We start from the raw sequence: 57671 nt of genomic DNA, 5'->3' as shown, positions 1-57671 counted from the left end.
GTTTTACCATGCTGCTGAGCGTTACTTTGTCTTTAGCACGGTAAAGTCTTATTTCATATTGAGTGTCGGCTTGATGGTAAGGAAACTCTGCTCGGTAATCGATATCAAAAAGCTTGTCGTCCTTAGTCATATTCTTGGTCATATCTGCTGAAATAGCAGCATTTGTGGCAGTTACTGATAAGGTATCGCCGTTCACCAGATTAATGTTGTTGCCATTTCTTTTGCTCACATTAAGCTCAGCAATAACCTTAGCGCCATTGCCATCTGATTTAACCAATACGTCTGACCAAATAGCTTCTGTTTTAATTAAGTCTGAGTTTGTATCTGAAGTGCAGGCACTGGCAAGTAGGCAGCACAGTGCAATTGCGCTCATTTTTAACTGGGGCATATCCAACTTCCTTACAGGAGTTTATAAAATGAGCGGATCATACTTTAGGTACACAGCGTTTGAAATGCCAGAATACAAACTTTAACAACTTATTACAGGTGTTAAACTTTTTGTTAAGGTAACAGTGTGACTTTGATATTGGAGGGTTTAATTGTGCAACTTAGCTTGGCCAAATAAACATTGAGAGTTGAGGAGGCGATAGCCAGCTCACTGGCTGTTAAGGTTTGGCTACAAAACAGCTCTACAATCAAAGTTTGCTGTAGTTTTTTTAACGATGCACGATGGCTGAGATATAAAAAGTGTGAAATATCGTCTTTGAGCTGCTCGCAGGCTTGGGTAAGCAGCTCTATCAGTTGTTTTTCTAGGCGCTTTTCAGTTTTTGTCATTATTTACCAGCGGCGTAAATCCAACACCTTTTACCTGAAACAAGATGTGCTTGTACGCGCACATATTCATCTACTTCATAGTTATCGGCTTGGGTTAGTTCATCGTCGGTAAGTAAAAATACCGTACCGTCAACACGGTCTGTAGAAGAACCTGTGTGTACTAAAATTGGGTGTACGCTTTTACCACTGCTGGCAATAACTTTAGGATCTGTAATGGTTACTTCTCCAAGGGTATAGCCTATCAGTGTGTCTTTATAACCGTCTAACTCACGGCCGAAGGTATCCAACTGTACTTGCGTTTGTTGCAGTGTTCCGTACGAAAATAATGGTTCCATAAAAACTCCAAGCAGTAAACTGAACCCGAAAAATACAGTAAATAACAACTAACTTCAAATAATTAAATATTAGTTGGTCGGCCCACATCGGGTTTGCTGTAATCACATACGCCGTGTGGAAATATGCGTTTTAAAGCAGCAATATCGTCGGGTGCTACTTTATCTCCATAAAGACCTTGTTGCACGGCCGTGTCGACGTCCATTAAAGCGCATTTGAATAAATCGCCAGCCCAAGGGGCGCCCGCTTCAATTCGGCTGGTGCTGTACATCGGAAAACGTGACTGACATGCGCCCTCTGGTTTGTTATTCCATTGACCATCAAATACATTCTCCCCTGCTGCATAGACACTGCCATCTTCGTTAAAGCAAGTATCTTTTAAGCGGGAAGGTTTAGCGGCTTGTATTCCCATAGGGGAGCGATCTTTGATGTTTAACAGCCATTGATCCATCATCGCAAACGCTTGTGAGGTTGGGTCATGATCTTTATGGGCTACCCAAATAACATGGTTGTTACTATGACCATTGGCTTTATTGATGCGCAAACGGCTGTAGAATGAAGCAGACATATGATGCATATCTAATTCGTTTTCTAGGTAGTGACGAGCGTCGATAATGGGCAAATCGACTTTACCGATAAATACTTGTCCAGAGCGATAAGCCGCCTCCATCGCTTGTAAATCTCCATGGTGCCTTGGCGCCGCTGATTGCTCTGTCTCGGTAATGTTATCGCTGCCCCATAAAGATAACCAAAGCGGGATCTGCGTGCCAAAGGGGGTAACTATATGCTCTTGATGCATCTCTTTTTGCGCTTTCCAAGCGCCGATATGGGTGTTGATGTCAATAAATTCATCAAAGGTGATTTTGCCATCAATAAGCGCATTTAAGCCGTATTGCACTCCCACGTTATCCCATGTGCTGCGGCCAAAGCCTTGTTCATCTGTACCAAACACATGCTGCATATCTTGCCAGTAACTCCAATTAGTTTGCTCCACGACGGGTTTTGCAAAAAACTGTCTTAAAAACCCTTGTTTAGGGTTATTGATAAAAGCGGAGAGTCCAAAATAGCCATTGATACACTCACTGTTGCCATCAGGAAATGATGGCACAAATCCAGCCATCAGCTGATTGAGTGGTTGCAAAAAACCTGCGCGTTGCGGGAAGTCGTTGATGGCATTCATGCCTTCGATGAGTCTTCGCCGCTCCCAATCTCGCCATGCTTTGCGGTTGTCTGCTCTGAATGTGAAATAGTTATTGAGCAAGTCACAATCTAAGGCATAAGTGGTTTGTGTGATCATATCGGGGTAACTGTATAGCGGAATAAGGCCATCTAAAATACCCGTACTATTTTGTGCGATAAGATACTGGGCTAAGCCACCCCCTGAGCCACCAATGCCTACCGTATAAAGTGGTTCACCATATAAACTAGTAAACTGCTTTTTCACCCGCCGTGCGGTGTCTTCTGCCAGCAGCATGTTATAGGTGTAGCTGGTTTTATTGCCACTTGAGCTTATCACTGCATACCCATCAAGTAGCTGGTTTGCTTGTCTTTGCATCACTTTCCAAGCATTTTGGCGACCCTGTCTATAGCCAATTCCTGAGCCACCATTAAACTGATAAATAAGTCGTTTATTCCATTGTGATTGCGCTTTTCTATCGCCAACTTCTTGATTAGATATGGGCATGACCAATGTATAGATAAAGCGATTTATTGAGCCTCTTTCAACTCTGAATAGGGGACCTGAGAAGGTTTTCGCTTGGCTAAGGGTCAGTGGTTTGGGGTCAAGATTATTGTCGATGGTGTAATATTCAAGCTTGGTCTTTACGCCACAGTCTTTGCTGTACCCGATCACCTTATTATCTTGATCATACACGGCAACGCCATGGCCCAATTGGTTATCTAATTGAGGCTGCCCAAGCCCTGAATCGAGCGTCATGCAAAAGAATGGATATTGATTTGGGCCTGAATACAGGCTGTGTGTTGGGCCAATTTGGCCAATGTCTATGGGAAATGAAAAGGTCTCTTCTGGGCGTTGTACTTTGGAAATATGTGGATAAAAATCAAGTAGTGAGTTATCTGTTCTAGGGGCAATGGTTTGCACTTGTCGATAGGCAAACTCATCTTCAGCCAGTTGCGACCACAGGATCAGCCCTCCCGTTACAGAGACTAATAAAACACTTAATGATCCAAGCCATATTAAGTACTTTTTCATAAGTCCACCTAGTTATTGCTACCGCTTACCTTAAGTTTAGAGCAGCAAAAAAAATGGCGTTGTTATCACTTTGTGAAATGCCGTTAAGCTAATGAAGCAGAGAAAAATTTAATTTTGATAGCGGCTGGGTTTCATTTCATTTATTGGGATTATGCAACAAATGACTCAATATTTTTACGTTTCATCTAGGCTGCATGTTACTCACTGTGTGACGACAATATTACGCCCTTTGTGTTTCGCTTCGTACATGGCCGCGTCAGCGCGTTTAAGCGCTTGCGAATAAGACATATCTGAAGTCAATATTTCGGTTACTCCCACACTGATGGTTATGGGACTGTGTGATGCGTTACTTGAACCTGAAAACGCCTCTTCAACTGCTTCTCGCAAACGTTGCGCGGTTTGTGTTGCTTGTTGATGTTTGATGTGCGGTAAGATCACTACAAATTCGTCACCGCCAAAACGACAGGCAATGTCGGTTTGCCGAAGTGTTTTTTTGCAGGTTTGGGCAACTTTGCAAATAGCTTGGTCGCCTGCATGGTGACCTAAGGTGTCATTGAGTGCTTTTAAATGGTCAAGATCAAACATGAGAATTGATACACAATAACCATGGCGTTTAAAGGCGCTAAAATGGTAGTTTAACTCACGCTCTAGCCGTCGGCGGTTAAATAGTCCGGTTAGCAAATCAGTATCGCTTTGTTTTCGCAACTGTGATTCCAATTTATGACGCTGAGATATATTGCTGGCAACCCACAGCACCACATCTTCGCCGTCTATCTTAAAGTCTAAAGGTGTGATGCGTGCTTCAAACCAAATGGGTTCCGAAGGCCCTTCATCTGGTAGACCTTTTACATCTTTGTTGCTCAGTTCGTATTCTTCGATAAGGAGTGCTTGGGACTCTAATGCACGTGCAATGGTATCAATAAACCAGTTGGCTTTTTCTGCTTCGATTAAGTCGTGGATTGATTTGCCGATTAAATTGCTACCATCGTGATAGTAACGTTCGTCTTTGCCACCATAAATAGCCACGTATTTACCACTTCTTGAGAGTAAAAAAACAGGGTCTGGTAACGCCGCCAGTACAGCGGACATCTGTTCAGCGTTGATCATTGTGCTCCTCAAGAAGCTAATACTTCTGTACTACTTATACAATTGTAAAACATGCAATGAAATCGACAACTTTTTACCGCGTTATCTTCGCTAATTTCGCAAATAATATTGATCCATTCAAGTTTGGTGCCAACAAAATATACATGGCAGCGGTGCTGCCATGTGTTTGGTTAACTGTGAAATTATTTATCTATTGTTAAGAAAAGTGCATCAAAATAGCTGTCGTTATCGGTGCCATGATTGCGCTTGCCTGTTAAAACAAAATCAATAAATGCAGTGTTTGCAGGCAAAGTGAGTTGGCCATTTACACCCAGCCATTGCGCACTTTGATGCGTTAGGTTATCGCTACTTTTGATAAGCGCCCCTGTTACATCAAACAACGACAATTTAATCGAAGGGGTGTCGTTGCCACTGAAATTACGCAGCATACCACCAAAGTTAACGGTGACATTTCCTTCGTTGAGGTGAGTAATATTTTGCACATTGACTCTTTGAGAGACACTCGTTAACGCCGTTTCACCTTGGCATACGCCGCCGACGGCGAAGAACTTTTGTCCTTCAAATGGCGGCACAGAGCCACATTGCTTATCAGTTAGTGCTTCAATTGGGCCATTACCACTCCAGCCGTTAATACCAGCTTCGGCATCGGGGTTTTGCAATAAGTTTGTGGTTGCGGTTTGGTCTTGAGTGATATGTTCAATCGGCGCGCCTGTTGGGCCTCTATCGCTGATGCTTGGGCAACTAGCTACTTGCGTTTCAATTTTTAAACTCAGTGAATCAAAGTAACTGTCGTTGTCGGTGCCACCTTTACGAGTGCCCGTGAGCACAAAGTCGATGTAGCGTGTTTGAGGCGGTATAACGGCACTATTGGCAAACATTTGCCACGTAGAATTTGCGCCAGACAGCGTATCACTTTTTGCCAGAGTATTAAGCTGGGCGTCTTTAAATTCAATATGTATGGTTGGAATATCGCTGCCATTAAAGTTACGCATGTAGCCACTTAAGTGTGCCTTTAAACCTCCTTGCTCGATCAATGCGGCATAATCGGTTACATCTACGCGCTGAAACGCACTGCCATATGCTTGCTCATTGGCACATACACCACCGATGGCAAATAAATGGCTACCATTTTGCGCAGGCACCGCATCACATTGACCGCTGCTTAAACTCTCGATTGGACCACTGCCTTGCCAGTGTTCAATTCCTTGCTCGGCACCTGCGTTGCTTAGCAGGTTGTCACTCAATGGCACAGCGCCTGTGGTTGCAAAAGCAACGGGTGTAGACCATTGACTCCAAGCAAGTGCGCGGTCGCGCATTCTAACTCGCACACAATAGTTTTGGTTCGCTTGTAGGTTTTTCAATAAAGTTTGATTAGGAGCTTTGTTGGCTCGGGTATCTTGCTCATTCCAAATATTTTGATGTTGGTACCAATAATCAAATACTGGGGCTGAAAAGTCGTTACATTGTGTACTCACTTGCCAATGTGCGGCGCCAAACAAGTCTAAATCGGCATCGGCAAATAGCGTTGCACTGGCTAAGTTACAACTTGATGAGATGTTGCCCGCGTGTGGCCAAAGCACTTCTGGCGTATAAGGTGAGGTGTTGTTGAGTTTTACTTTTAAGCTGTCGCGCTGCACATTGTTAAGGGGCGTATTTTCATCGCCCAAGGAAATACGTTTAATTTCAAAATAAGGGTCATCTCCTGCTTGCACATCAACCATCACAAAACCATATTCATCTTGGCTAACCGCAAACTCGGTGTAGTCGGCTTGTGCATATTCGCCAAAATAATCTAAGTTACCTCCTGCAGAGGCAACGTTAACCATAGCATGTTTATGGTCACGGCTAGTGCCTCTTGAATAGGCATGAGTATGACCAAAAAAGTGAATACTTGGCTTGTTGCAAGCGCTTGAGAACTGCTCAAGCCTTGATACTATTTTGCCGCTGTAGTCGGTTTCACCTGCTAACCACATTTCTGATTTATGTGGATGGTGCATTTGTGCAAACACAAAATCGATGTCGCTGTTATTACATGTTTGCATTAATACCGTATCGAGCCACTGTAGCTGCTCATCAATACGATATGCGGTGTTGGTATCAAGCGACACAACACGAATATTTGAATGATCTTGATACCACCAGTGTTCTAGGTAATTGGGCGAGCCATTTTTAGGCAAATTAAAATAGTTAAAAAAGTAATTGGTGTCGTTTTCGTGGTTACCAGGTGCAGGGTATGTAGGCACGTGACGCGCAAGCGGTGCAATTGGGCCAAAAAAGGTATTACGCCAGCTGTCGTAATGGTTGCCATTGTCGACCAGATCCCCGGGGATCAAAGTCATATTAATGCCATCGTGCAAACTCATACCCAGCGCGTTTTCTACGTATGGGATCACGCCTTTGTTGATCACATCACGAAATTTATTGGGGTTGGCTAAGTCTTGCTGCATATCGCTCATAGCTAAAATGCGTGAGCTTTTTTCTTGTGCGGGCAGTGGTGGCGTTCTAAAGCTAAATATGTCACTAAGTGCATCGCCTGTTTTAACGCGATAATAATAAACTGTATCGGCAAATAGGCCCGTCAGCTGTACTTCATGCAGTCGACTTAGCAAGTTACCTGTTTTGCTTTGCCCAGATGTTTGTTGGCCAAGCTCCGGCGTGGTGCCCCAAAGCACAATCGACTCATCACCGCCACTGGTTTCCCAGCTGATCCACATGCTATTTGCAGAGGCCGTTTGCAAGTATGGGGTAACGTGAAAAGAGTGAGCCTGTACAGGGTGAGAGCCAAATACAGCCGCTGCGGTGACGCCCGCGACGAATAACGCATACTTCATAGTGTTTCCTTGGTAAGTAAAAAAGGGCAGTAGGATCACAGTGTTAATTGAAGGTATAAAGTATTCAGTGTGAATTTTATGTTACTTAATGGTGTTATTTTAATGGCTCCTCATTTTGCCTTATTAAGTTTGTTTTCTTTTTGAGGACAAAGAGAAAGTGCACATGGTAATATTTGCGGCAATTGTATTTGGATATTTATGTGTAGAAACTTAGCGCGAGATCATGGCAATACTCTGTAGGAGGAAGCGTGGATATTTCCCTTAGACGGGCAAGTGAAGCAGATATGCCATTTTTGCTGTCGCTGCGTGATAAAACGATGAGGCAATACTTAGAAGAAGTAGGCATGCCTACGTGCGCTGACGAGTACGAAAAGCGAATACGCTTTGAGTTTGCGAACGCACAAATCGTTGAATTGGACGAAAAGCCTATTGGCTTATTCAAAGCGACCTATGCCGAAGAACTTAACTATTGGCATTTGGTTCAAATTCAGATTTCTACACAGTATCAAGGTTTAAAAATTGGTAGTAAGCTAATTCGTGACCTTATTGCCAAAGCTGGTGCAACCAAATCTAAAGTTGGATTAAGTGTTATCAATACCAACCCAGCGAAGCAGTTGTATTTGCAGTTGGGTTTCAAGGTTGTGCAAAGCTCCGGTGTAGAGCACTTAATGGAGCTACAAACCTAACAGTTTAATAGCGCTCCAGAGCGCATGATGTTCTCGGTTCAGGTAAATTTTGTGTTTCTGGTGCAAGGTATAAAGCGGGCGTTAGCCTTTTGAAAAGGAAATTTTATGAGATCAGCAGTTCTTGTTATTGATGTACAAAGTATTTTGTTCGACCCAATACCTCAACCATTTGAAAGAAATGAGGTTTTGACTCGCATTAATACAATCACAGATTGGGCGCATCAAAAAAATATCCCGGTCATTTTTATCCAGCATGAACAAGTTGGTACACCCATCGAATATGGCAGCGAAGGTTGGCAATTACAGTCATCACTGCGTGTTGAAAGTAAAGACCATTTTATTCGCAAAACAACGCCAGATGCGTTTTTACGTACCAACTTGGAGTCGTTGCTACAAGAGCTAAGTATTGAACACTTGTATATTTGTGGCTACGCCACAGAGTTCTGTGTAGATACAACCACACGGCGCGCTGCAGGTTTGGGTTACTCAGTTGATTTGATATCAGATGCTCACACTACTCAAAACAAACCGCATTTGTCGGGTGAGCAAATTCGCGCGCATCACAATGCCACATTGCCTAGTATTGCCAGTTTTGGTGTCAAGATTGCAGCAGTATCGACAGAATCTTTAACATCACAAAGCGACTAAATTGTATGAGTAGATTTTTCATATTTGGCATGTTGGTTTAGTGTCTATTTAAGGAGTCATGCAATTGACGTATCGTTTTTCAATTAAAGGGCTGTAGGCACGACATAGGTAATAATCGTCCTAGATAAGCCGAGTTATCGGGATAACTTTAGGATGGCTCCCGATGCTTTGCTCCTGATTTCAGCCAGTGTAAAAGTATCAAGCTTACTTTAACGATGGACCATGCCTATATCTGCGCAAAGATATTAGCCGATTAATTTGGATTCTTTTCATTAGTTGTTGAGGTTTCAGACATTTTCGGCTCTTTAAAAAGTTCAATTGTGTAGACGTCTTTTATATATAAATAAAAAAATGCAAAAGACATAGCTAAAATGATGAGACCAATCACAGAAGAGTTTAATTTTATCCCTTTCATTGAAATTTCAACGGAATTGCTCTGCTTTTGTTCCTCCTTAGTGTGCACACTATCGGGTGATGTGTCGGAACTCTGTGTCCGTTCAAGCGATTTGAGCGCTATTTCGCGGTCCAACTTAAATTGCAAGAAGGCAAGATAAAACCCTCCTAGCACAAGTATCATAACCATGAAGAAAATGAATATGGTTTGGATGAACTGAAAGTAAAACACGCTGGTTCTGTGTCTCATTTTTTCAATTGATGCAGTGACTTTTTCTTGTTCAAATTTTTCATGACGATTGATTTCATCAATCTGTTTTTGCATTAAAAGTTTATCTCTTAGCAGCTCTTGCGAGGCAAAGTACTCTGCTGGTGATAAGTCTTCACTACTTTCAGCGTAGGTGTAAAGAGGTGATATAAATAACAAAATAAAGTAAACAAGCCTAATCTTCATCATAATTCCTTTTCATTTAGTTTTTTTAGTAACTGCTTTATATCGTCTTTAAAACATTCTTTTGGGTCGAAATCTAACGCGTATTTTTTTGCAATTTGCTTTAGCTGTGTGCTTTCTAGAGACAGCCAAGAGGGAGTGATACACTCGTCCTTGTCACTGGAACTACTCGCGTTAAAGGAGACACCAGAAGAGTACTTGCCTGAAAAATTGACTTGGGTAGCGGGTAAGATGGTTGGGTTATCATCAAATCCTTGAACCACGGCGCATGTAGGGCATATATCTTTGAGACGTTTCCATGTATAGGCGACCTTAAGCCTCTCAGCGCCCTCATATTTTTCAGGTATGAATCGTTCGATATCAGCTATGCCTCTTAAATCTTCAATCAAATTGGGTGAGTCGCCAACAACTTTGAATATCTGGTGATTTGAAAACTTCTTTAAAAAAGGGTTGGAAGATAACGTTTTTAAATACAGCTCTTTTTGTGCCGTTTGCTCTAAGAGTGATTGATTCAGCTCTGAAACGGTTAACTGTTTGAATAGTTCGGTGTTAGCTTCAGATAATCCAGTTGCATAAGGTTGAGTAAAATGCCGTTCAAAAGCTGAACGGTTTATCGCGTTGTTTTTATCAAAAACATTTGGTGGGACGTTTAGGCCACTTAACTTAGTGGGGTCAATCTGTAGTTTGTTTAAGGTTGCTTCATTTATTTCTAATTGCCCCTTATCGTAAGCATTGGCTGAGTGAATATTTGCCATACAAAGGAAGAGAGTAAGCAAAGTTAGTGTCATGAAATAGTGCGCAAGGCTAGCTATGTAATTGTTAAACGAAGAACAAAAACAACGCATTGCAATTAAATTTAACATTGTTATTCCTTTAGCGTAATACGTTTTTAAATTGAAGATTAGGCGAAAACATATACATTCTCAATGCCATCGCGCTTTGTTAAAAATTTAAAGTCTGCTCTTTTTCACGAAACTGAATATGTTTGTGAGCTACTTAAGTTAAAGTCATTATACATAGCGTCAAACAAGTTGCGTCTTCAGCGTATTTCGTTGCTTTGCTTTTATAAAGCAGCATCGGCTTTTCCAAGCTATGGCTTTTCTGTGTTTGTAATATGTTGTCTGCGCCATGTGGCGGGGGTGATGCGGTAAGCTTTTTTAAATTGCCGAATAAAATGGGTAACGTCGCTAAAGCCTATCTTTTGGGCAATGTGCTCTATGGAATCGTCTGTGGTTTCGAGTCGATTTATGGCCACTTTTAGACGGTGTTTTGAGATCCATTGCCCCACAGTAAAGCCAGTGGATGCTTTCATTTTGGTTGTTAAATGAGCTGGACTTACGTGCACAGCTTGAGCAACATCTTTTAGGCTAATGCCATCGCAGCAACGGCGCTCAATAAACTGCATCGCTTTACTGATTTTGGTTTCATGGCCGACGTAGACTTCGCTAATACTAGATGCACTGGCAGCTTCGCTGATAATCAGGTTAATTAAGCTCGCTAGCACAACGTATGGCTTTTCAGCAGAGCAGGCTCGCTGGATTTCTTCAAATAATGTAATGAGGTAAGGCAGCCTTGATTGGCTCACTTGGGCAATTGGCAAGGCGCCTTGCCTTATTTGTTTAAATGGAGAAAACAAATCATCATGCTGGGCTTGTTGCTCATTAGCAATACCAAAACTGAGCCAATGAACCGACATGGCTTTGCCTTTGCGTAAGGTATGAGGAAAGCCAGAAGGAACCAATGTGAGGGTCCCTGGTTTTATTTGCGTTGCACTTTCACCTTTTAAAGTGACATAGCCAGATAGCAATAGGGTAATTACATATTCTTCATGCGCATGATGGTCTTCATTGTCTAGCTCATCTACTTCGAGGTAGCCCGCATTGACGTTTACATATTGAGTCATGCTAAATACTAAAAATAAGCCGATTTAAAGCAAATATTAGCACTGAATAAAGCTTTCCTGTTAGGTGAAAATAGTCTGGTGTTCAATTAACGAGAATTTAGATTATGAGTCATTGGAGTAAAGAGCAGGCGCTGGCGTACGATCAACAGTGGGGCGAGTTAGCTTTTCACCGGCAAATTCCAAGCCTTGCAGGCGTATCTGATAGCAACAACATCGTTGAGATTGGCTGTGGTGGCGGCTTTTTAAGCGTGTGCCTGGCTACTTACGCTCGCGGCGTGTCGGTATTGGCCCTTGACCCCAGCGCACAAATGATTGAATTGGCAAACAACAGACGACAACAAGCTGGGCTAAGCGAAGCGCAACTTCAATTCTTGCAAGCTGGCGCGGAGTCGCTAAACGTGATGGCCGAGTCTATCGACTTGGTTATTGCGGCGTTTTCTTTGCACCACTGGCGCGACGCTGAGCTGGGAATGCAGCTGGTATTTAACAGTTTAAAGTCAGGTGGAAAAATCTGGCTGTGTGAAGATATGCACACCCCAACGGGCGGTACGCTTAAAGTGAATAACAATCTAAAAGCCTTTGCAGGTATTAAACAACTGCTAGAGCAGTTTGCGTTTACCAGCATTGAAAAGCACCTGCTTGCAACGCCAGAAGGAGAGTTTTTGATAGTGCAAGCAAGCAAGGCTACTTAACCTAAGCTCAGGTTACTTAATCTTTCGAATTATTTGGCTAAGCTAGCTTACTTGTGCGTAATACATATTCTTATGGTGTAAGTATTGCGCCCACACACTATCCATTTGTTGCTGGTATTGCGCAGCGGTAAGGGGGCTTGTAAGGCCATTTTCAATTAACAAGTCGCTCAGTTGCATGGCGCTTGCCATGGCGTTGAACATGCCTTGTGATGAGAGCGGGTCAAAGCTCATGGCCGCATCGCCGATGGCAAACCATTGTTGGCCGCAAAAGTGTTCTAACCTTGAGGTATTAGCGGCCACAATGCCATATAGCTGTTCACTGTGAGGGAGCAGTTGCTCTATCAAAGTTCCAAAACCGTTAACACGTTTGGCTTGCGCTAAAAACCATTGGCAATCTTGATGCTTTGATTTTTGTATATGCTCAGGGTTTAGTTGCCACGAAACCACGCGGCTTTGGCCTTTTGACTCGCTAGTTGAGTTGCAGCGAGAGGGCAGTGGTGCACTATACCACCAGCCGTTGTCGGTACTGCTGATAAGCGCCATATTCTTGGTGACATTAAATTGCCCAGTGAGCCAAATAGACATTAATTTATCGAGCTGTTTGCGTTTAACATTTTGCGTGCGTGCAAACACGCAGTGTCTTCCCGTTGCATCAATGACTATGTTAGCACTTAAAAGTGCGTTTTGGTTATCTGCAATTTCTAGGTGCCATTTATTATCATGATATTTTGAACCCTTAAGCACTGCAGGCCACAGGCATTGTACGCCTTGCAATTGTGCCTGTGCGCGTAGTTGGCGCTCAAAGTAGGGGCGGTCTAAATGCCAACCCAAACCATCTGGATTGCGCAAGTTATCCATCACAGTTGGCTGTGAGCTGCCCCAATACGAGAGCATGCCTTGGCTAATTAAATGTGGCCCTTTATCAAGTAGTGATTCGATCTCAAGTAGTTTTAAAATGCGCCGAGCGGCTGGGGGCAAGCATTCGCCAACCTTTTCTGGCGGCTGCGCTTGGTTGTCTATCAGCGTTACGCGGTAATGCTTTGCCAGTGCAAGGGCCGCAATGCAGCCCCCAATACCGGCACCAATAATCACCACTTGTGTGTGCTCGGCGCGCATGGTTTTTAGTCCTTATATCTGTTTGCTTTGTCAGTGCGGCTCAAATCAGGGCGATGCGGCGCGTTATCGTGTTGGTCAAATTGCGTACGTTTTAACTGTTTGAACGATGCAGCTTCCGCGTTGCTTGGTGGTGTCATACCCACTTGCATCGTTTCAGGGAAGCCCACAACGCCCTTTTCCGTCTGCTCAAGCACAATAGCGAGTTGACCAAACCCTGTGATCATGGAATTAATCTGCGCTTCATAGTCGTTTGACGGACCAATAGGCAAATCATCTAACCAGAACTCCCGCTCATTGAACGCGGCTTGGCGCTTTTCAAAAGGCTCTTTCTCATTTATCACTATGCTGTAGTTTGTTTGGTTAAGCATATTGTTTGGCACACGTGCCGGCCAAAATGTAGGTAAATATGGGTCATATGCTGCGTTATAGCCATCTCGACAACTGGCGGTATCTGTTTGCCAAGGGATAGCCATCCAACGCGTAATACCACCGGCAACTTGCCCGCTCAGTAAAGGCCCATCAGGTTGTCGGGTGATTTCCGGTGTCATCACAGGACCATAATTGATGCCGTGCGTGGGCGCTGTGTTGTCAGCGTGATGTAAGCGAAATGCTTCACTGTACATACCGGCTGTACGCATTGGCCAGGTCATTTCACAGCCTGGGTGAAAGGCATCGGCTAAGCAAAACTCCATTGCAGCACGGGTGAGCATATCAGGCTGCTCTTGCACTGGTACATCAGTAATTTCTTTTGGCGCTAGGTAGTTAGGGTTGTAATCGGCAATAAAATCGCCTTCAACCCATTGTGCTAATGCGTTTAGCTGTATACGTGTGAGCGATACAAACTGTCTTGGTGACAAATTAGCGTTAACGCCCATGGCATCGCCGTATAACCAAGGCCATTGCTGCACTGACAACGCGCTGGGTTCTGGATTCCAAGAGGTGGTATTGCTCGGATCATCAGCTGTTGAGAACTCACAGTCCAAGCGTCTAAAGTTGTGGTAAAGTGTGCGACGTCTTTCTTGCCAAATGGGTGACGGATCAGCGAGCTTGGTTATCCACTGCTCACTGGTAAAATCAAATGGGCTGTCCCAACCAAAGCCTGCTGCAAATCCCGCATTTACCCACTGCAAGTTGGTCATACGCTGGAAAATAGGCAAAATATCATGAGTAAACGATGGCTTACCAGGTTTTGGTAGCATACCCGCGGTAACAGCAACATCGCGCATTAAGTCCCACATAGTACGCACAGATTTTTGCTGTGGCGCATAATCAGGTGGCGCACAGACTACCCAAGCAGGTTTTACAGTCAGTGCTTGGCCGTTAAACATAACTTGCGCATTGATAGGGCCATCAGACGTATCATCGTACCAACCTTCGTTGTTACCAAAGGTGACTGCTGGCTCACCTTTTAGGTTCTCAGATTTACCGTGTCCGCCAAGCATTAATAGGCGGCCCTGTTCATCAGTGCGCATTTCACCTAAGTACACACTTTTACCTTCAAACTTGCCGACAAACTTAGTATTACTGCCATCTTGTTTGATACCGCAGAGCTGGTGCTCGCCGCCATCAATTAGCAAAGTGCTGCGATCAACGGTTTCTTTATTACGAAGATAGGAGGGTTTGGCTTTTGCCGCTTCAGGAATATCCAAAGCAAGTTGAAATTCATACCAAGAGGCTTTTTGATTGGCAAGCCTTGCATGCCAAGTAATAGTGGCATTTTCAGCTGTTAGCTCTTGCACGATTTGCCCTTGGCTGTTTAAGCCATAGACTCTAAAGCGCGCTGCTTGGCGTTTTAGTGCACCACTGCTATCACGATAAAAGTTCTCTGTGCGTGCGGGTGGGTCGTTTACCTCTGGGCCGATAAAAAAATCTTGTTCACTATTACCAACACGCATTACACCGATGGGAGGGTAAATCGCTGCACTTACGATTGTTTTGTCTGTAACTGTTTGAGTCATAAAAATATTCCTTGACTTAAATTTGCCCATGTTCACCACCTAAGCGGTTTTCGTTTGGCGTGAACAAGCAAATGTGGGTGGAGTTGAGCCAATCAGCTCGAGGCATAAGTGTATGCACTATCTTGAAAATCGCCAATTACGCGACGTTACAGTGACAAATTCATAATTGGAGGAAAAGGCTAGTTGAAGCTCGTAATTTAGTCACATTGCTTGGCATATTTAGCTCTGATCAAGGCGATATAATGCTCTAAGTTTTTTTCTTTGTGTTTGACAAAGTGGTTGTTGGTGATAGTTAATTTTTGCATGCGATCTAAGCGAAACTCACGGTAATCTTGGCGCAACAAGCAAAAGGCGATGAGCGTCCACTTGCCACCCCAATAAACCAACCCTAAAGGTTCAATGACTCTGTTACTTGGGGTGTCATTCACATCACTATATTGCAGCTCGACGCGGGTGCACGATGCTATCGCTTTACGTAGTGACTCACTAAAATCTTGCTGCTTTTTGCCATGATTAAAACTCGAAACCAAATAAGGGGAATGGTCACTTTGTTGTTTAAGGTGCGGCGGAAGCACAGCTTCAATTTTTTCGATTGCAGCTTTTGCATGGCCACTTAAAGTCGGATCTGTCCATGCCCCAACCATTTTGCTACCAAGTAACAATGCGGTGAGTTCATCAACGTTAAACATCATCGGTGGTAGAGGATGATCGTCAATGATATAACCTATTCCGGCCTCTCCATGAATAGGTACGCCTGAGTCTTGCAAAGACTCAATGTCGCGGTAAATAGTACGCTCGGACACTTCAAAGCGCTCAGCCAGTTGCTTAGCGGTGATCGCAAGCCGTCTACCTTTTAGTAAATTTACTAGCTGAAATAATCGCTCTGATTTATGCATACGAACGTACTTATGGCCTTTTTTTAATGTGTCTGCAGCTTATCCATTACATGATGTTTGTGCAATGATGGCATGACGTGTCATGACGATAGAGTCTTTGTCGATGAGGGCAACGAATTCCTTGCATACTGTGCTGCTGTTGAAGGCTTGTTCACAGTTATCTAAGTCTTGTGCTGATTGCCAGTAACTGATGTCCACATATCCTTCATTATCTTGCTGGGTAGCAAGTGAGCGATACATAAATCCAGGCTGTTGGGTTAAAAACTTCTGAAAGGCATCGCTTAGCGGTAGAAAGTCAGCTTCGCTCACACCGTTAGCCAGTTTAAATTCAACTATTTCAAATACATTTTGAGACATATGATTTCCTTAATTGGTTGGTTTGTTTAACTCGGAACAATTGAACCACATGCGACTGTCAGGGAATGTCAGGAGTCATTGCAACAGTAATAAAGCTAGCTGTAAGGGAGGATTAAAGCGCGACTATTAATAATCTGATAGTTAAGTATTTATATTGGTACTAATTTAAGGTCGGATTTTCTAAAAACCACACTCATCACGCGCTCTTTTCAACAAAGTGTATACGGTGGCTTTTTACCGCAAAGTAATAAAACTGAATAACACTGCAAGGGAATCAGGGTTAAGGTGTAGATTATTGTGTTTAAGTTTATTATGTTGTTATTTATCAAGTTGTTATATTTTCAAGATTAACATTTTTTCCTCAATTAACGTTATGGTGTGAATATATAATTCATGCTGACAGAGGCGGTGCAGAGTAAACCCGTTTTAGCTTTAGCTTTGGCGCTGTGTACGACCTTTGCTCGTTTTTTTCGATGTAAATGACTGTAATAATATGATTTTTAAATATAAAAGCTGCTATTACACTTTTCTTTTTCCCGCCTACCTTTTTAGAGGAACCAGAAAATGAAGAATGAATCCGTTTTAGCTATTGCGTTAAGTATTGCAGTGCCAAACGTGGTATTTGCCTCAAATAATCATGCCCATAATAATGTCAAAGAGCACGCCTCAGATGTAAAGGCGTTAACATTGTATGGTCCGCAATCGCCAAGAGATATTGATAGCGAAAAAGGACACAACCCGATTATTTTCTCAAAAGCGCCGAAGCGTTCAGTACTAAACTTATGTAATATTCATTTTCATAAAAATGCTGAGCATCGCGGTGGAGAGTTTACAAAGCCTGTAAAGGCGGGCTCTAGTCAAGCAGGCTTTTTGTATTCAGGTCAACTAAGCGAATATGAGCGCCAGCCACTAGAGCAAGCAATATGTCAAAATAATGATGATGGCTTGAACTCTGGGGATACGATTGAATTACATTATGTTTATACCACTGCCCCCGTTCAACCTGGTGCTACGTTAGGTGCGTGTTTAAGTGAGCACATCAAAAACCCACAGCTGCGTGTAGAAGCACAAGTTATGGTATTAACCAATGACGGTTATGGTGAAAACTTCAATACACTGAGTGAGTTTGCCCAAGTAGATGGTTACTATCAGGCTGTGAACCTGCCCACAAAAACTGGTACACCTGTAGAATATACGGGATCAACAACTGGACCTAGCTACAATGATAAATCTTCACCTTTTAAAGTTACTTGGAGTGTCCGCCCTAAGGTATTAAAAACAGATATCAATAGCGTGGCAAAGTGGTGTAAGCAAAATCCATTTAATGAAACTGCAGCGCATGGAGTAAGAGATTTAGTGACAGCTCCAGAGCATTTATCACCAATGTTACAGTAGCAGTTAAACATAGAGCCGACAGAGGTAATATTTAAGTCGGCTCAATATCTGGCAGGTTAGATGTGTTTGATAAAGGCGTCACAAGGTTTGGCCGTTTCTCCGGGCTCTAAAATTTGTATATGTGAGTTTTCTAAATCTGCTACAAGTGGCTTGATTGTTGATTCGAATCGTTTGGCTGCAGACTCTACATTTCGCCCTTGTTTCTCTAGTGCATTAAAGTCGCCTTCATGTGCATCCGCTAGTGCTTCTAGTTGTTTTGATAATCTTTTTTGCTCGGCTAATAGGGTTTTGTCTATTGTGAATGTTTCGTAGTCTTCGACAAAGGCTTTGCGTGACATAGCTTCTACTTCACGCCCAAGTGTACTCATCTGCTGTGAAACGGCGTGAATTGGTTTTTCAAGCTTGCGCATGAGTTCTGACTGCTCCTCTAGTGCCAAAAAGCTATTCACTTGCTCTTTATTTAAATGCTTCTCAAGTATTTTTTCGCAATCATTGAAAACCAAAATTCGATATTCATCTTTGTTAGCTGTTTGTATATTCGAGTCTTTCTTTGTGCTACTGGCAAAAGATGTAGAAATATAAGCGACCGTTACTCCTACACAAACTGTTGTTGCAATACGTTTAAACATGACTGATTCCTTTAGTAACTAAATTGGGTTTAAAAGGTTAGTCGCGTAGATTTTCAAAAAGGTTTAAAGCTAATTTAAAGTAATTAAATTGATTAAAATAGTTCGGTTTTTTCGATGTTATAGTCTGCAATAATGTGGTTTTATTTTATTAATGGCAGCTATACACTGTACTCGTTTTCACACTTATCCCTTCATGATTACCCATGATGTTGGCCGCGTTAAGCGGCCTTTTTTATGCCTGTCAATTAATTCATTGAACAATGTCATTCAGTTAATAGCCATACAATAGCTGCTACGCTATAACTGCATAAGGGTAGTCAAATTTGATTCACGCATGGAGTTATAAAATGAAAAACAGTTTTATGGTTTTTGTACTAATGAGTATTTTGCTTACGGCTGGGTGCGCAACGTCTGGCGGCGCCTCGGTTGAACAAAAACGTGCTGCAGTTGAAAATATGCGTAGTGATGTACTCTCTAGGTTGTACGAAGAAAAACCTGATGTACAGCAGCAAATCGCAAATTCAGCGGGCTATGCAGTATTTGACAATGCGAATGTTAACGTTATTTTTGCAAGCTTTGGCGGTGGGTATGGCGTCGCCGTCAACCGGCAAACAGGTGCAAGAACTTATATGAATATGGCAGAAGCTGGTATTGGATTGGGAATTGGTGCCAAAGACTTTAGCATTGTTATGGTCTTTCACACTCCTGAGGCGTTAGCAAGATTTATTGAGCATGGCTGGGCGTTTGGTGGTAATGCAGACGCCGCTGCAAAGCATAAGCATCAAGGTGGTGCCATCGCCGCTGAAGTAGTGGTAGATGATGTAACCGTTTACTCTTTGACACAAACGGGTCTTGCATTACAGGCCGTTTTAAAAGGCACTAAGTTTTGGGTAGATAAAGACCTGAATTAGTAAATATTTAGCGCGAAAAACACCCACTTTATACCGAAAACGTCAATTGAACAGATTGGCGTTTTTTACTTTCGGTTATTTTGAGTACAAAATCGCGTTAAAATATACGTTTATTTAACTTTGGTGTGTTTTATTTTGCTTTTTTATCCCTCCTATTAACATATTAATATTTAGCTATGAGAAATTAGCACATAGAGTCATCGTACATGTAGGGTTGAAGCGTTTTGACGCGACAGTGCAAATCCTATTTTGTGTGGAAATTGTTAACAACAAGGAGGTTAAAAGTGCATTTATCAACGGTTCGTGCCGTGCCTGATCATGGATCTGTATTTGTTAATACTGCAAGCAGAGAAACTGAAAGTACCTCTCTGTTGAGTCGTATTATGCAGCATTTATTTGGCGAGAAGAAAATAGTGCAATTAGGTAAGGATATTTATACGCAGTGCTCAGGTGAGCTTGGCCTTTCAAATGTAGTTAAGTATCGCCTAAATAATCAGTCTGTGTACGTGAAGCATGTGTTTATTGAACATATGCGCGGTACTATTAAACCTAAAATTACGTCGAATGATATTAACTTTTTTAGAACGCTAGACAAGGTTGCAATGCGTTGTTACGTGCTAGTGTATGTAAGAAACCCTTACACCAAAAACTATGATCATGCGCTTTTTTTGGATGATTTTGAGGCTATACAGGGCATAAAAAGTGAAGAGGCGGCTAGGCGCTTAGTTGATTTGTCTCAAGCTGCACAAATTATTCGCAATATACTTCTCTAGTTATCAGTAAAAAGGCACAGAGGTTATAACGATGCTTTATACCTCTGCTTTGTATGTTTTTATTAGGCTCTTATAGGCACCAGCTAGATTTGCTCGGCGAGCGCTGTGCTGCCTTGGTCTGATAAGCTCTGCTTGATTTGCTCTCTCACCCGCTGTGGTTTATGTTGGCTTAGCTTAAAGTGGCCTTGCCAGTTATTTACGCAAATCGTGAAAAATTCAATGTGTTTAAACATGGCATCACGCTTTACATCATCAAGTGCTGATACAGGCCACGGGTTTGCAAATGATTGTTCAAAGTGGTCGGTAATAAAATTCATCATACTCAACTTTTGCTCATGTTCACGTACGAATATTAGCTCACCAGTCAGTTGAGTGTTGGCATAAAGCCAAGTTGGTACAACTAATTCATCACTATGATTGGGAGATAGATAGCCATTAGGGCCATGAAACAGCATCTTTACCTTGATGCTTTGGTATTGGGTAAGTGGATTGTTCGCTGCAACATGACCAATAAACAGTTGTTGTGACTCATCAAATACTAAAGGGGCATAGATGGCGTCATTAAGTTGCTCACTCTCAGATGCAAATAAAATAGTAGCTAAAGGCGCTTGCTCGACTAAAGCTAAAATTCGCGCTTGGCTATTATCTTGAAAATATGCCGCTGGGTAGGTCATAGTTTTGCCTCCAACTGCTGCTTTATGTCAGGCCACTGGCTGTCAATAATGCTAAACAAAGCACTGTTTCTAAAGCTACCATCAACGAGCTTTCTATTTTTAAACTGAATACCTTCAAAGCGAGCACCTAGTCGTGCAATGGCATCTCGCGATTGCTGATTACTTTCGTGAGTGCCAAATGTGACACGCACAAGTTTGAGTGTTTCAAATGCGTATTTTAGTAACAGATATTTGCTGTGGGTGTTTATGCAGCTACGCTGCCACGGCACACCAACAAAGGTGTGGCCAATCTCAGCACTCAGGTTGTGTTTATCTAGTCTAAACAATCGAGTAGTACCCACAATTCTTTGCTGGGTATTGCAGTAAATACCCATCACCAATTGCTGATGTGCATCAAATTGTGCACTGTTGTGAAACCACTCACTAAGTATCTGAGGTGTTTTGCAATAGTTATCTAGGATCCAACGCCAGAGTTTAGGGTCTTGTCCAGCATTGAAAAGCTCATCTAAGTGACTTTCTGATAAGGGCTTTAGGCTGACTTTCTCTGTGCTTAAAGTACGTTTTTCTAACATATCATGACTCTTTCGATAGTAATAATATGGGCACTTTAAAAACATTCTGGTTGCAACTAAACAACCAGATTGTATTTTTTAACTAGACCAGAATGCGTTGCTAGGTTAACTTTAAAGCAAATCTTTAGATGAGTAATAACACGTGCATCCATTCGAATTTAAAGCGAACGAGGGCCAAGAGGCCATCTATTTGCAACTGGCAAACACTTTGCGAGACGCCATCAAAGCGGGAAAGTTGCTAACGGGCACCAAGTTGAGCTCAGCACGTGCTATGTCGGTGGCCTATCAGTTAAATCGGCATACGGTTATGAATGCGCTGCAGCTATTGGTTGCAGAAGGTTGGTTAGAGTCGCGTGAAAAGTCTGGTTATTTTGTTACCAGCACTTTGCCAATAGAATCTAGTTCAGCACAACAAAAGCAGCCCGCCTACGAGAAAAAACAGCTCATTTTTGCCAGTCCACTACCAGAACCAACCACGATTAACATTAATCACTACCAGTACAATTTTGCTGGTGGCTTGCCAGATATTCACCGCTTTCCTTTTAATGAGTTTAAAAGTGCTTTAACAAAAGCATGCAGATATATCGATATTGGTAAGTTACACTACGGTGAAATTGGTGGTACAAGCGAGCTTAAAGCGCAAATACAAGCCTATTTGTCACGTGCAAGAAGTTTAAAGTGTAATGATTTGCTGATATGTAATGGTTCGCAAGAAGCATTGTTTTTGGCAGCCAGCGTTTTTATTTCGCCGAGAGATTATATTGCCTGTGAAACACTTGGCTACCCGCCGGCGAGGCGTGCCTTTTCGGCCTGTGGTGCTTCGTTGATTGATATTAAGCAAGATGAGCAAGGGTTATGTGTTGATGATTTTGCCAAGCAATTGCGGCAATACAAAATCAAAATGCTGTATCTAACGCCACTACATCAATATCCGACAACCGTAACTTTGTCACCAACACGGCGATTACAAATCTATCGTCTTTGTTATGAGCATGGTGTGGTTATCATTGAAGACGATTACGACCATGAGTTTCACTATCAATGTCAGCCATTACAGCCAATGGCATCGGATGATCCAGCTGGGATTGTGATTTATATTTCGACGTTTTCAAAATTGATGTTTGCAGGTGCCAGAGTCGGTTATATCACGGCCAGTGATGAGGTGCTCTCGCAAATGCGTGCGTACAAACAACTTATCAATCATAAAAATGATGTATTGACTCAATTAGCGGTAGCCCATTGGATGTTTACTGGAGATTTTGAGCGTCATCTTAAGCGCACAACTAAGCTATACAAAGCGCGTTACCAAGCGATGGCGGATACCTTAACACAATGCCAGCGCCAAGGGTTGCCGCTTCAGTTTTCAAAACCCGATGGGGGCATGGCGATGTGGGTGAATTGCCAAGTGAACGTATCGGATGTGAAGCGCCGTGCACACGAGCAGGGTATCTATTTGCAAACTGAAGATGAATTCTATTTTGCGCAAAGTGTGCGTTCACTAAAGCCAAATACGCGTGATGTTAGCCATATTCGGCTCGGTTTTGCAGGGCAAAGTGAAGCACAGATGCATGCTGGGCTTATGGCGCTGATGCGTATTATTTACTCTTGATGTCTGAGCTAAGTGTTAATACGTGTGCTTTATTTTTATCAGCAAAAGACACCACAAACACTTTGTTAAATTCATCTTCGGCAATACTGACTTGTTTTGCACTGAGTAAATTAACGAGCTCAGGAGTGGTGTTACTGTGACCTGCCACCACAATATTACCTTCAAGCTTTATTAGCTGTTCGGCAAAGGCTTTTAAATTACTGGGGTCGTAGCTTTGCACTGACAAGTTATGTGTGTTAGCCAAAGGTGCGATAGTTTGTTGGGTACGCTTGTAATCAGTACTAAATAAATGACTGATTGGCAGTTCACTAAAAAGTGTTGCTAGGTGGTGCGCTCTTTGTTGACCTGCTTCGAGTAATTCGGGGTTCGGACCTTTAGCTTTTTCGGCGTGGCGAAATAAAATAATGTGTTCAGGTAATGCCAAGGCGGCATTGCTTAGCAGCAGTAAAGGTAAAAAAAGGTTTTTAATTTTCATGATGTTATCTTTTATAGTGACAGCCAGACAACTCTAGCAAATGCTGAGTTGCCTGGCAATGTCCCTTTATTGGCGAGGTGCGAGCTTACTTTGCCAATGAGATAGGGAACAATGAAAACAACTTATGTTGCTGGTTTTGATCATCTAATGCCTCAAGTAGTGCTTTTGAAGGCAACCACATGTCATCATCATTGAGTACTAATGAGAGCAAATCAGTGGCGATGTCAGCATTACCAAGCAATGGATGCGTTTCGTTATGAATAATAAATAGCGCGCAACATGCTGCACTTAATAGTGTTGTATATTGTTTTGCTTTATTAAAACGAACAACGCTGGTTGGCTCATTTTGTTCGGTTTGTTGTAGCGTTTGTACATCATCGCACCAGCTTAAAATACGCTGTTTCAGTATTAAACACTGGGTCATGACTGATGGTGGAAGGTGGTTTTGTGAACTATCGCAAAAGCGTGCCAAAAATGCGCTAAGAATAGGATCTTGGCCTGCATTATTGACGGCAAATTGCTGTTGGTCGAATGCTGCAAATGGTTTGCTTTCATCAAGGCGAAACCACAGGCTTAACTCTTCGTGGCAACTAGGTGTTTTTAGTAATTGTGCTGAGATAGCGTTAGTTTGCGCCGAGATCAAACCAAGATTTACTTGGCTACTGCCATCAAACAGTGAAACAACCGCATTGTCTCTGAGCATTTTTTGGAAAATACCACTACAGTGCTCTTCGCGTAAATAGTACCTTGCGCCCAAAATGACCTTGAGTTCATCAAGCGCCAGCTCAGTCTGGCGTGGGACCCAATATTTACAAGCGGCAGAGTACATACTTAGTGAGCGACTGGCATGACTGACCGCCCGAATGCTCGCAGTTGCAAGCATTTCAGCTAACAGGAGCTTGGCAAAACTACGTCCTAGTCCTTGTTGCACTGTTGGCATTGATAGCACTGTTTTTTGATAAAGTGCGCGATTTTGCGCGAATTCATATGTCACGCGTAAACAGGTATCAAATGCGCCTAACGAGAAGCCGGCGCACAAGATTCTAGAGACCTGCAGTGCTTTAAGCACGCCAAAAATGCCCGGTTCGGTGGTTTCAATTAAACAATCTTTAGCCACTAACGTATTGTGAAAACGGATACCGCTGATATCGGCACAGCGGATGCCGTGGGTTGCGATTTTTTCGATGTTTCCATAATCACTGAGCTTTGCTTTATCAAGCAGCATCACAACTAAAGACTCTCGTCCATTTGGCTCAATTTTGCGTACTAACAAGGTCATGGTATGGCCTTGGGTGGCGTTGTTAATCAGCCATTTTTCGCCGTTGAGTCGATAACCGTCTTGGTCAACTGTGGCGGTGACTTCGCTGGCTAACAAATTGCTACCATGTTTTTTCTCAGTCAGCGCTAAACAACCTAAGTGGCCTTGCAAAATATGGCTGCTCAGTAGTTCTTTTTGCGTGTCGTTGCCACATAACCAGACGGGTAAGGCGCCTAGCATAGTTTGGCCACTGGCGATTGCGGCGTTTAGGTCGCGTCTTGAGACCAGTCGACAGGCCATTAATAGCTCTGAAAAATCGCTTAATGTTCCACCTAGGGAGCGAGGGACAAATCGGTCAAAGTAATTCAAGCTATGTAAATGACTTAAGTATTCCCTTGGGAATTCTTGCTGCTCATCAATTGCCACAGAGCGGGCAAAATTAATGGCTGATGTATCTTGAGTCGGATCACCAAGGTTGTTTTCTAGGTGTTGCGCCGCGTGTATAAAGGCGTTGTTGTGTTCATTCATAATATGGCTCTAGGAATAGAATATCGTGTTGTTTGAGCTGCCATCGGTTATAGCGCCATGTTTTCTGGATTGGCTGTTTTTTATGTATTGCGTTGCGAACCGTAAGCTGTTTGTGTGTTGTGTGTTCAAGCTCAACAGCGCTGCAAAACTGGGTAAATGGACCAAAGCCAGCTGCTTTGTAAAGCGCTTCTTTAATACACCACAGTTGGCTGATGCTTAGATTAGGGTGAGCCTGTTTTTCTTGTGGACTTATCCAAGGTGTTGGCAGTGCCGAAAAGCGCTCGCTGAACTCTAAATCTAAACCCACAGGGTGGTCACCGATTGCAGCGCCTGCAAGGGTGTTACTGTGGCTAATGCTTAATGGACGGCCTGAGCGCGCGCAAAATGGCGCGCCATTGGCCGTTTTTTTTATTTGTATCTCTGCGCTTGGCAAGGCACTGAAAAGCGTATTTTTTAACAGCCACTTAGCCCCCAGCCGAGCACCCAACCAAGCAAGCGCTTGGCGTTTGTAGGGCTTGCACGTGTATTGAGCATGTTCATCTTCACTGAGCTGTGCAAGTAAATGCTGCCGTTGTGAAGGTACACCCAAGCGCCGCTGTAATACATCGAGATGCACGATGTATACGGCGCTGTTACTGCTGGGATAGTAGCAAGTTAGCAACGGCATTTTACCACTGATAACCCGGTGCTAGCGTATCAGATTTTATGGTTTCAACCACGTCAGCCAACTCACTAAAGCGAGCAACCAAAGATTGAAACAGAGGAGTTTGCATATCTTGCTCAAATGCCGCTAAGCTGGTTACTTTTACAACTTCTACATAGTCATAATCACAGTTAGAATCGGTCACTTTGCTTACCACAAAGCGCTCTACCGACGCCAAATCGTGACAAGCTAGGTAGTCAGTGTCTGTCACCCACTGTTCAAAAGCAGCACGGTTATCAGCAGATTTAAGTTTAATTTTATCAATGATAATAGACATTTAATCGTCCTTTTTTAACGTTACTAGGCCATTTTCGGCGTCTACAATGATGTGATCGCCCGTTTTAATTAAAGCGCTGGCATGATTGGTATTTACAACGCAGGGAATACCAAACTCACGCGCCACAATTGAGCTGTGAGAAAGCATTGAACCAATATCGGTTACCACTGCACTTGCTAGCGCAAATAAAGGGGTCCATGAAGCATCTGTGAATGGTGCAACGAGAATATCGCCTTTTTTAAACTCGCCAATTTGATTGGCAAGGTCGGTAATGACACAGGCTTTTCCTTGAGTTAGGCCTTTTGAGGTTGCTAACCCTTGAAGTGACGTTGCACTTGGGTCAAGGATCAAATCTGGCTGGCTACTTGGCTTGCCGATAAAGGTGAGTGGCGGCTCAGGGCGTGCTTGCCAGTTTTGATATTGTGCTCGGCGAGTTTGCAATGTTTGAGCTGATGTTAACTCCGTTGCACTTATCACGCCTTTTAGGTATTGCAATATTTGCTCAAAGTTGAGATATGCAACGTCATCGATATGATCTAAATGCTTAGCTTCAACAAGGCGTTTTGCCACTTCAAAAACAACGCGACGTACTAACCAAATAGAGGTGATCATACTCATGCGGGTTTCTTCTCTTAGCTTGGCACAGCCGCAATACAATGCGATAACACGCTTAATCACCCAACGTTTTGACCAGCTAAGCTCTTTGAGCAAGTCTTCACTGGTTAATTGTTGTTGCTGCTGTTGCTGTTGTAGCGCGTCGTCAACTTCATACCCTTGTGCAAGGTACAATTTGATCATTTGCAAAACATAGGTGCGATCGTCTAACCAACGAGGGTGGGTAAGCTCCATTTCTTCACGGGCTCGTACGCCATTTTCTCGCATAAACTTAGCCAAAGGGCCTTGTGAGAAACGTAATCCTTCGGTGGTATTATTTAAGAAGGTGTCTATTTCGCTGATAGTTTGATTGGCAAATGCATCACGCACGTTTGGCCATTGATCTAATGTTTGGCATAACTGCCACAGCTCTTGCGCACTGGCAACGGTGCGTAAGTTAGACATGTCGCCTTTTATTTCATTTTGCAGATGCTTACTTTTATCGCCAAGCCACTGCGCACTGAGTTCTTCTAGCAGGCCATAACATGCAAAAGCATTAATATAGTAGGGCAGATAACCCTCATGCATGGTTTTAAAGTATTTGAGCGCATGGGTCATCTCACGTTGTAGTGCGTTTAAGTCCATCGCCTCGATGTTTTGTAACTGCACACGGTCATATTCTATAAAGCGTGACTCAACCATGGTTTTAGCGCGACGTTTGGCTTGGAAAAACTCGCGGATATTTTCCTTTATCCAGTTGCGAACGCACTGTCCTGATGAATAGTTTGGGTGTGAGTGCTGCTCACCATAAGGGTTTTTATAACCAGTTAAGTCAATTGCTTCGCTACTAAAGCGCACTAAAAATGGTGTTTGGTCTTTCCCGACCGGAGTTTGTGCAAGCTGCCAAGCGGTATAAGAGACATTAAGATAAACGTGACCGCGATAGTAGGCCATGGTTTCGTCGGCTTCACCCAAATCTAATAAACCCAGCCCTTTACCACATTCAATATGTACGTTGCTTTGGTAATAACGAGCAAAAGACAAACCCAGTGGTGTCATACGGCCGGTAAAAATTTCACCGATATCCATACGTGACCATAAGATATCTTTTTGCAGCTGCTCAGAGCGGTTGCCTAAATAGAAATTTTCATCGCTATTATCTTTAGCAATAGAGGTGATCGGTCGGCTTTGCAACAGCCATATCTTGCCATCACTCAGTGTCCACTCAACATCTTGGGCTTTACCGTAAAACGCTTCAACTTGGTGAAGTAGTTTGGTTAGGCTTTTAATGGTCATTGGGTCTAAAGTAGGTTCACTTTGCATCTGCTTTGGAATATCCACTTTTTTGATTTGCCCATCGAGATACACTATTTGCTGTTGTTTATTTTGAATCGACTGAGAGATAAGCTCGTTGGTTTGCTTGTCGATAACATAGCTGTCGCTGCTGACTTGTCCTGATACCAACCCTTCACATAGACCGAAGCAGCCTTCAATTAAAAACTCGTTCTTATTGAGGCTGGTTGGGTGTTGACCAAAAGCCACCCCAGAGACGTCGCCAAACTTCATTTGTTGAATAACAACCGCCATGCTGGGTAGCTCAGTTTGTTGGCCAGTGGCTTTGCGGTATTCATATGCCGCATCACTGAATGCAGATGCCCAGCAGGCTCTCACTGCATCGAGTATTTCCGACTCGCCTTGCTGACCAAGTTTAGTTAAATGCTGCCCAGCAAAAGAGTGGCTTTGGCCATCTTCATCGGTGGCGGATGAGCGCACAGCTACCGGCCCGCTTAGATTAACCAGTTCAGAGGCTATTAAGTCTACCAGTTCGCTTGGCATTGGGTTTTCGATAATCGCCTTTGCGAACCTGCGCCATTGTCCAATACCTTCATTGATAGGATATTTAGCAAGTAGGTCACAATGAGCAATAAATGCTTTAAATACTTCAATGCTAATACAAAAACCGTTGGGTACTGGTAGTCCTGCTTGATATAGGTCGCATAGCACGGCCCCTTTGCCCCCAAATAGCGATACATTATTTGCGGGTGCTTTGGCAAAGCCTACTACGTGTTCGGTCATGGAAGTCGAAAATTTAACCGCCGTGTTGTTCATAGAAGGATTCCTTTTTCTAAATACATGTTATTTGGTTGCGGCAAAGGCGAAGTAGCTCTCACCGGGCATCAGTCGCTTGTGTTGTACTTCTTTAAACTGTGCTTGTTTTAAGGTGTTGGTTAACTGCTCTGCATCAGGTAAAACACCGCCTACATCACTTAAACTAAACCATAAATTCAGCGCAGAGATTGCACTACTGCCGCCTTGGCAGCTGGTGGTCATCAGTAACTGCCCACCCGGTTTAAGTAACTTGTAGGCATGACTAAGCACCTGCATGCGTTGTTCTTGTGGGAAGTAATAAATATTGTTGTGCAAAGTGATCAGGTCATAGCTGGACTCACCCGCTAGTTCAAAGAACGACTCATGTCTTAAATCAATATTGGTTATTTGGTTGGTGCTGAGCGTTCTTTGCGCTTGCTCTACCACGGCTAGTTGATAGTCGATGGCGGTGATCTCACAAGCAGGTAAGCGGTTATGCAAATACACTAAATATTGACCCGCGCCACAACCCACTTCCAAAATATGCTTTGGTTCAGTAGATACGCGCTTCAGACACCATTCAATTGCTTCTTCTACGAAGGGCTCTAAAATTTGTGATGAACGCGCGATGAGGCTGCCGTCTTGATCTGCAAGTTGGTACGCATGATTGTTTTGCATGCGTGTCGGGGCGCTTAGTAGCGCGTCGTAATGGTATCTAATGGCCTCTTCAAACATGGCCGCTGCAATTTGGTTTTCTTGCTTGGCAAGGTGTTTGCTGAGTTTACCTTTTAACGCATATTGGCCGTTTTTATACGTCAGTTCTTTTAGGCGCACACCACATTCAAGCCATGCGCTGAGCGCTTCTTGTTTGGTGCCATCTAGTTGTAAATGTTGTTGTAGCTGCTCAAGGCTTTTATTGCCTTGTTGCAGGCTTGCAAGCAAGCCACTAGAGTTTGCTGCGGTTACAAAACTGGTACGATAAACCGTGTCAACGTGCTTGCCCAGTCGCAAAAAAGCGAAAATATTTTTTTCAAAAATCAGTTTTTTTAATGTTGTTAGTTGCATGATTTAACCTAAAAATAATAGCGGATCCCAAGTTGAAGTAAGTCAGCAAATTGTTCAAATTCGCTGTTGCGTGTGCCTTGCTTGGGTGTCCAAGCGAGCGCTAGTCTAAGTTGTAAATTATCGCTGGCAGAGTGGGTAACAACGGCAGATAAGGTACTGTGGTTGTCGACCAAGTTATGCATGGTCAGTAGTTCGTAACGCGTTAAATCTCGCCACTCATTGCTATATGACAACGCCATATAGCGCTTTGCTAAACCCATAGGAGTTATCTGTGAGTGTGCATAACGTTGTTGCCAAAGGGTGTAGTCAGTCTGAACACCTGCCGCAAGTGATTGATACAACCACTCAAAAGTAAGGCTACCGTTAGCACCCACCTTGGTACTCATGCCTAATAAAGCGCGCTTTTGCTCTGAAGTTGTAAATTGCGCTTTAGCACTGGATGTTAAATCGCCATACAAAAGCTCGCCATAAACGTCGGCATCAAGCCAAGCTTGGTAGCGCTGTAGACTTGCTGATATATAGTGCTGTTCTTCACGAATAGCAGCAGTTAGAAGCCATACGCCTTGCTCTAAGTTGCCTTTAATTGTTTGCAGGCCTTGCAGTTTGTCGTTTTGATTAACCGTCAGGATGCTTTGGGTTTGCAACGTATCGCTGACAAAATAGTCAAGCTTGATAGCGTCTACGCCACTTTTGTAGAGCCTATCTAAGTCAAAAACGTTAAATGCGCCTAAAGGGTCCAGCGGTGAAAAAAGACGGCCCAGACCAAGCGTAACAGGTTGCCGGCCTACGGTGATATTGGCTTTGTTGAGCGCATGTTGCCAGTAAGCCCAATCGACTTGGCCATACCAAAGCTGGTGGTCGTGGCTTTCTTGCCAGTCAAGATCAAGTGCTCTATCCGCCACCGGTTGTTTAGCAAATAAACTTAACAGATTCCCATCTTTGAGATAGTCAAAGTCTAATTGCGTATGCATCACCCATATGTTGTCATTTTTTTTGTGTTGATATTCAAGGCGCGCAAATTGATTGCTTCCCCAGCTATTTTGGGAAGGCGTATCTACAGTGACTAAGTTTGCCTCGAATACACCATTTAACAGGGTACTAGACGGTGGTGCGTCACCAAAAATATCGGCAAAGTCTTCATCTGTTTCATAGGCGATTGCCTGCACACTCGTGCAGGCAATAAAAAGTAACAATGGCTTCACGCTACACTGCTACCTGTTGACCACTATTATTGGTGTTGACGTCTTTGACAATCTGACCATCTTGCAGATGAATAACACGATGCGCTCGTTCAATAACACGCGGGTCGTGCGAGCTAAACAAGAATGTGACACCCAGCTCTTCATTCAGTGATTGCATTAAATCCAGCAAGCTCTCTGTTGAGCGAGAATCAAGGTTTGCGGTTGGTTCATCTGCAACCACCAGCAATGGTTGGGCTGCAATGGCTCTGGCAACAGCAACACGCTGTTGTTGGCCGCCACTTAACTGCGCAGGGAAGCGGTCTTTAAACTCTCCTAAGCCAACGGCTTCAAGCGTTTCAATGGCACGCTGACGACGAACTTTTTTGTCGACGTTGCAAAACTCCATGATCATTTCCGTGTTTTCCAGCGCCGTGAGTACCGGCATCAAATTGTATGCTTGAAACACAAAGCCAATTTTCTCGCGACGAATATCGGCCAACTGGTTATTATTTAACTTGGCGACATTTTGCCCATCAAATTCATAGCGACCTGAGCTTGGCTTATCGAGTAGACCAATAATATTGAGTAATGTTGATTTACCAGAACCAGAAGGGCCTGCAATAACCGTAAACTCACCTTGTTTTACTTCTAAATCTAAGTCTTTTAGGCAATGAAACGACTGGTGTTTGTCAGAAAATATTTTGTTAATTTGGTTTAATTTGATCATGATAGTTCCTTAAGATTCTTGACTGGCTGCAACAGGTGAGCGGTGTCCAGCGCGGATCGCTGGAATAAGGGTGACGAGGATAGTCAAAACAAAAACGAATAAAACGCTCAGTGACAGCTTGTTGGCTTCTAAAGTTGAGTAAAACTTCTCAGGTAGTAACACCCCGCCAGCTTCCATTGCAGTGCCAAATACTTCTTTAAAGTCAAGTCCTTGAGTTGCAAAATGGTGATGACCCCAAAGCCCCAGTACTAGGCCGATGGTGAGTGAAAAGGCGCTTAGGTAAATTGCTTCTAACAGCACAACTTTTGACACTGTGCTTGCTCGTGCACCCAGCGCAATCATCATTGAAAACTCGCGTTGACGTCTAAAAGTCGACATCAGTACGGTGTTAAGAATGCCTACCGCAACTACCACGTAAACGATGAGCATCAACAGATACATGCCCGCCGCATCCAGGGTAACGGCCGAATACAATTCAGGCGCAGCCGTTTGCCAAGGTAAAATATCTAAAGCTGGGAATTGTGCCGTTAAAGCCTTGGCAAGCTGGGCAACGTTGTCGCTGCCAGCACTGGTATAAAGTGCAATTTGGCTGACTTGATTGGGCACTTCTAATAAAGCTTGCAAGTCATCTATCGGCACTTCTGCCCAAAATGTGTCAAGCTCATGCAACCCAGTTTTGAAGATACCGGCCACTTCAAACGCAGAGCGTGCTAAGTCGCCACCGCTGGCAGGTTTAACCGTTAGTGTGATGGTATCACCAATGCGCACTTCGAGGTTTTTAGCCAGAGTTTCGCCAATGACTATGCCTGAAAGACGTTGCAGGTCAGCACTGTTGGCAAACGCCGCTAATGTTTGTCCTTGCACGATTGCCTTTTTATCGGCAATGGCAGATACCTGTGCCTCTATCTCTGGCTCAACGCCTGATATTGTTAATGCAACGCCATGACGACCTGCTTGAATGAGCGCATCAGAGCGTAGTCTCGCCACGGGAGTTAAGCGCTGATCCGTATCGATTAATAGTTGCTTTAACTGCTCAGGGTTATCGAGCAAATGGCTAAGCGCTGGGTCATCTCGATACTCAGGATGCTGAACAATGACATGGCCCAGTCCCATCCTAACGCCGATATCTATCATCGCTTTGTGGCCACCATCAGATAGTCCCATGAACAAAATCATCATGCTAAATGCAAATACGATGATCAGCGAAGTCAGTAGGGAGCGACGTTTGTTTCTCAACAAATTTCGTAAAGCTAATTTATGGATCATGAGGCTCTCATTCCTTGTGCTGGTACTAATCTTGCCGCAGAAAATGCAGGGTAAAGGGCGGCTAATAATGCGATAACGAACATAACAATAACTGGGATAAACAAATTATTGAGGGTAAGTTTGGCTTTGAGTGCACTGGTCATACCCACACCAGCTAAGCTAAATTCGCCAAATTGACTGATGTCCCAGCCGTATTTTTGCAGGTAACTACCCAGAACAATGCCCATAACCAAGCCTGCGATTGAGGCCATAAAGGTTAATACCAGCGTCTCTACGGTTACTAACCAAACAACATTAGGGCCTTTTAACCCTAGTGCTTTTAGCAAGCTCAGTTCTTTACGTCGCTCCATGACACTTACGAGCATGGCATTCATAACGCCTACGCCCGCAATTAAAAAGATAATGAATACCAAAGTGCCCATCAAAGCTTGGTTGGATTGGATCAGTGCCAAGATGTCAGGGCGCAATTGTGACCAAGTTTGCACGCTCAATTTAGGGTAGCTTGCACCGAGCACATCACTGATCACTTGCTGTGCTAAATCCACTTTTTGAAGATCCAGTGTAGAGATAGCGATTTCATGACTTTGATTTGGCAGCTGTAGTAATTTTTGTAAGTCTTGGATATGAAAAATCATGCGAGTACGGTCGATTAGATCGGTACCTTGTCGACTAATTCCCGCTACTTGCAGGTCTAAAGATTGCTGCGCACCTTGCGCGGTTTCAAATAATAGGGTGATTTCATCCCCTACATTGGCTTGCAAGTTTTTAGCGAGTTTTACGCCCAAAATGACTTGCGGAAGGCTAAAGGGTAAAGGTGCTAACGTGTCGATCAGCTCATTAGTATGAGATTGCAATTCACTGCTGTGGGTGTCGAGGCCATCTAGCTCAGCAAAGGCATCAGCAATGGCTTGTTCAGTGAGCTGCTCATCAAGTGCGAGTTGCTCTTTGCTTAGGGCTTGACCTGTAGGCCAAGGTGTTGGTTCAGATAAAAACGACCCGTTTACAATTTGTTCAGCCAGTGATGTAACTTGACGCTCATGCTTGGGTTCAACGCCTAACAAGCTAACGCCAATAGATTTATCACCCTTACTTAAGTAACCAAAACTGTATAGCCTAGCTGCCGCGGCTTTTACCGAGCTAAGGCCTCGAAGCTCAGAAACTACTTGGCTATTATTTTCAATGGTTTGCTGCAGTTGGCGTTTTGCAAGATAGTCTTGCTCATGAACCTGTATGTGGCCCACTTGGCCTTGGGTGGTGCCCGTGATCAAGTCATGGCTAAGCCCATCCATAATCGCCAATGTGGTAATACAAAAACCGATCCCTAGGGTTATCCCCAAAGCGGTTACTGAGCTGCGCTTTCTATTACGCAGCAAGTTACGCCAAGCGAGGCGAATGTATAATTCCATGCGACCTCCTACAGAAACGCTTGTTCAGTGAATTTGCTGGCAGCTAAGTCACTATTGAATTTTATTTTTTGATAATGCATACGTGTGTATTCGTCGGGTTTGTCAGAAATTCGCATTTCCATCACCGTAGGCACTTTGAAACCATCCATCAGTTTTACATCGCTGTATGTCAGGGTGCGCTCAGGTTGTTCATCATTATTGCGGCGGTAATAAGTCACTTGTTCAGGAAATACGCGACCCTCTTCAAGATATAGACGGTACATTACTTTGCCCCATACCACGGGTGCAGAGGGCAGAGGTGTTAGTTCAATCAGGTGATAGTCACGATTATCTTGTTGCCATGATTTGGCTGATTTATAGGTATAGTGCGTTGCCAAGTCGGTTTCGCGCATCAGATCATCATTACTAAAATGGCTACCCATCCAGCTTGATGCCAGCATGGAGCTACTCATCACTGTGGTTCGCTTATTGCGTGGTTCAAAAAATGAAATGCGGTCATCCACTTTGAGTGTGACATTGCCACGCCAAAGCGCTGGGCCTAACATACGTACCATTACTTTTTGTTGTTCAGTACGGTCATCAGTGAGCACTAACAGGGTAAAGTCGCGTTGATATTCAGCTTTATTGATTGCCATTGAGAGCACAGAAGCCGATGTTTTTGAGCGCAAAATCCGCTCTGCGTTGTCAATCCATGACCCCAATTGGTCTTTACTATTTGCGCTTGCGCTATTGCAGAGCAAAACGATAAAGAGGAAAAATAGTTTTTTCATAACGGTCCTTTTAGTGTTGCGTTAGTATTCGAGATAAAGAAGTTCGATAGCGAAACTGAGTAATAAAGCTTGGCTCGCTATCGCTTCTGCCCACACGGGCGATAAACATAGGTGAATGTTGCACACCTAATGTGTGATGAAGCGCAGTTTTTGCGTCAGAGTGTTGTAACAATACACTCAGAGGATGGACTGCAAGGTTTTGCTCGGTTGCTTGTAACCAAGCCTCCAGCATGTATTCTCCAGCTGCTAACCAAGCGGTGGCATCGGCTTTATCACTGTGGCACAAACAAATGAGCTGTGAGCTTTGTTCACTTAACATGGCAAGCATGTCGGCCATTTTTTGTGCCATGCCAAATTTGTTTAAAACAAACATCACGTTTGGATGCAAAAGCATCTGATTCAAGCGACGCTTAAAGCTACCCAAAGGCCCCATTAATTGTTGAATATTGAAGCCACGGTCTTTTTTAGCATGTTTACTTTTTGCAAAATCAATAAATTGATAGGTTTCTTGCCAGGCCTTGCGATGGCTAAAATCAAGTGCGGCAAAGCGCGACACTAGTTTTGCGATTTGTGCCTGCTTTTGCGGTGTTATTTGCAGCCAATGTAACTGCTCACTTGGCCAAATTTTGCGTGGCAGCACATCTTCTTGCCATCGCAAAGGCTTGTCTGCGTGCAGCGCTCCACGGTGTGTATAGCGGTTTTGCAGTAACTGACTTATGCGTACAAAGCGTGCTTCGTCTTCGCTATTTGGTTTTAATGTCAGATACACGGTCAGTACCCGCGTATCTTCATTATCAATGACGCTTAAGTTAGCCGCATCGCTTTGCACCTTACATACCACGCCTGAGGCTTCTAGTAAGTTGATTAAAGCGCAGCTAAAGCCTGCCAAGCTCATAAGCATTTCATTTTTTAATGAGCTGAGCGCATTGATAGTATGCTCACTATCAATGCTAATGCTCACCGTGCCATCAAAAGGCATGTCAGCGTGATGTAAATGTACGCTCCAAGGCTGGCAATTGTGTGATGATGGCACCAGCTTTGCCAGCTCAATACATTCGCCAACAACGTTAGCTAACGGCTTGCAATGAGTCATTTTGCGGTTTCTCCTGATCTAACTCAAAGCCGTGTATTGCGGCTAAAGCTTGTACTTGCTCCACTTGGGCACAAGTCAGAGCACCCATGCTAAAGTGCGTAAAGGCGCCAGCTAAGCCAAGTAGAATAGTTTCACCACAGCATGCATAGACCTGTCCTTTGGGTAATAACATGCCAGGTAAGGTAAATTCAGGGTTTTGCGTGAGGTTGACGACACCACCACGAATGAGCTTAACGTTGGGTCGCGTTAGCACGATATCTTCGGGCACGTCTCTTGGCACCGCAACGTCACTTATTAGTACTGGCTTGTGCGGATGAATATGTTCAGCTCTAAAGACAGTTGTTGGGCTGCTGGTATTACTGACAATCACATCAGCTGCTTGGCAATCATTGAAGTTATCGCTGATCACAACCAAGCCTCTGGCCAATAAAATGCTCTTCAGCTCACGTTGGATAACTTCAGGCTTGTCATCCCCAATACGTGGCGTTAACCATTCTTTGCAGCTCTCTAAGAGTTTGCCTCCGCTTATTTGCTGCTCAACGCCAAGGTATAGTTGCTCACAAATAACCTGCAAAGTGTCATTCATATTGGTAGCACTTGCGTTACGGGTGATCAAAATCAGTTTGTGACAATGTTTGGCAAGTATCGCGCTGTGTACTTGTCCAATGTTGCCCGCGGCACCACAAATCGCAACGGTCGCTTTTTTCAAATCAATCCCGTGCTGTGTTGCACTACTTAAAACAGTATTAATGCTCGCTGCAACTGTAAGTGCATTACCTGACGTTGCCGCTGGCGTATTGTAGGTAAAATCACAGCAGTTACTGGTTACTATCGAGGTGTAGCCACCAAAGCCTACTAATTTACAGCCTTCTTCTCGGGCCAAACGATAGGCTTCATGTACTTGTGCGCGAATGACTTTTGAGCGGTTGAAGCGTCTATCAGCTTCGATGCTTTCGGCATCCATCTGAATACCATAAAGCACTAACTCAATTTCTCGGCCGCTGATTGAGGTGATTTTACGTCTTGCTAAAACACCCGGTACAGTGACAGGAAGAATATGGTGGTTTAGCTCTTCTTGTTCATATTCATCAAATACCCGCCAGCCTGGGTCAATTTCATTTAAGCTATCTTGATCGATTAGGTGACTAATAAATGCGACTTTTTCAATGCCACTTGGAATATCGTCTTCGCGCAGTGGGTGCTGTAAACGTTCGTGATAAGCAAGCTCACTGATATCTGCGTGAATAAGATGAGACATTAACGGCGCGATTTTATGTGCGCGAATAAGTTCAAATGCAGCCTTTAAAGCGTCCACTACCTTGGCAATGTTTTGATGAGCAAAGTAGCTTGACGGCTGTAATCTCAGCACACGGCGTTTACCCAAGGAGGGTAATATACGGATGTGGTGGCGATGCAAAAGGTAGCCCGCCAGCGCCATAGAAAGAACGTTTTCTTTGTCTAGGCCTGAAATCGTTGCACTTGGATGATCGCTTTGAGAAGCCAATTGGATACCTAGCATGCATCCTTTGCCTCGTACCTCAGTGATCATATCTGGATAGTCGTTGGCAAGGTCTTGCAAGGCGCTTAAAAATGCCTCACCTAGGCTTTGCGTTTTATGAACAATATCGTCGCGCTCTAGCAAAGCGAGTGTTTTTAATGCTACAGCCGAGCTTAAATCATCATCGGCAAACGTGGTGCTGTGAAGCATACTGAACTCTTGGTGGTAACGACTGGCATCAATTGCCACGGCGGAAATCTTACACAACCCACCGCCGAGTGATTTGGCTAAAGTGATGTAATCATTGGGTGCTTGGCGTGCAACACTTTCTAAAAAATGCCCTGTGCGGCCAAGTCCACATTGAATTTCATCAGCAATAATGGCGGTATCTGGGTGGCTTTGTTTTATTTCGTTAAGTAAATCGATGTACTGTTGCGCCAGAGGGACGACTCCGCCTTCACCTTGAATTGGTTCATAGATAACAGCGGCTAACTGATTGATTGGTTTAGCAACCAAGCGCAGTGGTTCAAATTCCAACTGCCAATACTGACTTTGCCAACCCGATAGTGTTTGTTTAAAGCTGTCACAGTCTTCAATAAATACCGCGTCAGGGTTGTTCGCTATAAAGGGGAGGCGTGCGTCACGGTTGTATGTCGTGGCTAGGCTGCCGCGAGTTTTACCATGAAATGCCCCTTTAAACGCGGCAACTTTAGCCGGCAAGTTGAACGCTTGCTGATTACGAAATTGCAGTGCACGTTGTAATTCTTCAATGCTTTCAATGGGTTCTTGACCAAGTAATTGCTCGGCTTTATGGAAAAAATCCTCATCTATGTACAACTCATTGCGTGATAAGCGTGCCATAAATGCACGCCAGTTATCGGCGCTTTGTGTTTGCGCTTGGCTAAGGCGCTGAAAATACTCATATTGAGCGTGCTTTAGCGCAGCTTCAACGGCTTCAGTGCCGGTATTGAGGATAATGAGCTGATATTGTTTGCCTGTTTCTCTTTGTAATTTCTCAGCGAGTACTTCTCGTAGTTGCTTAGCGATAGGACGCTGAGCACCTTGCACCCACATTGGGCGATTGGCACTTAAGCTGTGCTGCATGGTTTCGATAAGCTCGGGGTGATTATGTCCAAGCAACGTACTGCCAAATCCACCAACTAGGTCGAGCACTTCTACGCGTTGGTCATCGTGTTGCCAGATGAGTGTGTCACCACTGGCTTGAATAAATTCAGCTAATAGGCCCGCGCTATCTAATAGCGCCTCACGACTTAGGATCTCTTGTCCAATTCTGATTTGCATTTAATCTACTCCGCTACAGCCAATTAGCTTGAAAACGCTTTAAAATTGAAGTGCTTAAATTATTTTTTAGAACGTTGCTAGTGCCAGAGAAAATGGCACTGGGCATGGCATCTCTTAACATGCGTTCAATATCACCACTGAGCACACCTTGTGCTCCGTGTAACTGCACGGCCATTTGCGCATTGCTAATGGCTGCATGCGACACCGCAATTTTTGCCAATGCGCTACTTACACCCGACATATCGCCCTTATCGAGAGACCAAGCGGCTTTATAAAGCAGTAGGCGTGCGCTTTCGTAATTGAGATACATATCGCTGAGCTGATGCTGAACAGCTTGAAACTCGCTTAATGGCTCGCCAAACTGATTGCGTGATTGAATAAATGCCGCTGTTTTGTGTAGCTGACGTTTCATTTGGCCTAGGTATAGTGCAAATAGGCAAACGCGCTCCCATTCCATTGAAATCTGAAAAATAGGAGCTCCTGCTCCTAAGCGGCCGATGAGGGCGTCTTCAGGCAGTTCGCATTGGTCAAAGTGAATATCGCCCATCGCTGTGGTGCGCAGGCCAGATTTGCTGTGCGGTGTGTCAGTTACACTGATCCCAAGCTCACTACGCTGCATAATAAAGGTTGAGAAATCAAAGTAGTTACCTTTATTAGCCGTGCGTAAATGCACAATCATAAAATCACAAAACGGCGCGTTTGTGATGTAGTGTTTTTGACCGTTAACGGTGTACTTTGTTTGCGCTTTTGTGGCCTCGGTGCTCATTGCGTAAATATCTGAGCCAGCGCCTTTTTCTGTGATAGCGTGGGCACCAAGCCAAGCTTCTTGTTGGATCTTGTTTAACCAGTGCAGTTGTTGTTGCTCATTGGCAAAAGCGCGAATAGGGTGGATACACGCGCACAAATGCGCCGAGAGGGCAAAAATTAATCCCGTGTCTTCACAATGCTCAGCCAGTGATTCAATACCGGCGCATAGCTCGCTGGCATTTAAATCATCGCCACCCATGTTTTTTGGCATTAACCACTTACCAACGCCCTGCGTGATCAGTTGTCTAAACAAAGGCTTGGAAAATTCGCCAGCCAAGTCTCGTTTGCCCAAATCGTTCAGTTCGAGTGACTGTGCAAGGCTCGCTGCTTGCTGAGCAATATGTTGTTGTTGTTCTGTAAAATCAAAGTTCATCATGTGTTCCTTGCGTTGTCATAAAGGTACAATCGCTGATAATCACGTGGTAGTTCACACCACCGGTGCCAAATCCATTAATTGACGCACTGCGTTTACCTTGTTGCTGTGTATAAGGTTTTGCACTTGCCATTGGGTCAAAATTAAGTGTTTCTAGGTTTAACTCGTCGCGCAGTTGGCCGCGTAACAAGTTATGTGGAATGAGGTTATGTTCAAAGCTCAGCAGTGCTTTGATGACGCTCGCAAGGCCCGCCGTTGCAAAGGTATGACCAAACTGCGTTTTCAGTGCGCCGAGTTTTAGTGGCTTGTTGCCGCGCTGTTGATACACCTCGCTTAGCGCTTGTATTTCAACCAAGTCGCCGATGGGGGTGCCCGTACCATGGGTTTCTACCCAATCAATGTCAGCGGGTGTTAGTGTGGTTTGAGCAAATGCATGTTGCATTGCCTCAACTTGGCCATCGCTATTGGGCGCTATCATGGACTTACTATAGGTACTTGAGCCAATAGCCTCGATTCGAGCAAGTCTTGGATAAGCGTTTGCAATCGCAATGTCATCACGAGTTAAAATCACAACGCCCAGCCCGTCTCCAGGGGTAAAGCCGTCGGCGTGTTCGCTAAATGTGGCAATCACCGAATGCGATAACATTTGCTGTTTAGAGCACAGACACAAGTCATGTAGATTTACCGGCAGCTCTGCCGCTGCCACAATGGCATAATCTACGCGTTTGCTTTGTAGCGCGTTGATAGCACAATCTAATGCAGCCATAGAGCCTGCACAGGCACTTTCAAGTGCTAAAGCATCGTAGTTTTGTAACTGAAAATGTTGCGCTAATTGCAGGCTAAGACCGAGCGCTTGGTTATGCTCAGTTTGCGTATCTTGCGTAAACTGGTTTTGCCATTTTTGTAGTTGTACAAGGTCAGCATTATCACCATAAGCGGTTAATATCTCATGGCATTGTTCAACTAAACTGGTGAGCTTTGCATGTAATAACTTACGGCGCTCGCTGTATGGGCCAAGATTGGTCGCTGTGATCACCAAGGTGTTTTTATCATTAGGTAAGTCAAGATGTTGCCACTCATTTAGCATGGTATTGAGGGCATTGGCGTAGCTTGCATGCGCTAATGTATCGAGGTGATCAGAGCTTAATTTTGCAGCTTGCCTACAGTAATAACTATCTTGTGTTTCACCATCGGGTTTAAATAACGCGCCTGATACCATAGTGTTATGCTCAAGCGAAGCAATACCACCACGCTCGTCATTTAGTCCTTGCCAATAGGCTTTTGTACCAAGTCTATCTGCAAGCCATATTTGTTTATCACAAATGGTAGTTGGGGTTCGCTCAAGGGCTTTATACCAACACGGTGCAGCGCTGAAGCTAAATTGTGAACTAATGGGCCATGTATCTTGAGGGTTTTTTGCAAGCCACGATGACAATTGCAAGGCACTATTCACCAAGCCCGCATTGCTAGACGAATTATGGCTTGCTGGCGCAAAGCTAAGTTGATGACAATATTGCAGATAAGCCTTTGCGTTATCGATGGTTTTGTCTGTTCTGACTAATAGCAAAGTGCTCGCTGCCAAAGGCTGCATATCTGAAGGGGTTTGCCAATCATTAGCAACGGCAATAAGCACTGCATCTGCTTTATGATTTAGTAGGGCGTCATAAGCCAAAGCAACGGCTTTAGAGAGCGACCCATCACCACTGTTGATTGCAAACGCACGGCCTTTTAGTTTTGCACTTTGGGCGATGCGTGTTGCCATCGTTGTGGCCATTTCACCCACTTTATCATGGCTACTGACGAGCTCAGTAGGTTTTAGGTCGTGTAATTGGCTTTTTGCTGTTTCACTTTGGGTGGTCGTTATCAAATCAGCCAGCAGTGCTTGCGCCGTTACTCGATAGTGGTTTGCTAATTGTCTGTCAGCACAAGGCTCAGAGCACACAATCACATCGGTTCTTGCATGGTGAACAAATTCACTGTGGCGCTCGCAAAGCGCCATACTTAGTTGTAACAGTGGCAGCTGCATGCGATTAATTGCTTTTCTATAAATCGGTGGTATTGCAAACTTTGAATAGTGCTTTAAGTCACTTAAGCAATCTAAATATCCGTTTTGTGTACCAACATTTGACTGCAGATCTAACAGGGCAATGGCATGTTGTTGCTTACTCATCATTCACCTGCGCAAGGGTTGGGTAATCAATTTTGCCATTGGCATTTTTTGGTAACGTACCAAAACACTCAAACTTGTGTGGGATCATGTAGGTAGGCAAGTGCTGAGCACTATATGTTTTAAGTGCTAAAGTACCAAGCTTGCTTTGGGCATCATTCAGTGCATAACTTGCTATCAGTTTGCTGGTGTTAGCGCAGTATCTTACTGCTACTTCACTTATTTGTGGGTGTGCCAAAAGGCAGGCTTCAATCTCACCCAACTCAACGCGAAAACCCGAAATTTTTACCATACGATCGCAGCGACCATGGTAGTAATACTGACCATTGTGATAACGGGCAATATCTCCAGTAGAATGGATCTGCAGCGCATGGTTTGCCAGCTTTTGTGATTCTAAACAGTAGCCAGGTGTGACGCAGCTGCCTTGGATCACAAGCTCTCCCATTGCACCAGACTCATTGGTGACAGGATTGCCTTGTTCATCAATAAGCCAAGCTTGGGTATCCCCAATAGGCAGACCAATGGCTATTGGCTCATTGTTGAGAATATCTTCTTCTGTGACCTTATAGGCAAGACACACATTGGTTTCTGTTGGTCCGTAAAAATTGTAAAAGTGGGTATTTGGTAAAGCACTTGCAAGGCCTTTTAAGCAAGGCTTTGGCATCACTTCTCCAGCAAAAATGAGATGCTGTAGTGCTAATGCCTCAGCTTGTTGCCATAAACCAATGCGGTTCATTAAATTCAGCAGTGACGGTACACAATACATCACGGTGATCTGATGCTCGCTAAGCACATTCGCTAATGTCATCGGTTGCTTTGGCGCATCATCATTGGCGATGTACAAACTGCCACCCACTGCCAAGCAAACAAATAGATCAAAGGTACTTAAATCAAAATTAAAGCTGGCTAGATTCAAAAAACGATCGGAGCAATCTAAGCTCATATTGTTTTGGCACCAACTAACAAAATGTTGAATATTGCCAAGTGTTAGCTGCACGCCTTTGGGGCGACCTGTTGAGCCTGAAGTAAAAAGTACCGCAGCAAGGCTATTTTTATGCCAAGGTTCGCTTGCGTGTGCTTGCTCGGTTTCTAGGTGTAAGCGCCAATCAAAAAAGCTTGTATTTGCGGCTTGTTGGGCGTTCTTTTCACCAATTAAAACGACTTTAAGTTGCGGGTATTTTGCTAAAAGCGGTCCAACTAGCAACAGATGTTTGTCATCTACAATTAAGGTATCTGCTTGGGCGTCGGTTAAAATTAAATCAACGCGATTAATAGGCTGCTTGCTATCAATTGGAATATAGCAAGCACCAGCACTGAGCGTTGCCAAAATTGACAAGGCATAGTGATTGTTTTTTTCAAGCCAAATTGCGACTCGTTGGCTACCTGAAAGTTGTGTTGCCAATGCGCTTACATAGTTAGCTGATTGGCGATAGCACAAAGCAGGCTCAGCGAGTAAAAATGGGTGTTGAGGTTGCTTGTTTGCCCAATAAAACAAGGCTTGATGTAGCGCCGTTGGCAACATTTCTTTCATAGCTACTCCTTTAGCCTTTAAAATTCGGTAAGTTAACGCTTCTGGCTGCGTTGATCAGAATTTCAATAGCGCCATCTAAGTCTGCTTTAGTATGTTGTGATAGCACACTGATACGCAGTCTAGCATCGCCTACCGCAACGCCTGGGAACACCACGGTTTGACAGAACATGCCTTGTTGGCGAACTGCATGGCCCATTTTCATTGCAAGGGTTTCATCACCAATAACAATAGGAATGATCGCGCTTTCACTGTCACCGGTGTCAAAACCAAGTTCTTTTAAGGCGCTATGCAGGTAGTTAACATTGCTCCACAAGCGTTCGATACGCTCAGGCTCTTGCTCAATAATATCGATACACTGAATTAGACCCGCGGCAATGTGCGCTGGAATTGTGGCTGCAAAAACATAACTATTTGCATAAAAACGCAGATAATCAATGACATCTTTGTCACCACACACAAAACCACCCATCCCTGCAAGCGTTTTACTCATAGTGCCAAGTTCAAGGTCAACTTCATGTTTAAGATTAAAGTGCTCAGCAGTACCTGAGCCTGTCGCACCTAAAATACCGGTAGAGTGCGCATCATCAATCAAAATACGTGCTTGATATTTACGTGCTAGACGTACCATTTCTGGCAGCTTAACGATGTTACCGTGCATACTGAAAACGCCATCAGCAACAATGAGTTTGCCACCTTGTGAATCAGCACAGCCTTTTAAAACTTCTTCTAATGAAGCCATATCATTGTGCTTATAAATACGTTTTTTAGCGCCAGATAACTTACAACCATCTTGGATGCTCATATGGTTATAAACATCTGTAATAACAGTATCTTTTGGTCCTGTTAAGGCTGAAATCGTGCCTAGGTTAGCAGAGTAGCCAGATGGAAAAACGATACAAGCTTCACGACCTTTAAAACGGGCTAAGCGTTCTTCAAGTTCGAGGTGCAAATGGTTTGTGCCACCTATCAAACGACATCCTGTATTGGTTGCGCCATACTCTTTAGCCGCTTTGCAAATAGCATCAATAACCCGAGGTTCATTCGCTAAACCAAGGTAATTGTTCGATGCGAACATCAAAAATTCACGTTCTTTATTTTGATAGGCATCGAAAATAGTTGCACGATTTTCACAGCGAGAGCTCAGTGGCATGCCGTACCAAAAGTTACCTGTTTGTGCTTGTGTTTCGTAAAAGTCATTAAACTTGCGCACTTTGCTAAATAAATCAGGGCTGCCATCAGAAACAAAATCACGCATGGTGGTATGTGATGGACCTTCCTGAGCTGCTGGGCACTCGTTGATGGGGGTATCCTTCGCTGGCACATCATGTTTGATACCCAATGTAGCAAGCTTGGCTTGGCCTTTTTCGCTTAGCGGTGCGCCTTCACAACGAGCAAATAACTCGCCAATAGTATTAAAACTTGCAGAGTTTAGTTTATGCTCAAATACGAATACCTGTTGCAGTTCGTCAACAATTGACGCCAAGATGATTGAGTCAATTCCCAATCCTTCTTCCATAGGCACATCGGGGAGCAGGTCAGACTCTGAGTAGCAGGTTTGTTCTTTTACGATGTCTAAAACGAGCGACTGAACAGCAGTCGCTAAATCATTATTATTTGTCATACTAAATTCCATTTAATTTACTTCTTCAATACCGATGATCTGTTCAAGCGTTGGCGCTTCAAAGTGCGGTTGCTCTTTTATTTTGTTGTGTGCTTGTTGCTCTTTGGCTTCACGGATCAGCTTTTCACGAAAACGAATATAGTGAGCATTCACTTTATCAATCGGGATCAAGCGGTTAGCTTTCGGGCTGGATACTTTGGGTTCCTGATGGGCAATCACCGCCATGTCTTTGGCTTGTTGTACAAAGCGCTCGATACGACACATGTACCAAGGACGAACTGGGCGCCAGAAAGGAATAGGTAGAGGTTTAATCAACGGCAATAATAGATCGCGTTTTGGTTCTTGATAGCACACGCACACCCAACAAGTATCTTCATCAATTGGTGTAGGAATAAAGATAACGTCAAACACTTCACTGCGGATCTGGATTAAGTTTGGCATTTGTACATCGATGCCAAAGCGCCAGCCTCTTGTCCAAGGCTTACGAGCAACCAGTGTTTCGGCTGCTGTGCGCTCATCATCAGGGCGCAAGATAAAGTCACTGGTGATCAATGTGCCATCAACTGTACACTCAAAATCATCAACGCGACCGCCTTTAGGGTCCCAAATATTGATTGCTGAACCTTTGTGTACAAAAGGAATGTGGTAAATTTCACACACACTTTCTACATATCGAGTGTAGTTAATTGGGGCATCCCAACCATAGTAAGAGTAGTAGCCATCGTACTCTTTAAACTGTTTGAACATCGGGACTTCTGGGTAATCTTCGTCGGCCATTTGCTCGCCATACCAGAACCAAACCAAGCCGTATGCTTCAGTTACCTTATAGGTTTTGACGCACATACCTTTAGGTACATCCCCATTTTTGCCCAATACAGGCATATGAACACAGTCGCCTTGCTGATCAAATTGAAAGCCGTGATAAGGACACGCTATGAGGTCGCCATGTTGCTCACCTAAACTGAGTTTTACGCCTTTGTGTGGACATTTGTCGTCCATACAAATGAGTTTTCCTTGTGTGTCGCGATAGAGCACAAGTAGTTTATCTAGTCGCTTAATGCCTAAAGGTTTTTTCTTTACATCTTGCGATCTGGTTATGGCATACCATTGATTAGGGATCATAACGTGTTCTCCTTGTTCCTGTGATGTTCAACTAATTTGCTAAGTACTTCGACGGATGCAAAATTGTCTGGGTGAATGTCTATCACGGGTAAGCGCAGGGCGAACTCGCGATGTATGTATTCAACTACGTCAAAAATTGACGCAGAATCGAGAATATTGAGCTCAATAATGGGCGTATCGGGTGTGATCAACTCATCATCATCAAGGTAGCTGTGGGTGATAAATTGGCAGAGCTTTGCAGATACACTTTGAACTGATTCATTTAACATGTTGGATCTAACTCCGTTTTAGATGTTTTACTTGCTACGTTTGTAATTTGCTTGGCTAACAAATGCGGGGTGTTACAGCTATAAAGCACATCTGGAGCGAGATAGATGCCTGTTAACTGCTCTAATTTAAACAGAATTTCCATCGCTAGAACGGAGTCGAGTCCGACATTGGCTAATGAGTCTTTAGGGGAAATATGTGCAATCGCAACGCCAGTTAATTCATGCACTTTGCAAACCAGCCAATGTTCAACACTTGCGACATCTGTGATATCCAGCTCTGTTTGCGCGTTATGGACACTTTGCTGATTATCATCGCTTGGAACATCTAAATTGAACTGATGGTAGGCTTGTAATGAACCTTGCTCATAGGCTTGTTTGATAGCTACACGCTGCAACTTACCTGATGAGGTGATCTTGATGGTTTTACGCGGTAAAAATAAGATTTTATCGGCTTTAACACCAAAGCGCTCAATCAATCGGCCATTAAGTGTTTTCACATAGCTGTCAAATTCAGCAACATTACGTGGAACCTCTAACGCCATCACTAGCAATTCTTTGCCCTGTTCGGCAACAGAAAATGCAGCGCTGCGACAGTTTTTAAGTTCAGGAAATGCCAGTGATGCTTCGTACTCTAAATCTTGCGGGTAAAAGTTTGCACCACGAATGATGATAACTTCTTTTAACCTACCTGTGATGTACAGCTCACCTTTGTGATAAAAACCTAAATCGCCTGTACGATGATAGGTTTCGCTGTGTCCAGCCAAAGTTAAACCAAAGTTGGCATCGGTGCGTTCTTTATCTTGCCAGTAACCTGGGCTGATACTATTTCCTTGTAACCAAACTTCGCCAACTTGACCATCAGCAAGCGCGATGTGTGTGTTGGGATCTACAATTTGAGCATCAATTGAGTCATGCACTTTTCCGCTACTGACTAACCATTGACTATGGGTAGAAGGCGTATCAACCGCTTTTACCATGCCTCGTTTGAGTAGGGGTTCGTCAACGCACAACTGTTTGTATTGTTGTGAATGAGGCTTACCGCTGACCATTAGTGTTGCTTCGGCCATGCCGTAGCAAGGTAAAAATGCCTCAGGCTTTAAGCCGCATTGGGCAAACTTATCAAAAAACCGATTTACGGTTTGTGCGTTAATTGGCTCTGCGCCACAAAACAAATTTTGCAGTGAAGATAAGTCAAGCTCCGCTAAACGTGCATCGCGAATGTTTTTTACTGCCAAATCGAAAGCGAAATTAGGTGCGCCAGTGGTAGTGGCTCTAAAGTCTGTAACGGCTTTTAGCCAGCGAAATTGACTGCGTAAGAATAAGTCGGTTGGCATCAACATCGTAGGGTAACCAGTGTAAACCCCTTGCATAACCCCGCCGACTAAGCCCATATCATGGTGAGGCGGAAGCCAAAGCATCATACGAGTTTTATCTTCTTGGTGACCAAAGCTTTGTCTGATCAACTCAGAATTGTCGAGGATATTCTGATTGGTAATGATCACGCCTTTGGGTTTGCCCGTTGTGCCTGAGCTGTACTGTAACAAGGCTATATCTTGTTCGTTCGTTTTAAAGTTATATAGCGGTTGAGGTGCTATCGCTTCACACTCTTCAACCAATAACCATCTAATAGGAAGATGAGCGAGTTGCTCTTCTAACAAAGGTAAGACAGTTTTATTTGTTATTACAATTGGCTTACCTAAATCTTCGATTGCGTATTGCAAACGTTCGATTTGTAGCTGATTTTTTGGTGGAAAAGAGGGCACAGCGATAATGCCTGCAGCCATACAACCATAAAATGATGTAACGAAATCGACCCCCTGAGGCAGTACGATAAGCGCTTGGTCTTGGTGCTCTATGTTACGTTGCTGTATTTGCTGCAATGCCTTGGCAATGCGTGAAATTGAGTTGCTAAGTGTTTGGTAATCAAAAACTTCTACCGATTCGCCTTTATCATCAACGAAATGGAAAACCTCTTGATCAGGCTTGTTGTATGCGTCAACCGCAAGTAGGTCGATTAAGCTGTTTGCCTCGCATTGAATTAAGTCCCTGTTGTGAAACAAGTGAGTAGACTTTCCCATGTGATCTAATCCTTATCGTTTTACATATCTCCATTGTCTTTTATAAATGTGAAGAGAATGTGTAAGAAAATGAAAACCTAGTTAATTTTTTGTGGATTATTACAGGTAACATAATTTTATGTCAAAGATGTTTTGTGAATATTTTATTTTTATCAAGTTGCGTGTGAAGAACTTCACTGATTAGAATTTTCACTCTGTTGCGAATTACTATTCTTTTAAATGCTTTGGTTTTTGGAAGGTTTTTACGTGTTTAACTTGATTTTTGGTTGGTTTATCTAGGTTTTATCGGTTGTGTGATCCCACATAAAAATGCATTTTATTAATATATTCATAATCAAACTGGTTTGGTAACTGTGCTGTTTATTGATTTTTTCAGGATAGTGTGGAATTTACATTTGTTCCTTTTGTGGGTTTTTTTTGAGAATGATTATTGATATTAGTACTGTCAGTATTGCAAGCGATGTCCGCTGCGGACACATTTTCTGTCCGCGGACACTTATTTCTACAATGTATTTTTTTAATTCATTGTTTTTTATTAACTTTTATTATTGGCATGCAAATAGAATAGGTAGCGTATCTGTATTTATTTGGAATGAGATATGTTGCTTTGTTCACTATTTTTGCTGCCGCCAGTAATTGTGCTGTTTATAGCAGGTGCAATTAGCGTGATTGAGCACTCAACGTTATAACGAGATAATTTATGATTAAAGATACCAGTGCTCAAGATAAAGTGATTGTCACGAAAAATAAGTTTGGTAAGCGATTTGTAATTATGTCGATTGCAGCTGTGGTTATAGCAGCATCGGCTCATGCTTTGATGAACACCTCTAATGCGCAGCGCTCGATAGCCAAAGATGAAGTAAAGGTTGCTGCGGTTGAGCTGGGCAATCTAGTGCGAGATATCGCAGCAACGGGAAAGATAGTAGCGGCAAATGCACCACAAGTTTATAGCCCAGAGCAAGGAGTTATCACCTTGTTGGTAAAAGCGGGAGATAAGGTAATTGAGGGGCAAAATATTGCAAAAGTGCTCAGCCCCGAGCTGCAAAATGCTCTTCAGCAACAAAATTCTGAAGTTCAGCGCTTAACGGGTGAGCTGGAACGCAAGAAGCTTGAGGCTCGTCGGGAAACTCTTAATCTTAATAAGTTATTGGACTTGGCTCAGGTTGAGCTCAGTGCAGCTGAGCGGGAAAATCGTCGAGCGCAATTATCAATTAAAAAAAGCCTTATAAGTCAAATTGACTTGGAAAAAGCCGTTGATGATTTGTCTCGCGCCAAACTGACATTCAAGCATGCCCAGCATGAGGTTGAACTTGCCAAAGATACGCTGGCGTTTGAGCTTAAATCAGCGCAAAGCACTCTACAGCGTCAGCAGTTAGTGATTAAAGAACTAGAACGTAAAGTGAATAATCTAGATATCAAAGCATCGGTGACAGGCATTGTCGGAAACCTATTGGTGCAACCTCAAGCTTTGGTGTCACAAAATCAAGCGTTGATGACATTGGTTGATCTGAGCGCATTTGAAGCGCAGTTGCAAGTGCCTGAAAGCTACGCCAATGAATTGGGTTTGGGTATGCAAGTTGAACTAAAAATTGGCCAAAATGAAGTGATAGGTGAGCTTAGTGCAATTTCGCCAGAGGTAAATCAACGGGAAGTGACTACACGCGTGCGGTTTTCTCAGGATGGGCTTTCGGGGATCCGTCAAAATCAACGTTTATCAGCTCGTATCTTACTAGAAAATAAACAAAATGTATTAAAGGTTAAACGCGGCTCATTTTTAGAGTCGGGTGGGAATTTTGTCTATCGCGTAAAAGATGGTCATGCACAAAAAACAGATGTTCAGATAGGTGCTGTCAGTATCAATGCAGTTGAAGTGATAACGGGCTTAAAAGCAGGTGATCAAATAGTGATCTCAAGTTACACACCTTTTCAACACGCCGAACAAATTATGTTGCGCTAGTTGAGTGCAAGAGAAGATCAAACAAAAATTAAGGAAACGAACATGCTTACAATGAATAACATAAACAAAGTTTATCAAACAGATATGGTGCAAACGCATGCGTTGAGAGATTTTAACTTACAAGTAGATGAAGGCGAATTTATTGCGGTAACGGGTCCTTCAGGCTCAGGAAAAACCACCTTTTTAAACATTGCGGGCATGCTTGAGACGTTTACAGCTGGCCAGTACATGTTAGATGGCGTGGATGTTGGCGGCTTGAATGATAATCAGCGAGCTGATCTTCGCAATCAAAAAATCGGCTTTATATTTCAAGGGTTCAACTTAATCCCAGATCTAAATCTATTTGAAAACATTGAAGTGCCATTGCGCTATAGAGGCATCAAAGCCGCCGAGCGCAAGCGCCGTGTAGAGCAGCGTTTGGAGCAAGTAGGGCTGGCAAGTCGTGCCAAACATTTGCCTCAACAGCTATCAGGTGGTCAGCAGCAACGTGTTGCTATCGCAAGGGCACTCGCGGGGGAGCCGAGGTTTTTATTGGCCGATGAACCAACCGGTAACTTAGACAGCCTAATGGCGCGTCAGGTTATGGAGCTTTTAGAGCAAATTAACCGAGAAGGTGCCACTATTGTTATGGTGACTCACGATCCAGAATTAGCCCGCAGAGCACCAAGAAATATTCAGGTTGTTGATGGTCAGCTAGCCGACTTTACCCTCTATCAAGGTAATCCTGCTAAAGCGGTTGGAGTGTAACCATGTTCTTGCATTATATAGATTTGAGTTGGCGTAGCTTTAAACGTACACCCCTAGTAAGTATGTTAATGGTACTTGCGATAGCGATTGGTATAGGCGTCACCATGACGAGTTTATCCATTCATCACATGATGTCTAAAGACCCTATTCCGCAAAAAAGTGGCGTGCTGCATCATTTGCAATTACAAACCATGGATGAAGGGAGAACTTATTGGTCAACGGATGATGTTCCTTTTCAGATAACTTACCAAGACGCTCTTAATTTACAAAATGCGAACTTACCTTATTTACGCTCCGCCATGTACAAATCCGGCTTTTCGGTTCATCTAAATTCAGCGCAGCAAAAGCCATTTGTTGAAGAAGTTCGCCTGTCTTCTAGAGATATTTTTGCGATGTTTGACCTGCAATTTATATATGGTGGTACATGGACGCAACAGCAGCAAGATGATATTGCCCCCGTTGCTGTGATTTCAAAAAGCATCAATGACAAGCTATTTAAAGGTGAAAACTCTATAGGAAAAAGCTTTTACCTTGATGATATCCGTGTACAGGTGGTTGGTGTAATTGAAGATTGGATAACACCGGTAAAATACTACGACACAAACAACGGCTCCTTTGATGACCCAGAGAAGATATTTATACCTTTCACTATTGGTATCGCCAATGAGGTTAACAGTTGGGGTAACACCAATGGTTGGAAAAATGAGCAGGATGATACCTTTGAAGACTTATTGGCCTCAGAAAACTTATGGCTGCAATTTTGGGTGCAACTGAATAACGAACAAGAAAAACAAGAGTTTGGTCAGTACATAATGAGTTATATGAAGCAACAACAATCATTGGGTCGTTTTAATCGAGAAGAACTTGACTACAACCTGTTTAATGTCACCGAGTTTATGGACTATCGAGGGGTGGTTAAACATGATAACCAAATCATGGTTACGCTGAGCTTTATGTTTTTGGCGGTATGTATTGCCAACATTTTAAGTTTGTTATTAGCCAAATTCTTACGTCGTGCGCCTGAGATAGGTGTAAGACGCGCGTTAGGTGCATCGAAACGTCAGGTATTCAATCAACATCTCGTTGAAGTCTCTTTATTGGGCCTGTTAGGTGGCGTTTTGGGGATTGTATTTGCGCAAATAGGGCTGTGGGGAGTGCGTACAAGTCACAGTGCTTACGATGCTCTAGCAAACATGGATATGACGATGCTTCTGGCAGCACCCGTTATTGCGATCACTGCATGCATTGTCGCTGGGTTATATCCGGCTTGGGTAGTGTGCAGAACAACACCTGCCATCTACTTGAAAAGCCAATAAGGAGAGATTGTTATGTCAGAACTAAAACCTATTTTTAATGCCTTATGTCGCTCTAAAGTCGGGGCTATTTTATTGTTATTACAAATTGCCATTACTACTGCAATAGTAAGTAACTCTGCGTTTATAATTAGCGAAAAAATTGCTTATATTGAACAAAATACAGGTTATCCAGAGCAGGACATCTTTAAGTTTGAAGTGATGTCATTTGGGGAAAGTATTGATTATATGCGCCAAGGAGAGTTGGACGAGGCGGCGATAAGGCAAATGCCAGGTGTGGTAGATGCGGTGATGGTTAACTCGGTGCCATTGAGTGGTGGTGGCTCCGCGAGCACATTTAGTCTGGGACCAACAGGGGAGAAACGTAAAGGGGTAAATGCCAGCATTTTTGAAGCTGACTCTCATTTTCTAAATACCTTTGGTGTGAAAATTCTCGAAGGCAGAAACTTCACAGAGTCGGAGGTCAGTGTTGTTGAGGAATATAGTCAATATCCCAACATAGGTCTGATCACGAAGGCTATGGCGGATGAGCTATTTCCCGATGGCGATGCGTTAGGGAAGACGCTGTATCAAGGAGATAGACCTATGCAGATTATCGGCATTACCGATGTCATGAAAGGGCCGTGGTTACAATCTGAAAGACGAGATAGGTCAGCCATACTGCCATTTGTTTTTGCCCAAAAGCTAACGCTGTTTTCAGTTAGAACAGAGCCTGGGCAACGAGCACAAGTTATGCAACAGATTGAACAGCATATGTCGAGCTTAGAAAGCAAAAGAGTGATTGAGGGTTTACAAGGGCTTGATGAGGTTAAAGCAGACTATGTTGCACCTGATAGACTGACCATGCGCATGTTGTTGGTGATGATAGTTGTGTTGACACTCATCACTGCACTAGGAATTTTTGGTCTGACACTCTTTAACATTAGCAAACGAACTAAGCAAATAGGCACTCGAAGAGCACTAGGTGCGAGAAAGTCGGACATTATTCGCTACTTTTTAATTGAAAACTGTTTGATTTCGGTGGTTGGACTGACTGTTGGCTCTGGGGCGGCGATATTAATGGCGCAACAATTAATGAAGCATTACTCAATTTCGCAAATGCCACTGTTTTACGTGTTGTTGACCGCTGTGGGAGTTTTATTGATGAGTTTACTTGCGGTAGTTGGGCCAGCCAAACGTGCTGCCAATATATCACCAAGTATTGCAACCAGAACCATATAACCTGTTAATAATGAATGTGCTACACTGGCCAAGGTGTAGCACATTGAAGTACAAAAATAATATGGAAAAAATACTTATTGTTGACGATAACCCATCCATTTTAGAGGCGTTATCGTTACTGTTAGAAATACATGGTTACGCTGTGGTTACCGCGCAAAATGCGTTTACAGCACAGCAAATCGTACAGTACCAAAATATTGCCCTTGTGCTACAGGATATGAACTTTTCTAGTGACACCACCTCGGGAGAGGAGGGTAAAACACTATTCTATCGTTTACGCGAAATAAACCCTCATTTACCTATTATTCTAATTACCGCTTGGACTGAGCTTGAGACCGCAATAGAGCTGGTGAAAGCGGGTGCTGCTGATTACATCGGTAAACCTTGGGATGATCAAAAGTTACTGACTAGCATTGCTAATTTAGTTGAACTGGGCCAAGCCAAAGCCAGCAATGCCCACTATAAGCGCCAACAAGAGGAGCGAGAAGCCCCTAAAGCTGGGGCTAATTTGGCTGGGTTGGTGTATGCCAGTACTGCGATGGAGCGGATTGTAGATATGGCTTTGCAGTTGGCAAGGTCGGATGTGTCGGTACTTATTACAGGACCTAACGGTAGTGGCAAAGAGCGCATTGCAGAAATTATTCAAGCTAACTCTGGTTTAAAGGATAAGCCTTTTATCAAGGTGAATGCGGGGGCCCTGCCACAAGATTTAATAGAGGCGGAGCTGTTTGGCGCTGAAGCGGGGGCTTATACAGGGGCAAACAAACAGCGTATTGGACGCTTTGAAGCGGCAGACGGTGGCACTTTGTTTTTGGATGAAATTGGTAACTTACCTTTATCTGGGCAAATGAAACTACTCAGAGTATTACAAACTGGGGAGTTTGAGCGTTTAGGATCGGTGCAAACGCGCAAAGTAAATGTGAGAGTGATTTCTGCTACCAATGCGAACTTGCTCAAAGACATTCAAAACGGACAGTTTCGCGAAGATTTATACTACCGATTGAATGTGATTGAACTGCAACTGCCGGCGTTGTGCGAAAGGCCGGATGATATTTTGTCTTTAGTTAATCACTTTTTACCAGGCAGGTCGTTATCACATGCTGCGCAGCTTGCACTAAAAGCTTATGCTTGGCCGGGTAATGTTCGTGAACTGGAAAACGCTTGTAAAAGAGCGGCCGTGCTCAAACCTGAAGGTGAGTTGGATGAACATGATTTTATTCTCAAAAATGACGTGATGGCACTAGCAACAACCTCCACGAAACAAGAGCCAACAAAGCAGCAGTTAGAAGAAGCCATGCGCGCCCATCAGGGGGTTATTGCTAAAGTGGCGCGCCACTTTGGTATGACGCGTCAAGCCTTGTATCGTCGCTTACAAAAGTTTGAGATTGAGTACTAGTATGTTTTTTAAACTGGCTGAGTTGTCTTTGGTTAATAAAATAACGCTAAGCATGCTAGTGGTGGTGACTGTGTGTGTGGCATTTACGTTGGTCTTTATAGACTTACCACTTGCACATGCGTTAGTCATTTTAGTACTGGCTATAATCTTGACTGCAATCGTTTCAAGCTTTGTTTGTGCCCCAATAAGACAAGGTCTAGAGGCACTTGAATTAGGCTTGCACAACTTTAAAGACGGCGAATTTTCAAATAACCTTGCTTATCAACGTGATGATCAGCTAGGTCGTTTATGTCAATTGTATAATCAAACCGCAGAACAACTCAGAAAAGAAAAACAATGGATTTATCAACGTGAGCTAATGCTTGATAAAGTGCTTGAAAGCTCGCCTCAAGCGTTGGTGTTAGTAAATAGCAATGATGTGGTGGTGTTCAGCAATTTAAGTGCACGCAGCTTAGTGCAATCTAACAATCACCTTGAAGGTATAAGCTTATCGCAGGCTTTAGAACAAGCGCCACCGGAACTAAAGCAAGCTGTTAACTCTGGTCAAGATGGCTTATTTAATATGCTAAGTGAGCAAGAAGAAGTGCAAACTTGGCACCTAGCCACAGGGCAATTTTTACTAAACAATCAGGGGCATAAACTTTTTATATTTAAGCAGCTTACGCGAGAACTTAATCGCCAAGAAGTTGCAGTGTGGAAAAAAGTAATACGCATTATTAGCCATGAGCTAAATAACTCACTTGGCCCAATGTCGTCGATGCTACACAGTGGTAAAATTCTTACCAGTCAGCTGGATGAGCCTAGATTACAGCGGGTATTTTCGACCATCGAAGAGCGTATTAAACACTTGACCGAATTTGTGCATGGCTATGGAAAATTCGCCAAGCTACCCCAGCCCAAACTAGCTGAAATTGATTGGGCGAAACTGGTCAGTGAATTGGCTCAGCAGTGGCAATTTAGCAGTCAACTCACGCAACCTATGAGCCCCTGCTTTGCAGACATAATGCAACTGCAACAACTGCTTATTAACCTGCTTAAAAATGCCCACGAGTCAGGCTCTGATGCAGATAGAATCAGCTTATCTATTGAGCCGTATGGACAAGGTGTGATGATTAGTGTTGCAGACGAGGGGCAAGGCATGAGCGAGCAAGTAATGGCCAACGCACTGGTGCCTTTTTATTCTACCAAAACATCTGGCAGTGGCTTAGGCCTGGCACTGTGCAGGGAAATCGTTGAAGCGCACCATGGCTATTTGAGTTTGCACAATGCGGGCAACGGCAAAAGCAACAAAACCGGCTTGCTGGTGAAAGTGTTTATTCCATTTGGTAAGCCGTCTGCGGGGTGATGAGAAGGTCTTTATTTTTCGTTTAATAACATAGGACGTCAAGCGCCATATTATAACCATCACAGCCCAATATGAAGATGATATTTAGATAAATTTAACTGTCTTGGCCTTGAGTTTGTACAGCTTTCAGATTTAAAGCTAGGCCGTTATTAACGCTGCCGCTTGTTAACTTTTATAGGGTGAAGTGCTTTTGTATGTTAAGTTTGACGTCGAAAGACATCATTCCATGTGTTTATTTAACAGGCGATAAGACAAGTATTGTGTCTCAAGGCGTCAAATTTTGACGAATAAAAAAGAAAAGTAAATTTAGGACGAAAGGAATGTCGTATTCTGAATTAAATAAGCTTGGTTGGTCTAATCTTTTTTTTTTCAGCAGCTAAGTTATGATGAAATATGTGATGAGAATATCTGTAACTTGGTATTTCGCATCACCGAAATTCATCGCAGTCGAATTGTGAATCGCCCCGAGTTTGCCAGAGACTCAATAACTTGAGAAACTGGAACTATGAAAAAATCAAATCGCTATACACCAGAATTTCGTGAACGTGCAGTTAGGCTTGTTACTACTCAACA

General features: G+C 43.5%; 49 protein-coding genes (1 of these 49 running past the window's edge). 13 read left to right on the top strand and 36 right to left on the bottom strand.

All coding sequences use genetic code 11. From position 1 onward, the window contains the following. The 6 genes from HC733_RS11270 to HC733_RS11245 all read right to left on the bottom strand — a co-directional run. Positions 1–388 carry the start of a hypothetical protein gene (locus HC733_RS11270; protein WP_190365150.1) on the bottom strand. 389 nt of this gene lie to the left of the window's left edge, so 388 of the gene's 777 nt are visible here — the first part of the coding sequence; the start codon lies at positions 386–388; the stop codon falls past the left edge of the window. A gap of 113 nt (positions 389–501) precedes the next feature. Further along, positions 502–774 carry a hypothetical protein gene (locus HC733_RS11265; protein WP_190365149.1) on the bottom strand — a complete coding sequence of 91 codons (273 nt, stop codon included), beginning with the start codon at positions 772–774 and terminating at the stop codon, positions 502–504. Further along, the gene (locus HC733_RS11260) at positions 774–1109 is read right to left on the bottom strand and encodes a gamma-glutamylcyclotransferase family protein (protein WP_190365148.1); all 336 of its coding nucleotides are present in this window, start codon (positions 1107–1109) and stop codon (positions 774–776) included. Before HC733_RS11260 ends, HC733_RS11265 begins: the two co-directional genes overlap by 1 nt. Positions 1110–1171: 62 nt before the next feature. Further along, the gene (locus tag HC733_RS11255; RefSeq protein WP_190365147.1) at positions 1172–3319 is read right to left on the bottom strand and encodes a DUF6351 family protein; all 2148 of its coding nucleotides are present in this window, start codon (positions 3317–3319) and stop codon (positions 1172–1174) included. 201 nt (positions 3320–3520) lie between these two features. Continuing rightward, positions 3521–4426, bottom strand: coding sequence for a GGDEF domain-containing protein (locus tag HC733_RS11250; RefSeq protein ID WP_190365146.1), 906 nt, complete (start codon positions 4424–4426; stop codon positions 3521–3523). Between the two features lie 182 nt (positions 4427–4608). Next, positions 4609–7257 carry a fibronectin type III domain-containing protein gene (locus HC733_RS11245; protein WP_190365145.1) on the bottom strand — a complete coding sequence of 883 codons (2649 nt, stop codon included), beginning with the start codon at positions 7255–7257 and terminating at the stop codon, positions 4609–4611. A gap of 248 nt (positions 7258–7505) precedes the next feature. Between HC733_RS11245 and HC733_RS11240 the strand changes: the two genes are divergently transcribed. Next, positions 7506–7943 carry a GNAT family N-acetyltransferase gene (locus tag HC733_RS11240; protein WP_190365144.1) on the top strand — a complete coding sequence of 146 codons (438 nt, stop codon included), beginning with the start codon at positions 7506–7508 and terminating at the stop codon, positions 7941–7943. Between the two features lie 105 nt (positions 7944–8048). Continuing rightward, positions 8049–8591, top strand: coding sequence for a cysteine hydrolase family protein (locus tag HC733_RS11235; protein WP_190365143.1), 543 nt, complete (start codon positions 8049–8051; stop codon positions 8589–8591). A gap of 253 nt (positions 8592–8844) precedes the next feature. Here the strand turns inward: HC733_RS11235 and HC733_RS11230 are convergent, their stop codons facing one another. From HC733_RS11230 to HC733_RS11220, 3 genes are all read right to left on the bottom strand, one after another. Beyond that, positions 8845–9441 (bottom strand): hypothetical protein, encoded by a 597-nt coding sequence (locus tag HC733_RS11230; RefSeq protein ID WP_190365142.1) that lies wholly within the window; start codon positions 9439–9441, stop codon positions 8845–8847. Further along, a complete protein-coding gene (locus HC733_RS11225; protein ID WP_190365141.1) occupies positions 9438–10298 on the bottom strand; it encodes a hypothetical protein in 861 nt (286 codons plus the stop codon). The genes HC733_RS11230 and HC733_RS11225 overlap by 4 nt, the downstream gene beginning before the upstream one ends. Positions 10299–10525: 227 nt before the next feature. Continuing rightward, positions 10526–11338, bottom strand: a complete 813-nt coding sequence (locus HC733_RS11220; protein WP_190365140.1) for an AraC family transcriptional regulator — start codon at positions 11336–11338, stop codon at positions 10526–10528. A 104-nt stretch (positions 11339–11442) separates the two neighbouring features. On the opposite strand from HC733_RS11220, the gene HC733_RS11215 reads away from it, so the two are divergent. Beyond that, positions 11443–12030 (top strand): class I SAM-dependent methyltransferase, encoded by a 588-nt coding sequence (locus HC733_RS11215; RefSeq protein ID WP_190365139.1) that lies wholly within the window; start codon positions 11443–11445, stop codon positions 12028–12030. Positions 12031–12072: 42 nt separating this feature from the next. Here the strand turns inward: HC733_RS11215 and HC733_RS11210 are convergent, their stop codons facing one another. The 4 genes from HC733_RS11210 to HC733_RS11195 all read right to left on the bottom strand — a co-directional run bounded on the left by HC733_RS11210 (position 12073) and on the right by HC733_RS11195 (position 16357). Next, entirely contained in the window at positions 12073–13146 is a 1074-nt protein-coding gene (locus tag HC733_RS11210; protein WP_190365138.1) for an NAD(P)/FAD-dependent oxidoreductase, read from the bottom strand. 5 nt (positions 13147–13151) lie between these two features. Then, on the bottom strand, positions 13152–15104 hold the full coding sequence (locus HC733_RS11205) for a LodA/GoxA family CTQ-dependent oxidase (protein ID WP_190365137.1): 1953 nt from the start codon (positions 15102–15104) through the stop codon (positions 13152–13154). A 197-nt stretch (positions 15105–15301) separates the two neighbouring features. After that, positions 15302–16000, bottom strand: a complete 699-nt coding sequence (locus HC733_RS11200; protein WP_190365136.1) for a helix-turn-helix transcriptional regulator — start codon at positions 15998–16000, stop codon at positions 15302–15304. A gap of 39 nt (positions 16001–16039) precedes the next feature. After that, positions 16040–16357: an antibiotic biosynthesis monooxygenase family protein gene (locus HC733_RS11195; RefSeq protein ID WP_190365135.1), complete on the bottom strand. Its 318-nt coding sequence runs from the start codon at positions 16355–16357 to the stop codon at positions 16040–16042. 564 nt (positions 16358–16921) lie between these two features. Here HC733_RS11195 and HC733_RS11190 point away from each other — a divergent pair. After that, positions 16922–17752 (top strand): delta-class carbonic anhydrase, encoded by an 831-nt coding sequence (locus tag HC733_RS11190; protein WP_190365134.1) that lies wholly within the window; start codon positions 16922–16924, stop codon positions 17750–17752. Between the two features lie 56 nt (positions 17753–17808). On the opposite strand, the gene HC733_RS11185 is transcribed toward HC733_RS11190, so the two are convergent. Next, on the bottom strand, positions 17809–18381 hold the full coding sequence (locus HC733_RS11185) for a hypothetical protein (protein ID WP_190365133.1): 573 nt from the start codon (positions 18379–18381) through the stop codon (positions 17809–17811). A 347-nt stretch (positions 18382–18728) separates the two neighbouring features. On the opposite strand from HC733_RS11185, the gene HC733_RS11180 reads away from it, so the two are divergent. Together HC733_RS11180 and HC733_RS11175 are read left to right on the top strand one after the other, a co-directional pair. After that, entirely contained in the window at positions 18729–19292 is a 564-nt protein-coding gene (locus HC733_RS11180) for a lipid-binding SYLF domain-containing protein (protein ID WP_190365132.1), read from the top strand. A gap of 284 nt (positions 19293–19576) precedes the next feature. Then, positions 19577–20065 carry a hypothetical protein gene (locus HC733_RS11175; protein ID WP_190365131.1) on the top strand — a complete coding sequence of 163 codons (489 nt, stop codon included), beginning with the start codon at positions 19577–19579 and terminating at the stop codon, positions 20063–20065. Positions 20066–20148: 83 nt separating this feature from the next. Here HC733_RS11175 and HC733_RS11170 read toward each other — a convergent pair whose 3' ends face one another. Together HC733_RS11170 and HC733_RS11165 are read right to left on the bottom strand one after the other, a co-directional pair. After that, positions 20149–20739: an FMN-binding negative transcriptional regulator gene (locus HC733_RS11170; RefSeq protein ID WP_190365130.1), complete on the bottom strand. Its 591-nt coding sequence runs from the start codon at positions 20737–20739 to the stop codon at positions 20149–20151. Further along, positions 20736–21311, bottom strand: a complete 576-nt coding sequence (locus tag HC733_RS11165; RefSeq protein WP_190365129.1) for a GNAT family N-acetyltransferase — start codon at positions 21309–21311, stop codon at positions 20736–20738. Before HC733_RS11165 ends, HC733_RS11170 begins: the two co-directional genes overlap by 4 nt. A gap of 142 nt (positions 21312–21453) precedes the next feature. Here HC733_RS11165 and pdxR point away from each other — a divergent pair, with 142 nt between their 5' ends. Then, complete coding sequence (gene pdxR, locus HC733_RS11160; RefSeq protein WP_190365128.1) at positions 21454–22920, top strand: MocR-like pyridoxine biosynthesis transcription factor PdxR; 1467 nt, start codon at positions 21454–21456, stop codon at positions 22918–22920. Here the strand turns inward: pdxR and HC733_RS11155 are convergent. The 20 genes from HC733_RS11155 to HC733_RS11060 all read right to left on the bottom strand — a co-directional run bounded on the left by HC733_RS11155 (position 22907) and on the right by HC733_RS11060 (position 49119). Continuing rightward, positions 22907–23395, bottom strand: a complete 489-nt coding sequence (locus tag HC733_RS11155; RefSeq protein ID WP_190365127.1) for a SixA phosphatase family protein — start codon at positions 23393–23395, stop codon at positions 22907–22909. The two genes, pdxR and HC733_RS11155, sit on opposite strands and share 14 nt — an antisense overlap. 85 nt (positions 23396–23480) lie before the next feature. Next, positions 23481–25181, bottom strand: coding sequence for an acyl-CoA dehydrogenase family protein (locus HC733_RS11150; protein ID WP_190365126.1), 1701 nt, complete (start codon positions 25179–25181; stop codon positions 23481–23483). Then, positions 25174–25848 (bottom strand): 4'-phosphopantetheinyl transferase family protein, encoded by a 675-nt coding sequence (locus HC733_RS11145; RefSeq protein ID WP_190365125.1) that lies wholly within the window; start codon positions 25846–25848, stop codon positions 25174–25176. Before HC733_RS11145 ends, HC733_RS11150 begins: the two co-directional genes overlap by 8 nt. A gap of 1 nt (position 25849) precedes the next feature. Next, the gene (locus HC733_RS11140) at positions 25850–26161 is read right to left on the bottom strand and encodes a RedY protein (protein WP_190365124.1); all 312 of its coding nucleotides are present in this window, start codon (positions 26159–26161) and stop codon (positions 25850–25852) included. Then, the gene (locus tag HC733_RS11135; protein WP_190365123.1) at positions 26162–28864 is read right to left on the bottom strand and encodes a PEP/pyruvate-binding domain-containing protein; all 2703 of its coding nucleotides are present in this window, start codon (positions 28862–28864) and stop codon (positions 26162–26164) included. Between the two features lie 27 nt (positions 28865–28891). Further along, on the bottom strand, positions 28892–29908 hold the full coding sequence (locus HC733_RS11130) for a class I SAM-dependent methyltransferase (RefSeq protein WP_190365122.1): 1017 nt from the start codon (positions 29906–29908) through the stop codon (positions 28892–28894). Between the two features lie 8 nt (positions 29909–29916). Beyond that, positions 29917–31110, bottom strand: a complete 1194-nt coding sequence (locus HC733_RS11125; RefSeq protein ID WP_190365121.1) for a hypothetical protein — start codon at positions 31108–31110, stop codon at positions 29917–29919. 1 nt (position 31111) lies between these two features. Further along, positions 31112–31816, bottom strand: a complete 705-nt coding sequence (locus HC733_RS11120; protein WP_190365120.1) for an ABC transporter ATP-binding protein — start codon at positions 31814–31816, stop codon at positions 31112–31114. Positions 31817–31825: 9 nt separating this feature from the next. Beyond that, positions 31826–33082 carry an ABC transporter permease gene (locus HC733_RS11115; protein ID WP_190365119.1) on the bottom strand — a complete coding sequence of 419 codons (1257 nt, stop codon included), beginning with the start codon at positions 33080–33082 and terminating at the stop codon, positions 31826–31828. Beyond that, positions 33079–34488 (bottom strand): ABC transporter permease, encoded by a 1410-nt coding sequence (locus tag HC733_RS11110; RefSeq protein WP_190365118.1) that lies wholly within the window; start codon positions 34486–34488, stop codon positions 33079–33081. Before HC733_RS11110 ends, HC733_RS11115 begins: the two co-directional genes overlap by 4 nt. A gap of 8 nt (positions 34489–34496) precedes the next feature. Then, positions 34497–35258 carry an outer membrane lipoprotein-sorting protein gene (locus HC733_RS11105; RefSeq protein WP_190365117.1) on the bottom strand — a complete coding sequence of 254 codons (762 nt, stop codon included), beginning with the start codon at positions 35256–35258 and terminating at the stop codon, positions 34497–34499. Between the two features lie 10 nt (positions 35259–35268). Continuing rightward, the gene (locus tag HC733_RS11100) at positions 35269–36351 is read right to left on the bottom strand and encodes a nitroreductase (protein ID WP_190365116.1); all 1083 of its coding nucleotides are present in this window, start codon (positions 36349–36351) and stop codon (positions 35269–35271) included. After that, positions 36326–39151 (bottom strand): aminotransferase class III-fold pyridoxal phosphate-dependent enzyme, encoded by a 2826-nt coding sequence (locus tag HC733_RS11095; RefSeq protein ID WP_190365115.1) that lies wholly within the window; start codon positions 39149–39151, stop codon positions 36326–36328. Before HC733_RS11095 ends, HC733_RS11100 begins: the two co-directional genes overlap by 26 nt. Positions 39152–39164: 13 nt before the next feature. Next, positions 39165–40334, bottom strand: coding sequence for an acyl-CoA dehydrogenase family protein (locus HC733_RS11090; protein WP_238937527.1), 1170 nt, complete (start codon positions 40332–40334; stop codon positions 39165–39167). Further along, entirely contained in the window at positions 40321–42501 is a 2181-nt protein-coding gene (locus tag HC733_RS11085; RefSeq protein ID WP_190365113.1) for a polyketide synthase, read from the bottom strand. The genes HC733_RS11090 and HC733_RS11085 overlap by 14 nt, the downstream gene beginning before the upstream one ends. Next, a complete protein-coding gene (locus tag HC733_RS11080) occupies positions 42494–44029 on the bottom strand; it encodes an AMP-binding protein (RefSeq protein WP_190365112.1) in 1536 nt (511 codons plus the stop codon). The genes HC733_RS11085 and HC733_RS11080 overlap by 8 nt, the downstream gene beginning before the upstream one ends. Positions 44030–44039: 10 nt before the next feature. Further along, entirely contained in the window at positions 44040–45650 is a 1611-nt protein-coding gene (locus HC733_RS11075) for an aminotransferase class I/II-fold pyridoxal phosphate-dependent enzyme (protein ID WP_190365111.1), read from the bottom strand. Between the two features lie 12 nt (positions 45651–45662). Next, positions 45663–46772 carry a Rieske 2Fe-2S domain-containing protein gene (locus tag HC733_RS11070; protein ID WP_190365110.1) on the bottom strand — a complete coding sequence of 370 codons (1110 nt, stop codon included), beginning with the start codon at positions 46770–46772 and terminating at the stop codon, positions 45663–45665. After that, positions 46769–47041, bottom strand: a complete 273-nt coding sequence (locus HC733_RS11065; protein ID WP_190365109.1) for an acyl carrier protein — start codon at positions 47039–47041, stop codon at positions 46769–46771. The genes HC733_RS11070 and HC733_RS11065 overlap by 4 nt, the downstream gene beginning before the upstream one ends. Next, complete coding sequence (locus HC733_RS11060) at positions 47035–49119, bottom strand: AMP-binding protein (protein WP_190365108.1); 2085 nt, start codon at positions 49117–49119, stop codon at positions 47035–47037. The genes HC733_RS11065 and HC733_RS11060 overlap by 7 nt, the downstream gene beginning before the upstream one ends. Positions 49120–49819: 700 nt before the next feature. Here HC733_RS11060 and HC733_RS11055 point away from each other — a divergent pair. From HC733_RS11055 to HC733_RS11030, 6 genes are all read left to right on the top strand, one after another. Then, positions 49820–51076, top strand: coding sequence for an efflux RND transporter periplasmic adaptor subunit (locus HC733_RS11055; protein WP_190365107.1), 1257 nt, complete (start codon positions 49820–49822; stop codon positions 51074–51076). A 42-nt stretch (positions 51077–51118) separates the two neighbouring features. After that, complete coding sequence (locus tag HC733_RS11050; RefSeq protein WP_190365106.1) at positions 51119–51823, top strand: ABC transporter ATP-binding protein; 705 nt, start codon at positions 51119–51121, stop codon at positions 51821–51823. A gap of 2 nt (positions 51824–51825) precedes the next feature. Further along, entirely contained in the window at positions 51826–53139 is a 1314-nt protein-coding gene (locus HC733_RS11045) for an ABC transporter permease (RefSeq protein WP_190365105.1), read from the top strand. Between the two features lie 12 nt (positions 53140–53151). Then, positions 53152–54357 (top strand): ABC transporter permease, encoded by a 1206-nt coding sequence (locus HC733_RS11040; protein WP_190365104.1) that lies wholly within the window; start codon positions 53152–53154, stop codon positions 54355–54357. Positions 54358–54418: 61 nt separating this feature from the next. Next, a complete protein-coding gene (locus HC733_RS11035; protein WP_190365159.1) occupies positions 54419–55753 on the top strand; it encodes a sigma-54-dependent transcriptional regulator in 1335 nt (444 codons plus the stop codon). Between the two features lies 1 nt (position 55754). Further along, complete coding sequence (locus HC733_RS11030; protein WP_190365103.1) at positions 55755–57098, top strand: sensor histidine kinase; 1344 nt, start codon at positions 55755–55757, stop codon at positions 57096–57098. Positions 57099–57671 lie beyond the last annotated feature (573 nt).

The sequence above is a fragment of the Pseudoalteromonas sp. S16_S37 genome (assembly GCF_014694405.1).
Taxonomy (GTDB): domain Bacteria; phylum Pseudomonadota; class Gammaproteobacteria; order Enterobacterales; family Alteromonadaceae; genus Pseudoalteromonas.
The sequence above is the reverse complement of the archived record's forward strand: the minus strand, read 5'-3'. Positions and strand labels throughout refer to the sequence as shown.

Coding starts and splice junctions, on each gene's coding strand:
- HC733_RS11060 (WP_190365108.1), bottom strand. CDS start 49,119: ATGGGAAAGTCTACTCACTTGTTTCACAACAGGGACTTAATTCAATGC.
- HC733_RS11210 (WP_190365138.1), bottom strand. CDS start 13,146: ATGCGCGCCGAGCACACACAAGTGGTGATTATTGGTGCCGGTATTGGG.
- HC733_RS11110 (WP_190365118.1), bottom strand. CDS start 34,488: ATGGAATTATACATTCGCCTCGCTTGGCGTAACTTGCTGCGTAATAGA.
- HC733_RS11080 (WP_190365112.1), bottom strand. CDS start 44,029: ATGAAAGAAATGTTGCCAACGGCGCTACATCAAGCCTTGTTTTATTGG.
- HC733_RS11170 (WP_190365130.1), bottom strand. CDS start 20,739: ATGACCTACCCAGCGGCATATTTTCAAGATAATAGCCAAGCGCGAATT.
- HC733_RS11090 (WP_238937527.1), bottom strand. CDS start 40,334: ATGATGAACTTTGATTTTACAGAACAACAACAACATATTGCTCAGCAA.
- HC733_RS11105 (WP_190365117.1), bottom strand. CDS start 35,258: ATGAAAAAACTATTTTTCCTCTTTATCGTTTTGCTCTGCAATAGCGCA.
- HC733_RS11195 (WP_190365135.1), bottom strand. CDS start 16,357: ATGTCTCAAAATGTATTTGAAATAGTTGAATTTAAACTGGCTAACGGT.
- HC733_RS11050 (WP_190365106.1), top strand. CDS start 51,119: ATGCTTACAATGAATAACATAAACAAAGTTTATCAAACAGATATGGTG.
- HC733_RS11155 (WP_190365127.1), bottom strand. CDS start 23,395: ATGAAAATTAAAAACCTTTTTTTACCTTTACTGCTGCTAAGCAATGCC.
- HC733_RS11180 (WP_190365132.1), top strand. CDS start 18,729: ATGAAAAACAGTTTTATGGTTTTTGTACTAATGAGTATTTTGCTTACG.
- HC733_RS11230 (WP_190365142.1), bottom strand. CDS start 9,441: ATGATGAAGATTAGGCTTGTTTACTTTATTTTGTTATTTATATCACCT.
- HC733_RS11235 (WP_190365143.1), top strand. CDS start 8,049: ATGAGATCAGCAGTTCTTGTTATTGATGTACAAAGTATTTTGTTCGAC.
- HC733_RS11085 (WP_190365113.1), bottom strand. CDS start 42,501: ATGAGTAAGCAACAACATGCCATTGCCCTGTTAGATCTGCAGTCAAAT.
- HC733_RS11145 (WP_190365125.1), bottom strand. CDS start 25,848: ATGCCGTTGCTAACTTGCTACTATCCCAGCAGTAACAGCGCCGTATAC.
- HC733_RS11250 (WP_190365146.1), bottom strand. CDS start 4,426: ATGATCAACGCTGAACAGATGTCCGCTGTACTGGCGGCGTTACCAGAC.
- HC733_RS11245 (WP_190365145.1), bottom strand. CDS start 7,257: ATGAAGTATGCGTTATTCGTCGCGGGCGTCACCGCAGCGGCTGTATTT.
- HC733_RS11225 (WP_190365141.1), bottom strand. CDS start 10,298: ATGTTAAATTTAATTGCAATGCGTTGTTTTTGTTCTTCGTTTAACAAT.
- HC733_RS11215 (WP_190365139.1), top strand. CDS start 11,443: ATGAGTCATTGGAGTAAAGAGCAGGCGCTGGCGTACGATCAACAGTGG.
- HC733_RS11150 (WP_190365126.1), bottom strand. CDS start 25,181: ATGAATGAACACAACAACGCCTTTATACACGCGGCGCAACACCTAGAA.
- HC733_RS11055 (WP_190365107.1), top strand. CDS start 49,820: ATGATTAAAGATACCAGTGCTCAAGATAAAGTGATTGTCACGAAAAAT.
- HC733_RS11130 (WP_190365122.1), bottom strand. CDS start 29,908: ATGCAACTAACAACATTAAAAAAACTGATTTTTGAAAAAAATATTTTC.
- HC733_RS11120 (WP_190365120.1), bottom strand. CDS start 31,816: ATGATCAAATTAAACCAAATTAACAAAATATTTTCTGACAAACACCAG.
- HC733_RS11075 (WP_190365111.1), bottom strand. CDS start 45,650: ATGACAAATAATAATGATTTAGCGACTGCTGTTCAGTCGCTCGTTTTA.
- HC733_RS11185 (WP_190365133.1), bottom strand. CDS start 18,381: ATGTTTAAACGTATTGCAACAACAGTTTGTGTAGGAGTAACGGTCGCT.
- HC733_RS11260 (WP_190365148.1), bottom strand. CDS start 1,109: ATGGAACCATTATTTTCGTACGGAACACTGCAACAAACGCAAGTACAG.
- HC733_RS11200 (WP_190365136.1), bottom strand. CDS start 16,000: ATGCATAAATCAGAGCGATTATTTCAGCTAGTAAATTTACTAAAAGGT.
- HC733_RS11095 (WP_190365115.1), bottom strand. CDS start 39,151: ATGCAAATCAGAATTGGACAAGAGATCCTAAGTCGTGAGGCGCTATTA.
- HC733_RS11040 (WP_190365104.1), top strand. CDS start 53,152: ATGTCAGAACTAAAACCTATTTTTAATGCCTTATGTCGCTCTAAAGTC.
- HC733_RS11255 (WP_190365147.1), bottom strand. CDS start 3,319: ATGAAAAAGTACTTAATATGGCTTGGATCATTAAGTGTTTTATTAGTC.
- HC733_RS11265 (WP_190365149.1), bottom strand. CDS start 774: ATGACAAAAACTGAAAAGCGCCTAGAAAAACAACTGATAGAGCTGCTT.
- HC733_RS11045 (WP_190365105.1), top strand. CDS start 51,826: ATGTTCTTGCATTATATAGATTTGAGTTGGCGTAGCTTTAAACGTACA.
- HC733_RS11135 (WP_190365123.1), bottom strand. CDS start 28,864: ATGAACAACACGGCGGTTAAATTTTCGACTTCCATGACCGAACACGTA.
- HC733_RS11115 (WP_190365119.1), bottom strand. CDS start 33,082: ATGATCCATAAATTAGCTTTACGAAATTTGTTGAGAAACAAACGTCGC.
- HC733_RS11205 (WP_190365137.1), bottom strand. CDS start 15,104: ATGACTCAAACAGTTACAGACAAAACAATCGTAAGTGCAGCGATTTAC.
- HC733_RS11065 (WP_190365109.1), bottom strand. CDS start 47,041: ATGTTAAATGAATCAGTTCAAAGTGTATCTGCAAAGCTCTGCCAATTT.
- HC733_RS11030 (WP_190365103.1), top strand. CDS start 55,755: ATGTTTTTTAAACTGGCTGAGTTGTCTTTGGTTAATAAAATAACGCTA.
- HC733_RS11035 (WP_190365159.1), top strand. CDS start 54,419: ATGGAAAAAATACTTATTGTTGACGATAACCCATCCATTTTAGAGGCG.
- HC733_RS11140 (WP_190365124.1), bottom strand. CDS start 26,161: ATGTCTATTATCATTGATAAAATTAAACTTAAATCTGCTGATAACCGT.
- HC733_RS11100 (WP_190365116.1), bottom strand. CDS start 36,351: ATGACTCATTGCAAGCCGTTAGCTAACGTTGTTGGCGAATGTATTGAG.
- HC733_RS11190 (WP_190365134.1), top strand. CDS start 16,922: ATGAAGAATGAATCCGTTTTAGCTATTGCGTTAAGTATTGCAGTGCCA.
- HC733_RS11165 (WP_190365129.1), bottom strand. CDS start 21,311: ATGTTAGAAAAACGTACTTTAAGCACAGAGAAAGTCAGCCTAAAGCCC.
- HC733_RS11070 (WP_190365110.1), bottom strand. CDS start 46,772: ATGATCCCTAATCAATGGTATGCCATAACCAGATCGCAAGATGTAAAG.
- HC733_RS11220 (WP_190365140.1), bottom strand. CDS start 11,338: ATGACTCAATATGTAAACGTCAATGCGGGCTACCTCGAAGTAGATGAG.